46 protein-coding genes, 1 tRNA gene and 1 pseudogene (1 of these 48 running past the window's edge) are annotated in these 57,671 nt (G+C 70.9%); 19 read left to right on the top strand and 29 right to left on the bottom strand.

The window, feature by feature from the left end; all coding sequences use genetic code 11:
* A protein-coding gene (locus CIB93_RS19865; protein ID WP_096628531.1) for a serine protease crosses the window boundary here: on the top strand, positions 1-22 show its end. It extends 1,148 nt beyond the left edge of the window; only the last 22 of its 1,170 coding nucleotides appear in the window; its start codon lies beyond the left edge, outside the window; its stop codon occupies positions 20-22.
* Positions 23-222: 200 nt separating this feature from the next.
* Positions 223-1,398 (top strand): serine protease, encoded by a 1,176-nt coding sequence (locus CIB93_RS19860; RefSeq protein ID WP_096628529.1) that lies wholly within the window; start codon positions 223-225, stop codon positions 1,396-1,398.
* A 94-nt stretch (positions 1,399-1,492) separates the two neighbouring features.
* Here CIB93_RS19860 and hflX read toward each other — a convergent pair whose 3' ends face one another.
* The 6 genes from hflX to miaA form a co-directional block, all read right to left on the bottom strand.
* Positions 1,493-3,013 carry a GTPase HflX gene (gene hflX / locus CIB93_RS19855; protein WP_096628528.1) on the bottom strand — a complete coding sequence of 507 codons (1,521 nt, stop codon included), beginning with the start codon at positions 3,011-3,013 and terminating at the stop codon, positions 1,493-1,495.
* Positions 3,014-3,144: 131 nt separating this feature from the next.
* Positions 3,145-4,590 (bottom strand): M1 family metallopeptidase, encoded by a 1,446-nt coding sequence (locus tag CIB93_RS19850; protein ID WP_096628527.1) that lies wholly within the window; start codon positions 4,588-4,590, stop codon positions 3,145-3,147.
* Positions 4,591-4,674: 84 nt separating this feature from the next.
* Positions 4,675-6,930: a bifunctional (p)ppGpp synthetase/guanosine-3',5'-bis(diphosphate) 3'-pyrophosphohydrolase gene (locus CIB93_RS19845; protein WP_096628525.1), complete on the bottom strand. Its 2,256-nt coding sequence runs from the start codon at positions 6,928-6,930 to the stop codon at positions 4,675-4,677.
* Positions 6,931-7,106: 176 nt separating this feature from the next.
* Entirely contained in the window at positions 7,107-7,979 is an 873-nt protein-coding gene (gene dapF, locus CIB93_RS19840; RefSeq protein ID WP_096628523.1) for a diaminopimelate epimerase, read from the bottom strand.
* An 87-nt stretch (positions 7,980-8,066) separates the two neighbouring features.
* Complete coding sequence (locus tag CIB93_RS19835) at positions 8,067-8,516, bottom strand: hypothetical protein (RefSeq protein WP_096628521.1); 450 nt, start codon at positions 8,514-8,516, stop codon at positions 8,067-8,069.
* A 107-nt stretch (positions 8,517-8,623) separates the two neighbouring features.
* Positions 8,624-9,595, bottom strand: coding sequence for a tRNA (adenosine(37)-N6)-dimethylallyltransferase MiaA (gene miaA, locus CIB93_RS19830; RefSeq protein ID WP_373558773.1), 972 nt, complete (start codon positions 9,593-9,595; stop codon positions 8,624-8,626).
* Positions 9,596-9,717: 122 nt separating this feature from the next.
* Here miaA and CIB93_RS19825 point away from each other — a divergent pair, with 122 nt between their 5' ends.
* Positions 9,718-9,963, top strand: coding sequence for an antitoxin (locus CIB93_RS19825; RefSeq protein ID WP_096628518.1), 246 nt, complete (start codon positions 9,718-9,720; stop codon positions 9,961-9,963).
* Positions 9,964-10,041: 78 nt separating this feature from the next.
* Here CIB93_RS19825 and CIB93_RS19820 read toward each other — a convergent pair whose 3' ends face one another.
* Positions 10,042-10,761 (bottom strand): class III extradiol dioxygenase subunit B-like domain-containing protein, encoded by a 720-nt coding sequence (locus tag CIB93_RS19820; protein WP_096628516.1) that lies wholly within the window; start codon positions 10,759-10,761, stop codon positions 10,042-10,044.
* A 59-nt stretch (positions 10,762-10,820) separates the two neighbouring features.
* Entirely contained in the window at positions 10,821-12,341 is a 1,521-nt protein-coding gene (gene miaB / locus CIB93_RS19815; RefSeq protein ID WP_096628514.1) for a tRNA (N6-isopentenyl adenosine(37)-C2)-methylthiotransferase MiaB, read from the bottom strand.
* A 111-nt stretch (positions 12,342-12,452) separates the two neighbouring features.
* On the opposite strand from miaB, the gene CIB93_RS19810 reads away from it, so the two are divergent.
* On the top strand, positions 12,453-13,451 hold the full coding sequence (locus CIB93_RS19810; RefSeq protein ID WP_096628512.1) for a TAXI family TRAP transporter solute-binding subunit: 999 nt from the start codon (positions 12,453-12,455) through the stop codon (positions 13,449-13,451).
* A gap of 64 nt (positions 13,452-13,515) precedes the next feature.
* On the opposite strand, the gene CIB93_RS19805 is transcribed toward CIB93_RS19810, so the two are convergent.
* On the bottom strand, positions 13,516-14,910 hold the full coding sequence (locus CIB93_RS19805) for a HAMP domain-containing sensor histidine kinase (RefSeq protein ID WP_096628510.1): 1,395 nt from the start codon (positions 14,908-14,910) through the stop codon (positions 13,516-13,518).
* 18 nt (positions 14,911-14,928) lie between these two features.
* Positions 14,929-15,621, bottom strand: a complete 693-nt coding sequence (locus tag CIB93_RS19800) for a response regulator transcription factor (RefSeq protein ID WP_096628508.1) — start codon at positions 15,619-15,621, stop codon at positions 14,929-14,931.
* 422 nt (positions 15,622-16,043) lie between these two features.
* On the opposite strand from CIB93_RS19800, the gene CIB93_RS19795 reads away from it, so the two are divergent.
* The 9 genes from CIB93_RS19795 (at position 16,044) to CIB93_RS19760 (ending at position 23,691) form a co-directional block, all read left to right on the top strand.
* Positions 16,044-16,829 carry an amino acid ABC transporter ATP-binding protein gene (locus tag CIB93_RS19795; RefSeq protein WP_096628507.1) on the top strand — a complete coding sequence of 262 codons (786 nt, stop codon included), beginning with the start codon at positions 16,044-16,046 and terminating at the stop codon, positions 16,827-16,829.
* Between the two features lie 100 nt (positions 16,830-16,929).
* Positions 16,930-17,853: a glutamate ABC transporter substrate-binding protein gene (locus tag CIB93_RS19790; protein ID WP_096628505.1), complete on the top strand. Its 924-nt coding sequence runs from the start codon at positions 16,930-16,932 to the stop codon at positions 17,851-17,853.
* Positions 17,854-18,040: 187 nt separating this feature from the next.
* Positions 18,041-18,688: an amino acid ABC transporter permease gene (locus tag CIB93_RS19785; protein ID WP_096628503.1), complete on the top strand. Its 648-nt coding sequence runs from the start codon at positions 18,041-18,043 to the stop codon at positions 18,686-18,688.
* On the top strand, positions 18,685-19,626 hold the full coding sequence (locus CIB93_RS19780) for an amino acid ABC transporter permease (protein WP_096628501.1): 942 nt from the start codon (positions 18,685-18,687) through the stop codon (positions 19,624-19,626). The genes CIB93_RS19785 and CIB93_RS19780 overlap by 4 nt, the downstream gene beginning before the upstream one ends.
* Positions 19,627-19,834: 208 nt before the next feature.
* The gene (locus CIB93_RS19775) at positions 19,835-21,631 is read left to right on the top strand and encodes an FAD-dependent monooxygenase (protein WP_096628499.1); all 1,797 of its coding nucleotides are present in this window, start codon (positions 19,835-19,837) and stop codon (positions 21,629-21,631) included.
* A 32-nt stretch (positions 21,632-21,663) separates the two neighbouring features.
* Positions 21,664-21,750: a putative leader peptide gene (locus tag CIB93_RS39630; RefSeq protein WP_311605579.1), complete on the top strand. Its 87-nt coding sequence runs from the start codon at positions 21,664-21,666 to the stop codon at positions 21,748-21,750.
* Between the two features lie 72 nt (positions 21,751-21,822).
* Positions 21,823-22,425, top strand: coding sequence for a cysteine dioxygenase (locus CIB93_RS19770; protein WP_096628498.1), 603 nt, complete (start codon positions 21,823-21,825; stop codon positions 22,423-22,425).
* Entirely contained in the window at positions 22,422-22,862 is a 441-nt protein-coding gene (locus tag CIB93_RS19765; protein ID WP_096628496.1) for a rhodanese-like domain-containing protein, read from the top strand. The genes CIB93_RS19770 and CIB93_RS19765 overlap by 4 nt, the downstream gene beginning before the upstream one ends.
* 196 nt (positions 22,863-23,058) lie before the next feature.
* Complete coding sequence (locus CIB93_RS19760) at positions 23,059-23,691, top strand: hypothetical protein (RefSeq protein ID WP_096628560.1); 633 nt, start codon at positions 23,059-23,061, stop codon at positions 23,689-23,691.
* Between the two features lie 365 nt (positions 23,692-24,056).
* Here CIB93_RS19760 and recX read toward each other — a convergent pair whose 3' ends face one another.
* The gene (recX, locus tag CIB93_RS19755; protein ID WP_096628495.1) at positions 24,057-24,797 is read right to left on the bottom strand and encodes a recombination regulator RecX; all 741 of its coding nucleotides are present in this window, start codon (positions 24,795-24,797) and stop codon (positions 24,057-24,059) included.
* A 3-nt stretch (positions 24,798-24,800) separates the two neighbouring features.
* Positions 24,801-25,925 (bottom strand): recombinase RecA, encoded by a 1,125-nt coding sequence (gene recA, locus CIB93_RS19750; RefSeq protein ID WP_096628493.1) that lies wholly within the window; start codon positions 25,923-25,925, stop codon positions 24,801-24,803.
* 250 nt (positions 25,926-26,175) lie between these two features.
* On the opposite strand from recA, the gene CIB93_RS19745 reads away from it, so the two are divergent.
* Complete coding sequence (locus CIB93_RS19745; RefSeq protein ID WP_373558772.1) at positions 26,176-27,183, top strand: SDR family oxidoreductase; 1,008 nt, start codon at positions 26,176-26,178, stop codon at positions 27,181-27,183.
* 282 nt (positions 27,184-27,465) lie between these two features.
* Here CIB93_RS19745 and CIB93_RS19740 read toward each other — a convergent pair whose 3' ends face one another.
* Positions 27,466-28,593 carry an AI-2E family transporter gene (locus CIB93_RS19740; protein ID WP_096628557.1) on the bottom strand — a complete coding sequence of 376 codons (1,128 nt, stop codon included), beginning with the start codon at positions 28,591-28,593 and terminating at the stop codon, positions 27,466-27,468.
* Positions 28,594-28,787: 194 nt separating this feature from the next.
* Positions 28,788-28,982, bottom strand: a complete 195-nt coding sequence (locus CIB93_RS19735; RefSeq protein WP_096628492.1) for a DUF3046 domain-containing protein — start codon at positions 28,980-28,982, stop codon at positions 28,788-28,790.
* Positions 28,983-29,062: 80 nt separating this feature from the next.
* On the opposite strand from CIB93_RS19735, the gene CIB93_RS19730 reads away from it, so the two are divergent.
* Positions 29,063-29,977 carry a hypothetical protein gene (locus tag CIB93_RS19730; RefSeq protein ID WP_096628556.1) on the top strand — a complete coding sequence of 305 codons (915 nt, stop codon included), beginning with the start codon at positions 29,063-29,065 and terminating at the stop codon, positions 29,975-29,977.
* Between the two features lie 4 nt (positions 29,978-29,981).
* Here CIB93_RS19730 and CIB93_RS19725 read toward each other — a convergent pair whose 3' ends face one another.
* From CIB93_RS19725 to CIB93_RS19715, 3 genes and pseudogenes are all read right to left on the bottom strand, one after another.
* Positions 29,982-30,287 (bottom strand): AzlD domain-containing protein, encoded by a 306-nt coding sequence (locus tag CIB93_RS19725; RefSeq protein WP_096628491.1) that lies wholly within the window; start codon positions 30,285-30,287, stop codon positions 29,982-29,984.
* Positions 30,284-31,135 (bottom strand): AzlC family ABC transporter permease, encoded by an 852-nt coding sequence (locus CIB93_RS19720; protein WP_096628554.1) that lies wholly within the window; start codon positions 31,133-31,135, stop codon positions 30,284-30,286. Before CIB93_RS19720 ends, CIB93_RS19725 begins: the two co-directional genes overlap by 4 nt.
* A gap of 10 nt (positions 31,136-31,145) precedes the next feature.
* A pseudogene (locus CIB93_RS19715) lies at positions 31,146-32,010 on the bottom strand (AraC family transcriptional regulator).
* Between the two features lie 103 nt (positions 32,011-32,113).
* Here CIB93_RS19715 and CIB93_RS19710 point away from each other — a divergent pair.
* From CIB93_RS19710 to CIB93_RS19700, 3 genes are all read left to right on the top strand, one after another.
* A complete protein-coding gene (locus tag CIB93_RS19710) occupies positions 32,114-36,799 on the top strand; it encodes a DEAD/DEAH box helicase (RefSeq protein WP_096628489.1) in 4,686 nt (1,561 codons plus the stop codon).
* A gap of 277 nt (positions 36,800-37,076) precedes the next feature.
* Positions 37,077-37,928, top strand: coding sequence for an Fpg/Nei family DNA glycosylase (locus CIB93_RS19705; protein ID WP_096628487.1), 852 nt, complete (start codon positions 37,077-37,079; stop codon positions 37,926-37,928).
* Positions 37,929-38,009: 81 nt separating this feature from the next.
* On the top strand, positions 38,010-38,774 hold the full coding sequence (locus CIB93_RS19700; RefSeq protein ID WP_096628553.1) for an SDR family NAD(P)-dependent oxidoreductase: 765 nt from the start codon (positions 38,010-38,012) through the stop codon (positions 38,772-38,774).
* Here CIB93_RS19700 and CIB93_RS38940 read toward each other — a convergent pair.
* From CIB93_RS38940 to CIB93_RS19645, 11 genes are all read right to left on the bottom strand, one after another.
* Positions 38,722-39,039, bottom strand: coding sequence for a hypothetical protein (locus tag CIB93_RS38940; protein ID WP_096628485.1), 318 nt, complete (start codon positions 39,037-39,039; stop codon positions 38,722-38,724). The two genes, CIB93_RS19700 and CIB93_RS38940, sit on opposite strands and share 53 nt — an antisense overlap.
* A gap of 309 nt (positions 39,040-39,348) precedes the next feature.
* Positions 39,349-39,525 carry a CsbD family protein gene (locus CIB93_RS19690; protein WP_096628484.1) on the bottom strand — a complete coding sequence of 59 codons (177 nt, stop codon included), beginning with the start codon at positions 39,523-39,525 and terminating at the stop codon, positions 39,349-39,351.
* 136 nt (positions 39,526-39,661) lie between these two features.
* Entirely contained in the window at positions 39,662-40,132 is a 471-nt protein-coding gene (locus tag CIB93_RS19685) for a Dps family protein (protein WP_096628482.1), read from the bottom strand.
* A gap of 226 nt (positions 40,133-40,358) precedes the next feature.
* Positions 40,359-40,742, bottom strand: a complete 384-nt coding sequence (locus CIB93_RS19680) for a helix-turn-helix domain-containing protein (protein WP_003965837.1) — start codon at positions 40,740-40,742, stop codon at positions 40,359-40,361.
* Positions 40,743-40,851: 109 nt separating this feature from the next.
* The gene (locus CIB93_RS19675; RefSeq protein ID WP_096628481.1) at positions 40,852-41,361 is read right to left on the bottom strand and encodes a CinA family protein; all 510 of its coding nucleotides are present in this window, start codon (positions 41,359-41,361) and stop codon (positions 40,852-40,854) included.
* Positions 41,358-42,155 carry a CDP-diacylglycerol--glycerol-3-phosphate 3-phosphatidyltransferase gene (gene pgsA / locus CIB93_RS19670; RefSeq protein WP_096628479.1) on the bottom strand — a complete coding sequence of 266 codons (798 nt, stop codon included), beginning with the start codon at positions 42,153-42,155 and terminating at the stop codon, positions 41,358-41,360. Before pgsA ends, CIB93_RS19675 begins: the two co-directional genes overlap by 4 nt.
* Complete coding sequence (gene rimO / locus CIB93_RS19665) at positions 42,152-43,639, bottom strand: 30S ribosomal protein S12 methylthiotransferase RimO (protein WP_096628478.1); 1,488 nt, start codon at positions 43,637-43,639, stop codon at positions 42,152-42,154. The genes pgsA and rimO overlap by 4 nt, the downstream gene beginning before the upstream one ends.
* A 174-nt stretch (positions 43,640-43,813) precedes the next feature.
* Positions 43,814-44,614, bottom strand: a complete 801-nt coding sequence (locus CIB93_RS19660; protein WP_096628476.1) for a helix-turn-helix domain-containing protein — start codon at positions 44,612-44,614, stop codon at positions 43,814-43,816.
* Positions 44,615-44,937: 323 nt separating this feature from the next.
* On the bottom strand, positions 44,938-47,772 hold the full coding sequence (locus CIB93_RS19655) for a DNA translocase FtsK (protein ID WP_096628475.1): 2,835 nt from the start codon (positions 47,770-47,772) through the stop codon (positions 44,938-44,940).
* A 116-nt stretch (positions 47,773-47,888) separates the two neighbouring features.
* On the bottom strand, positions 47,889-48,572 hold the full coding sequence (locus tag CIB93_RS19650) for a two-component system response regulator (protein WP_096628473.1): 684 nt from the start codon (positions 48,570-48,572) through the stop codon (positions 47,889-47,891).
* 244 nt (positions 48,573-48,816) lie between these two features.
* A complete protein-coding gene (locus CIB93_RS19645; protein WP_096628472.1) occupies positions 48,817-54,237 on the bottom strand; it encodes a HAMP domain-containing protein in 5,421 nt (1,806 codons plus the stop codon).
* A gap of 400 nt (positions 54,238-54,637) precedes the next feature.
* Between CIB93_RS19645 and CIB93_RS19640 the strand changes: the two genes are divergently transcribed.
* The gene (locus tag CIB93_RS19640; protein WP_096628470.1) at positions 54,638-57,262 is read left to right on the top strand and encodes a SpoIIE family protein phosphatase; all 2,625 of its coding nucleotides are present in this window, start codon (positions 54,638-54,640) and stop codon (positions 57,260-57,262) included.
* A gap of 67 nt (positions 57,263-57,329) precedes the next feature.
* On the opposite strand, the gene CIB93_RS19635 is transcribed toward CIB93_RS19640, so the two are convergent.
* A tRNA-Thr gene (locus CIB93_RS19635) sits at positions 57,330-57,402 on the bottom strand.
* Between the last annotated feature and the right edge of the window lie 269 nt (positions 57,403-57,671).

The raw sequence follows: 57,671 nt of genomic DNA, 5'->3' as shown, positions 1-57,671 counted from the left end.
CCAGAAGTACGCGGGCCAGTAGCGGCCCGACCCCTCCGCGGGGCACGTTCGACGGCCCCCGGCACGGCAGTTGCCGACCGGGGGCCGCTCCGTCCCGGTGTCCGGTTCCGCACCGGCCGCCACGTACGATCATGACGCGGGCATGCCAGAAGCGCGGGCATTCCCGACTACCCACGCATCACGCATTCCGAACCAACTAACGCGTTCAGGGGGATTTCTTCCATGCGATCGATACGTCCGCTGCTGGCCGCCACCGGCCTCGTCGCGGCACTCGCGCTGACGGCGACAGCCTGCGGCCCGGACGAGGACGGGGCCGCCGCGGCCAAGCCCTCGGCCACCGAGGGGTCCGGGGAGCGGGGTTCCACCGGGGGTCTTCCCGGAGACCTGGGTGAGGCCCTGGAGAAGCACGGGGTGGACCCGGAGAAGTGGAAGAGCGGGGAGTGGAAGAACTGGGACAAGGACACCTGGCTCCGAAAGGCCGAGGACTTCGTCAACCCGGTCATCGACGGCCTGTGGAAGCCGGACCGGATGGCCTCGGCCGAGGATCCGGCCAGGACGATGGCGGCCGGTGACCTCTCCGCGGGCCAGAACGCCAGCGACCCGGTGCCCGCGCCGGTGCCCGCCAAGCCCGAGAAGCTGCCCTACCACCGGCACGCCGCTCCGGTCGGCAAGGTCTTCTTCGACTCGCCCAAGGGCTCGATGGTGTGCTCGGGCACGGTCGTGAAGGACCCGAAGAACCCCGGCCGGTCGAACCTCGTGTGGACGGCCGGACACTGTGTGCACGCGGGTGCCGGCGGCGGCTGGTACCGCAACATCGTCTTCGTGCCCTCGTACAACGACCAGGGCAAGTCGGCGGCCCAGCTGCGCACCGCGCAGCCGCACGAGGTCGCCCCCTACGGCACCTACTGGGCCGACTGGGCCGCGTCCTCCGGCGAGTGGATCTCCGGCGGCGGCCCGACGGGCGGCGCGGGCGCACCGTACGACTACGCGATCCTGCACGTGAAGCCGGAGAAGGGCACGAAGTCCCTGGAGGAGACGGTCGGCAACGCGCTGCCGGTCTCCTTCGACGCCCCCGAGATCCAGCAGATCAGCGGAATGGGCGCCTGGGGCTACCCGGCCGGCGCGCCGTACGACGGTCTGCTGATGCACCGGTGTGTCGACCGTCCCGGCCGGCTCTCCCTCGGCGCCGGGACCCCGACGATGTACCGGATCGGCTGCACGATGACCGGCGGCTCCTCCGGCGGTGGCTGGTTCGTCGCGGGACCGGACGGGAAGTCGATGCTGGTCTCCAACACCTCGATCGGACCGGTCACTTCGGGCTGGCTGGCCGGACCGCGCCTCGGTGAGGACGCCCGGCGGACCTTCGGGATGATGAGCGACAAGTTCGCCGGTCGGTAGGGGTAGGCCCGCTGCCGTACGGCGAAGGCCCGGCCCCCGGACTCGCTGGAGAGTCCGGGGGCCGGGCCTTCGGATTCGCGGGGTCCCGCGAGGGTCAGTGCGCGGCGGGGACGAAGGTCCCGAGCTCGGCGGCCAGCTCCTCGTGGACCTGGGCCTTGAGCAGGGTGCCCTCGGCGGTGTGCTCCTCGAAGAGCACCTCGCCCTCGGCGTGCACCCGGGAGACCAGAGCCCCCTGGATGTACGGCACGAGCACCTCGATCTCGACGGACGGGCGGGGCAGCTCGGCGTCGATGAGTGCGAGCAGCTCGTCGATCCCGGCGCCGGTCCTGGCCGAGACCGCGATCGCGTACTTCTCGTTGCGCAGCAGCCGCTGGAGGACCAGGGGGTCAGCCGCGTCCGCCTTGTTGATCACGACGATCTCGCGTACGTCCACCGCGCCGACGTCCCGGATCACCTCGCGCACCGCGGCGAGCTGCTCCTCCGGCACCGGGTGGGAGCCGTCCACCACATGCAGGATGAGATCGGACCCGCCGACCTCCTCCATGGTGGAGCGGAACGCCTCGACGAGGTGGTGCGGCAGATGCCGGACGAACCCGACGGTGTCGGCGAGGGTGTAGATACGGCCGCTCGGCGTCTCGGCCCGGCGGACGGTCGGGTCCAGGGTGGCGAACAGGGCGTTCTCCACCAGGACACCGGCCCCGGTCAGACGGTTGAGCAGCGAGGACTTGCCCGCGTTGGTGTATCCGGCGATGGCGACCGAGGGCACCTTGTTGCGCTTGCGCTCCTGGCGCTTGATCTCGCGGCCCGTCTTCATCTCCGCGATCTCCCGGCGCATCTTCGCCATCTTCTCGCGGATCCGCCGCCGGTCCGTCTCGATCTTGGTCTCACCGGGGCCACGGGTGGCCATGCCGCCACCGCCGCTGGAACCGCCGCCACCCATCTGACGGGAGAGCGACTGGCCCCAGCCGCGCAGCCGGGGCAGCATGTACTGCATCTGGGCCAGGGAAACCTGCGCCTTGCCCTCTCGGGACTTGGCGTGCTGGGCGAAGATGTCGAGGATGAGCGCGGTCCGGTCGACCACCTTCACCTTGACGACGTCTTCCAGATGGATCAGCTGGCCGGGGCTGAGCTCACCGTCGCAGACGACGGTGTCGGCACCGGATTCGAGCACGATGTCGCGCAGCTCCAGCGCCTTGCCCGAACCGATGTAGGTGGCCGGGTCCGGCTTGTCGCGCCGCTGGTACACCGCGTCCAGCACCTGCGCGCCCGCCGTCTCGGCGAGTGCGGCGAGCTCCGCGAGGGAGATCTCCGCGTCGTGCACCGTCCCCGAGGTCCAGACACCGACCAGCACGACGCGCTCCAGGCGCAGCTGGCGGTACTCGACCTCGGTGACGTCCTCAAGCTCGGTGGAGAGGCCGGCCACGCGCCGCAGGGCGGCACGCTCGGAGCGGTCCAGCTGATCGCCGTCCCGTGCTCCGTCGATCTCCTGGCTCCAGGCGACGTCCTCTTCCATCAGGGCGTCGGCCCGAAGGCTTTCGGTGAGGCTCTCGGTGGTGTTCTCCGTGGCGCTCTGCGCGTTCCGCGCGTCCTGGGGAAGGGAAGAAGAGGAGGTCATTGGATCCTTACGTCGATAGAAGTCATTACGCCAGTCACAACGTGTGATCTCCCCGGATGATTCCCTCCCGGGAATCCCGGTGCGGTCCGCCGTGCCGACGCGTCGATAGTGGCACGGCCCCGGCGCGCCCGTCACGCGGGTTTCGCGCTGGTCCAGTCGGGGTGCCCGGGCATCGGCGGCGTCGTCTTCCCGTACAGCCAGCCGTCGAAGAAGGCGGTCAGGTCCCGGCCCGCGATGCCTGAGGCGAGCCGGGTGAAGTCCGCGGTGGTGGCCGTGGAGTCCCGGTGCACCCGGACCCAGGTGCGCTCCAGGCGGTCGAAGGCGGCCGCGCCGATCTCCTGGTGCAGGGCGTAGAGCACCAGGGCGCTGCCGTCGTACACGACCGGGCGGAACAGGCTGAGCTTCTGGCCCGGGGCCGGGCCGTCCGGGTGCGCCGGAGGACCGCCGTCCGCCCGCCAGCCGTCGGACAGCTTGTACGCCTCACGCATCCGCCGCTCCAGGGTTCCGCCGCCGTGCTCCTCGGCGTACCGGGCCTCGTACCAGCTGGCATGCCCCTCGTTGAGCCACAGGTCGGACCAGGTCGCGGGCGAGACGCTGTTGCCGAACCACTGGTGGGCCAGCTCGTGGATCATCACGGAGTCGACGTACCACTCGGGGTAGGCGGGCTCGGTGAAGAAGGACCTCCCGAACAGGGACAGCGTCTGGGTCTCCAGGGCGAAGCCGATGGGGCTGTCGGCGACGAGCACCCCGTACGTCTCGAAGGGGTAGCGGCCGACCTGCTCCTCCATCCACTCCAGCTGGGCCGGGGTCTTCGCGAGCCAGGGTTCCAGCCGCTCGCGGTCGGCGGCCGGGACGACGTCGCGCACCGGCAGTCCGTGCGGTCCGGTGCGGTGCAGGACCGCGGAGCTGCCGATGGAGACCTGGGCCAGTTCGGTGGCCATGGGGTGTTCGGTGCGGTAGGTCCAGGTGGTCGTGGAGCCGTGCCGGGTCTTTCCGGTGGGCAGACCGGCCGCGACCGCCGTCAGTTTGCGGGGAGCGGTGATCCGGAAGGTGAAGTACGCCTTGTCCGAGGGGTGGTCGTTGCCCGGGAAGACCCGGTGGGCGGCGTCGGCCTGGTTGGCCATGGCGAGTCCGTCTGCGGTACGGACCCACCCGCCGTCGTCCGCTGCTCCGGCGGGGTCGCTGGTGTGGCGGACGGTGATGTTCAGCGGGGCGCCCGCGGGGAGGCGGCGGGGCGCCTGGAGGACGAGGTCCTCGTTCTTGCTGCCGAAGTCGACGGACCGCCCGTTGACCTCGACTCCCAGGACGGTGCCCCGGGCGAAGTCGAGGTTGATCCGGTCCAGCGGGGCGGTGGTGCGGGCGCTGATCTTGGTGACGGCGTCCAGCGGCTTCGTGTTGCTGCCGTGGTACGTGAGGGCGATGTCGTACGCGAGGACGTCGTAGCCGGGGTTGCCCAGCTCGGGGAAGAGCCGGTCACCGATGCCCAGGGGCTCGGGGGCGGGCAGTGCGGCGGCGACGAGGGTGGCCGAGGCGGTCGCCAGCAGGGCGGCCCGCAGACGGCGGGAGAGGAGCGGCATGGACTACCGCTATCAGCGCGCGGCCGCCGGGCCGGGAAGCCGCGCGCCACACCACCCGAACGAGGACGCGCCGTCCGTGGCGGCTCAGCCCGCCGGGGCCGGGTGCTGGGCCCGGCTGACGTCGTAGACCCCGGCCACCTCGCGCATGGCGCGCATCAGGGCGGGGAGTCCCGCGGCGTCGGGGAGCTGGAGGGTGTACGTGTGGCGGACGCGCTGTTCGCTGGGGGGCTCCACGGTGGCGGAGACGATCGCCGCCTCAGCGGTGGCGATGGCCTCGGTGAGGTCGGCGAGGAGCCGGGGGCGGCCGAAGGACTCGGCGACGAGCGTGACCCGGCAGCCCGCGGTGGACCCTCGGTGTTCGCCGTCCGCCCAGCGGGCCGCGACCGGGGCGCGGCCGATCTCCTGCATCGCGGCCACGGCGGAGCACTCCCGGCGGTGCACGGTGACCGCGCCGCCGCGGACGACGAAGCCGGTCAGCTCGTCGGGGGGCACCGGCGTACAGCATCCGGCCAGGCGCACGGGGGCGTCCGGGCCGTCGACGACGACGTCGGCGCTGCGCGGTCCGGAGCGGGTGCGGGCCGGGGCGGTGGCGGTCTGGGGGGCGGCGCGTCCGGGGGCGCCGCGTTCTTCGGAAGCGGCGCGTTCCCGGTCGGGGGCGGCGGGCTCGCCGGGCATGGGACCTGGGCCTGCCGAGCCGGGGCCGGGCCCGAGGCGGCCCGGGCCGGGGCCGCTCGCATCCACGGTCTCCGGGTCGGGCTTCGCTTCGTCGGGGTGGGCGGTGAGCCAGCCGGTGATCGCGATCCGGGCGGCGGGGGTGCGGACGTGGTCGAGCCAGTCGGGCGAGGGGCCCGAGGCGGTGTCCTGGGCGAGCAGCAGCTGCACGGTGTCGCCGTCGCTGAGGACGGTGCTGAGGGTGGCGAGGCGGCCGTTGACCCGGGCTCCGATACAGGCGTGGGCCCGGTCGCCGTGCTGTGCGTAGGCCGCGTCGACGCAGCTGGCCCCGGCGGGCAGCCCGAGGGTGCCGCCGTCGGTGCGGAAGACGGTGATCTCGCGGTCCTGGGCGAGGTCGTCGCGCAGGGTGGTCCAGAAGGTGTCGGGGTCGGTGGCGGACTCCTGCCAGTCCAGCAGCCGAGAGAGCCAGCCGGGCCGGGTCGGGTCGGCGCGCTCGTCGGACGGCTCGGCCGGCTGGGCGGGGGCGGTGCCGTCCTGGACGTACGGATTGCCGAGGGCGACGACGCCCGCCTCGGCCACCTTGTGCATCCGGTGCGTACGGATGAGGACTTCGGCGACGGCTCCCCCGGGGCCGACGACCGCTGTGTGCAGCGACTGGTACAGGTTGAACTTGGGGGCGGCGATGAAGTCCTTGAACTCGGAGATCACCGGAGTGAAGCAGGTGTGCAGTTCGCCGAGGACGGCGTAGCAGTCGGCGTCCTCGGTGACGAGCACCAGCAGTCGGCCGAAGTCGGTGCCGAGCAGTTCGCCGCGTTTCCTGCGCACCCGGTGCACGGAGACGAAGTGGCGTGGCCTGATGAGGACCTCGGCGCTGATGCCCGCGTCCCGCAGGGTGTGCCGTACGTCGTCGGCGATGGTTTCCAGGGGAGCTTCGGCGCGCGTCGCGGTGGCGATGAGGGCGCGGGTCCTCTCGTACTCCTCGGGGTTCAGGATGGCGAAGACCAGGTCCTCCAGCTCGGTCTTGAGCGCCTGCACGCCGAGCCGTTCGGCGAGCGGAATGAGGACGTCCCGGGTGACCTTGGCGATCCGGGCCTGCTTCTCTGGGCGCATCACGCCGAGGGTGCGCATGTTGTGCAGCCGGTCGGCGAGCTTGATCGACATGACCCGGACGTCGTTGCCGGTGGCGACGAGCATTTTGCGGAAGGTCTCGGGTTCGGCGGCGGCGCCGTAGTCGACCTTCTCCAGCTTGGTGACTCCGTCGACGAGATAGCAGACCTCCTCGCCGAACTGCTCCCTTACCTGATCGAGCGTCACCTCTGTGTCCTCGACGGTGTCGTGGAGAAGGGAGGCGGTCAGCGTGGTGGTCTCGGCACCCAGCTCGGCCAGGATCAGGGTGACGGCCAGCGGGTGCGTGATGTACGGCTCGCCGCTCTTGCGCATCTGGCCGCGGTGCGAGGACTCCGCCAGGACGTAGGCCCGGCGCAGGATGGTGAGGTCGGCGTCGGGGTGGTGGGCGCGGTGCGCCTCGGCGACATGGCCGATGGCGTCGGGCAGCCGGTCGCGGGAGACCGGGCCGCGCAGTGCTACCCGGCCCAGTCTGCGCAGGTCGATCCGGGGGCGGCTCCGCCTGCGAAGGGGAGCGCCCGGATCGGCGGCCTCTGCACTCATGGGGGGCACCTCCGACGTCGACCGGCGGGGCGAGGGCTGGATGCGCCTCGGAGCCGGTGCTTGATGCTATCGAGCCCACCACGTGGCGCAGTCCAGCTCTCGCCCAGCGTGAAACGGATCACCCATTCGAGCGAAGCTCTGACCGATCACCGTTTCGAGCGAAGCGACTGCGGCTGCTACCGCGCGGCGTCGTCGAGCCAGGCCGGGTCGATGACGCCTTCGGCGACGATCACCGCGGGGCCCGTCATGTCGATCCCGCCGTCGGGGTGCTCGGTGATGACCAGGGTGCCGCCGGGGAGATCCACCGTGTACGTCACGGGGAGGCCGGTCTCGGCGGGGTCGGTGCCGTCCCGGCGGGCGGTGGCGACGGCGACCGCGCAGGCGCCGGTGCCGCAGGAGCGGGTCTCGCCCGAGCCCCGCTCGTGGACGCGCATGCCGACGTGGCGCGGGCCCCGGTCGACGACGAACTCGACGTTGACGCCTTCGGGGTAGACCCCCTCAGGGCTGAAGGGCGGGGTGCTGAGCAGGTCGCCCGCGTGGTCCAGGTCGTCGACGAAGGCGACCGCGTGCGGGTTGCCCATGTTGACGTTGCGGGCGGGCCAGCTGCGGCCGCCGACGCTGACCGTGACGCCCGCCTCGGGCAGCAGGGCACGCCCCATGGAGACCGTGACGTCACCGTTCTTCGCGAGGTGCACCCGCTTGGGGCCTCCCCGGGTGGCGACGGTGAGGTCGCCCTTCTCGACGAGGCCCGCACGCTGGAGGTAGTGGGCGAAGACGCGCACCCCGTTGCCGCACATCTCGGCGACCGAGCCGTCCGCGTTGCGGTAGTCCATGAACCACTCGGCCGCGTCCGCCATGTCCCGCGCCTCGGGGTGCGCGGCGGACCGCACGACGTGCAGCAGGCCGTCGCCGCCGATGCCGGCCCGGCGGTCGCAGAGCCGTGCGACGAGGGAGGCGGGCAGCGCGACGGCGTTGTCCGGATCGGGGACGATCACGAAGTCGTTCTCGGTGCCGTGACCCTTGAGGAAGGCGATCTGCGAGGTGCTCACAGGTCAACTGTACGAGGCGGCGCCGACAGTCCGCCCGACCGGCCCCGGGCTCCGCCGCACGAGCGCCCGCACGTGGACGTACGGCCCTCAGCGCAGTCGGGCGACGCGCCAGACGGCGAGAGCCACGAGTGCGGCGCCCGTCACGACGTACAGGGCGATCACCCGCCAGTCGGGGCGGTCACCCGAACTCCGGGAGGGCAGACCCGGCCAGGTGTGGCCGACGCGGCGGGCGGCCATCATGCCCCAGCCCGCGGCGCAGCAGCTGATCAGGAGGCCCAGCATGGCGACCACGGCACCGCCGTCGCCGAACTCGAAGGCGAGGGGGAAGGCGAACATCAGTGAGCCGACGGCGGCCAGCATGACGATGGGCGCGAGCTGCCAGATCCGCAGCCGACGGGCGGGCCGGAGCTCGACCTCGACCTCGGGGGTCACGTCCTGCTCGTCGGGCCCGTCGGGGCTCAGCCCCGCGGTCTCCCGCGGCGGCGGTGCGTCGTGCTCTGTGTCGCGCTGTTCCGTGTCGCGAGGGCCGGCCTCCATCGCCACGCGCCCTCCCAACTCGGACTCCACTGGTGGATCGATGCTCGATGATGGCACGATCACGGGTGCCGAATTGACGGGCGGGGCTTCCCGATGCCATCACGTGATCAGGCTGTGACCGCTCGTTCGACCAACGTCAGGGCACGGTGCGGGAGTTCCCCCCGGTCACGGTGTCCGCCGCCGAGCCACACGACGCGCGGGTCACGGCGGAACCAGGAGTCCTGGCGGCGCGCGAAGCGCTTGGTTGCGCGCACGGTCTCGGCCCGCGCCTCGTCCTCGGTGCACTCCCCCGCGAGCGCCGCCAGGATCTGCTGGTAGCCGAGAGCCCGTGAGGCGGTGAGGCCCTCGCGCAGCCCGGCCGCTTCCAGGGCCCGTACCTCGTCCACGAGCCCCGACTCCCACATCCGGTCGACGCGCACGGCGATGCGTTCGTCGAGCTCGGGGCGGTCCACATCGACGCCGATCTGCACGGCGTCGTAGACGGGCCGGTCGCCGGGGAGGTTGGCGGTGAAGGGCTTGCCGGTGATCTCGATGACTTCGAGGGCGCGGACGATACGGCGGCCGTTGCTCGCCAGGATGGACCGGGCGGCATCCGGGTCGGCCGCGGCGAGCCGGGTGTGCAGGGCGCCGGAGCCGCGCTCGGCCAGTTCCGCTTCCAGGCGGGCGCGCACCTCGGGGTCCGTACCGGGGAACTCCAGGGCGTCGATGGCGCCCTTCACGTACAGCCCGGAGCCGCCGACCAGGATGGGCGTACGGCCTTCGGCGAGAAGCCGGTCGATCTCCCGCCGGGCCAGCCGCTGGTACTCGGCGACGCTGGCGGCCTCGGTGACGTCCCAGATGTCGAGCAGCCGGTGCGGCACGCCGTCACGTTCGGGGAGCGTCAGCTTCGCGGTGCCGATGTCCATCCCCCGGTAGAGCTGCATGGAGTCGGCGTTGATCACCTCGCCGTCGAGCCGCTGGGCGAGATAGACCCCCAGATCCGATTTTCCGGCAGCGGTGGGGCCGACGACGGTGATGACGCGGGGGGCGGGGGCGGGAAGGATCACCGGGACAGTGTCCCAAATTTCCGGGGCGCGCATTTCGCGGGCGCGAATTTCCGGGGCCACCGAACGCGTGAGGTCGGCAGAAACGGACAGGTGACGGACAATGGGGGCGGGAGAACGCTCCCACGGACAGTCCTCACTGCACGGAAGGTGACCCAATGGGGTTCCTGGACAACCTGAAGGCCAAGCTGGGACCGGCCAAGGAAAAGGTCGGCGACCTGGCGCAGCAGCACGGGGGCAAGATCGAGCAGGGCCTGGAGAAGGCCGCGCGCACGGTCGACCAGAAGACCAAGGGCAAGTACAGCGACAAGATCGATTCGGGTACGCGGAAGGCCAAGGAAGCCGTGGACAAGCTGGGTCAGAAGGACGGCGGTACGCCCCCTCCGCCGCCGCCCGCTTCCTGACGCGGTGGTCATGGCCCGGCGGCGGGCGCGGAGCCGAGTGCTCCGCGCCCGCCGCCGGTGCGTTCGGGACCGGTGCGTTCAGGACCAGGCGGCGACGGTGTAGCCCACGCCGTACGGGGCGTCCTCGTACAGCAGCCGTCCGGCGAGCCCGGCACCCCGTGCGGCACCGCCGAGCAGCTGCCAGGGGGCACGGCCCGCCGCCTGGAGTTCGTGACCGAGCGTCGCGTCGAGGGCCGCGAGGGCGTCGAGGTCCGCGGAGCCGAGGGCTTCGGTGGCCCGGGCGTCGAACCCGGCGGCCCTCTCGTCGAGGTAGCCGGGCGCCTTGAGTGTGCGGCGGGCGCTGCCGTCCCCCATCACCAGGAGCGCGACGCGCTCCGCGCGCCGGGCCAGTGCGCCCCCGGTCTCCGCGCACTCCCCGGCGCTGCTGCGCGTTCCCACGACGAGCCCTTCGACGGGGGCGCCCGTCCAGTGGGCCCGGCCCAGCAGCCACGCGCCCACCGCGAGGGACTGCGGCAGCGGCCGGCCCGCCGGGGCGTCGTACCCCGGCCCGTCGCCCAGGGTCACGTCGAGGTCCACGCCCACGCCCCGGAAGGAGCCCCGCGCACCGGCCGGGTAGGCCCCGGCGGCCCGCTCGTCGCCCGGCCCGACGACGACGAGCAGATCCGGGCGGGCGGCGGCGAGCACCCCGAGGGCGTCGAGGCACGCGTCACGCGCGGCGTCGAGCTCGGGTGCGGCCCCGGCGGCCACGTCGGGCACCAGGAGCGGCGGACAGGGGCACACGGCGGCGGCGACAAGCATGCCGGTCAGCGTACTGGCCGGGGTGACGGCTCAGGGCGCCCCCGTCGCCCCTGTACGGATCAGCCGACGCCGCAGGCCGGGGCCTCGGCGGCCGGGAGCGGGGCCGGGGCGCCGATGCCGGGGAGGCCGAGCATGACGCCGGCGGGCTTGGCCGCGGCGGCCGCGGTGCGCTTCTCCCAGGCGTCGCCCGCGCGGGTGGCCCGTACCGCGAGCGGCGTGCCCTCGGCGAGCAGGTGGTGCGGGGCGGCGTAGGTGATCTCGACGGTCACCACGTCGCCGGGGCGCACATCCTGGTCGGGCTGGGTGAAGTGGACCAGGCGATTGTCGGGGGCACGGCCGGAGAGGCGCTGTGTGGCGCCGTCCTTGCGGCCCTCGCCCTCGGCGACCATGACGTCCAGGGTGCGGCCGACCTGCTTCTTGTTCTCGTCCCAGGAGATCTGCTCCTGGAGGGCGGACAGGCGCATGTACCGCTCCTGCACGACCTCCTTGGGGATCTGGCCGTCCATGTCGGCGGCGGGCGTCCCGGGGCGCTTGGAGTACTGGAAGGTGAACGCGTTGGCGAAACGGGCCTCGCGGACCGCGTGCATCGTCTGCTCGAAGTCCTCCTCGGTCTCACCGGGGAAGCCCACGATGATGTCGGTGGAGATGGCGGCGTCCGGCATCGCGGCGCGCACCTTCTCGATGATCCCGAGGAAGCGCTCCTGACGGTAGGAGCGGCGCATCGCCTTCAGGACTCGGTCGGAGCCGGACTGCATCGGCATGTGCAGCTGCGGCATCACGTTCGGCGTCTCGGCCATGGCGGCGATGACGTCGTCGGTGAAGTCGCGCGGGTGCGGTGAGGTGAAGCGGACACGCTCCAGGCCCTCGATCTTCCCGCAGGCCCGCAGCAGCTTGGAGAAGGCCTCACGGTCGCCGATGTCGGAGCCGTACGCGTTGACGTTCTGGCCGAGGAGGGTGATCTCGGAGACGCCCTCGGCGACCAGTGCCTCGATCTCGGCCAGGATGTCGCCGGTGCGGCGGTCCTTCTCCTTGCCGCGCAGCGCCGGGACGATACAGAAGGTGCAGGTGTTGTTGCAGCCGACGGAGATGGAGACCCACGCGGCGTAGGCGGACTCGCGACGGGTGGGGAGTGTGGAGGGGAAGGCCTCCAGGGATTCGGCGATCTCGATCTGCGCCTCCTCCTGGATGCGGGCGCGCTCCAGGAGGACCGGCAGCTTGCCGATGTTGTGGGTGCCGAAGACGACGTCCACCCAGGGGGCCCGCTTGACGATGGTGTCGCGGTCCTTCTGCGCGAGGCAGCCGCCGACGGCGATCTGCATCCCGGGGCGCTTGGTCTTCATGGGGGCGAGGCGGCCGAGGTTGCCGTAGAGCTTGTTGTCGGCGTTCTCCCGCACCGCGCAGGTGTTGAAGACGACGACATCCGCATCGCCGTCGGCGCCCTCGGGGGCCCGGACGTAACCGGCGTCCTCCAGGAGACCCGACAGCCGTTCGGAGTCGTGGACGTTCATCTGGCACCCGTAGGTGCGCACCTCGTAGCTCTTCTGGACGTCCACTGCTTCGCTCCGGTTGCCGCTGCTCATGGGACAAGGGTAGGCGGTCGCCGGACAGGGCCGTCCCTTCCCGGCCGCTGTGGTCCGGGCCTCGCCGGGAGACCTGGCCAGCGGGGCGGGTGAGCTGGCAGGATCGCGCGCATGTCCCACGCTCGGTCCCGATTCGGCCTCCGGCGCACCACGCAGACGAGCGCCGTCCTCGCGGTCGTGCTCGGGCTGCTCGCGTGGTGGCTGCTGCCCCAGCGGGAGGGGGACCCGAGCGGGTCGCTCACCTTCTCCACAGGAGTGCCCAGCGGCGTCTACCAGCGGTACGGGGAGCGGCTCGAAGGGGCGCTCGCCAAGGACATGCCCGAGGTGTCGATACGGCTGCGGACCAGCGAGGGCTCGCAGCAGAACCTCGCCCGGGTCGCGACGGGCGAGGCCGACTTCACCATCGCCACCGCCGACGCCGTGGCCACCTATCTGCGGGACGGCAGGCCCGGGGCCCAGCGGCTGCGCGGCTGCGTCCGGCTGTACGACGACTACGTCCAGCTGATCGTCCCCCGTGACTCCGACGTCCGCACGGTCGCCGATCTGCGGGGCAAGCAGGTGGCCGTCGGCCAGCAGGGCTCCGGGGTCCGGCTGATCGCGGACCGGCTGCTGACGGCGGCGGGCCTCGACCCGTCCGAGGACATCACCCCGGTGCCGGTGGGCATCGACACCATGCCGATCCGGCTGATCCAGGGGCAGTTGGACGCCTTCTTCTGGTCGGGCGGGCTGCCGACCGCCGCGGTGCAGGAGCTGTCGCAGCGCTTCGACATCCGGCTGGTGCCGCTGGAGGCAGCCCTGGTCGCGAAGTTGCAGGCGGCGAACGGTCCCACCCGCTTCTACCGGTCGGCGATGATGCCCGCCGACGCCTATCCGCTGGCCCAGCAGGGCCAGGCGGTGCCCACGGTCGCCGTCTCCAATCTGCTCGTCACGACCGACCGCACGGATTCGGCGCTGACCGAGGCCTTCACCCGGACCGTGATCAACAGCCGGGACCGGATCGGCCGTGAGGTCCACGCGGCGCAGCTGGTGGATCTGCGGACGGCGATCTACACGGATCCGCTGGATGTGCACGAGGGGGCCAAGGACTACTACCGGTCGGTGAAGCCGTAGGGGCGCAGAACCCCACGGCCACGGCCGAGAAGCGGTGAGCTTGCCCTCCCGTGGCGGGCGCCCCTCACCCCTGCGCCGGATTGCGGGGCACCGAGACCCGCACCCGCAGCCCGTGCGGTTCGTGGTGTTCGTACGCGATCGAGCCGCCGCCCGCCGCGAGCAGCACCCGGGAGATGGAGAGGCCCAGGCCCGATCCGCTGACGTTCTGGTGGCGGGTGCTGCGCCAGAAGCGGTCCCCGACGCGCTCCAGCTCCGCTTCGGTGAGGCCGGGGCCCCGGTCGGCGACCACGACGGTCGTCGCGGCGGCTGTCGCGGCGACCGTGACCCGTACGTCCTGTCCGGCGGGGGTGAACTTCAGGGCGTTGTCGATCACCGCGTCCAGGGCGCTGGAGAGCGCGATGGGGTCGGCCCACGCGGTGGCCGCCGGGGCGCCGTCCAGGGTGAGGCCCACGCCCTTCCGCTCCGCCATCGGGCGCCAGGAGGCGACGCGCTCGGCGGTGAGCGGGACGATGTCGATGAGCTGGAGGTCCGCCTCGGCGTGCTCGGCCAGCGCGAGGTCCAGGAGGTCGTCCAGGACCCGGGCCAGCCTCTTGCCCTCGGTGCGCACGGCGGCGATCTCCTCGTTGCCCTCGGGCAGTTCCAGGGCGAGGAGCTCGATGCGCAGGAGCAGGGCGGCGAGCGGGTTGCGCAGCTGGTGGGAGGCGTCGGCGACGAAGGCGCGCTGCTGTTCCAGCACGTCCTCGACGTTGTCGGCCATCTCGTTGAACGAGCGCGCCAGGCGCCTGAGTTCCGGCGGTCCGGCGGAGGCGGCGACCCGGGAGCGCATCCGGCCGCCGGCGATGTCGTGGGTGGCCGCGTCCAGGGTCCGTACCGGCAGCAGCACCCAGCCGGTGAGCCGGACGGCCGCGCCGATCGCCACCAGCAGGGCCAGGGCCTCGCCGAGGCCGATGAAAAGCCAGGTCCGCAGAATCCTGGACCGCATCTCGCCGGTGGGCGAGTCGATCACGACGACGGCGACCACGTCCCCGTCGCGCACGACGGGCGAGGCGACGACGACCCGGCCGTCGTGCCAGGGCCAGACCTGCGGGGGGTCGTGCGAGCGGCGGCCGAGGAGCGCTTCCTTGAAGGCCGTGCGCCCCTCCCCCGCGACGGGCAGGGTCCAGAAGCTGGGGGCCTTCGCCAGCGGCCGGTGGTCCCGGAAGAAGACGCCGGCCCGGATGTCGTAGACCGAGGTGTAGACCTCCAGGTCGGTCTGAAGGGTTCGGCGGCGCTCCTCGCTGTCCGGGGAGGTGTCGGTGATGGACTGTGCCAGGGCGGCGAAGCGCGCGGTGTCGTCGATCCGGTCGATCACGAGGCGCTGCTGTTCGGCGGCGGCCACGCTCACCGCGAGCGGGAGGCCCAGGGTGATCAGGATGGCCGCCATCAGGATGATGAGCAGCGGAAGGAGACGGGCGCGCACCGGGGACTTACCCGCCCGTTACACGGACGGGGCGACGAGCCGGTAGCCGACGCCCCGCACGGTCTCGATCAGGGCGGGCAGCCGCAGCTTGGAGCGCAGGGAGGCGACGTGGACCTCCAGCGTGCGCCCGGTCCCCTCCCAGCTGGTGCGCCACACCTCGCTGATGATCTGCTCGCGACGGAAGACGACACCGGGGCGCTGGGCGAGGAGGGCCAGCAGGTCGAACTCCTTGCGGGTGAGCTGGACTTCTGCACCGTCGACGCTGACCCGCCGGGTGGACAGCTCGATTGCGACCGGACCGAGGCGCAGGGCGGCCGCGGGGGTCGGCGCGGTGTCCTCGCCACTGGTGGTGCGCCGGGCGACCGCGTGGATACGGGCGAGCAGCTCGCCGGTGTCGTAGGGCTTGACTACGTAGTCGTCGGCGCCGAGGTTGAGTCCGTGGATGCGCGAGCGCACGTCGGCGCGGGCGGTCACCATGATCACGGGGGTCGCGGTGCGCTTGCGGATCTTCCCGCACACCTCGTAGCCGTCCTGATCGGGCAGGCCGAGGTCGAGGAGGATCACCCCGAAGGGCTCCTTCTCGGCGGGCAGTAGCGCGCGCAGGGCCTCCTCGCCGTTACGGGCGTGCACGACCTTGAATCCGTGCCGCGCGAGCACGGCGGACAGGGCCGCCGCGACGTGGTCGTCGTCCTCGACGAGCAGCAGTCTCATGACCCTCCTCTCCGTCCTCCCGGGCCGTCCGGCTCCTCGGGGTCGTTCGCGTGACCGCTTCCACCGTCACTTGGCGTCAACCGTTGCAGGGCGTCACCGGATGAAGCCCGACATTAACGCGTACTTCATCCACAAGATCCCCGGTGGGGCTCCCCGTTCAGCGGCGTTTCACGTATCTCTCGCATATCTCCCGCTCCAGGCATCCACGCCGATGACCGGCACGCCAGTCAAGAGCCTGTCGGTTACAGCACGGTTTCCGTTATGCACCCGGTACGCCTCGGGGCGGCGCGTGACGTCCTGTTCACACGGAGTGTCCGGTTGCGGCCGGATCGTTATGCTCAATTTCCGCTCAGATGTAATGACGCTGGTCGCACTGCGTCACTAGGGTCCTTGGCAACCGAGGAGGACGGAGCAAGAAGCCGATGAGCGGAGTTTCAGTGACCAAGGCCGCCGAGGGTGCCGCGCCCGCGGCGAACGACCTGGTCGTACTGAGCAACGTCAACAAGCACTTCGGCGCGCTGCATGTGCTCCAGGACATCGACCTGACCATCGCCCGTGGCGAGGTCGTGGTCGTCATCGGGCCTTCCGGGTCCGGCAAGTCCACGCTGTGCCGCACGATCAACCGCTTGGAGACGATCGATTCGGGCGCGATCTCGATCGACGGCAAGCCCCTGCCCCAGGAGGGCAAGGAGCTGGCCCGGCTGCGCGCCGACGTGGGCATGGTCTTCCAGTCGTTCAATCTCTTCGCACACAAGACGGTGCTGGAGAACGTGATGCTGGGTCAGGTCAAGGTCCGCAAGGCCGACAAGAAGGTTGCGGAGGAGAAGGCCCGGACCCTGCTCGACCGGGTGGGCGTCGGTGTGCAGGCCGACAAGTACCCGGCGCAGCTCTCCGGTGGCCAGCAGCAACGCGTCGCGATCGCGCGGGCGCTGGCGATGGACCCGAAGGTCATGCTCTTCGACGAGCCCACGTCGGCTCTCGACCCGGAGATGATCAACGAGGTCCTCGAAGTCATGCAGCAGCTGGCCCGGGACGGCATGACGATGATCGTCGTCACGCACGAGATGGGATTCGCCCGCTCCGCCGCCAACCGCGTCGTGTTCATGGCCGACGGGAAGATCGTCGAAGAGGCCACGCCCGAGCAGTTCTTCAGCAATCCTCGCAGCGACCGGGCCAAGGACTTCCTGTCGAAGATCCTTCACCACTGACGGCCGAACGCCCGACGCCCGAACACTGGGCGATCGAATGCCTGACGACTTGGCGCCTGAACGCCCGACGACAACGACCCATGACCTAAGGACTGTTCACATGAAGCTCCGCAAGTCGGCCGCCGTCGCGGCCATCGCCGTACTCGCCCTGACCGCGACCGCGTGCGGCGGCAAGGAGGGCTCCGCCGGTGACAAACCGGGCGGCACGAAGCCCGGTTCCTCCGAGGCCCCCGCGCTGCCCACGTACACCGCGGCCAAGGACGTCGACCTGGACTCGCCGGTCTTCAAGAAGGCGAAGCAGCGCGGGAAGCTGATCATCGGCGCCAAGGCCGACCAGCCCTTCCTCGGTTTCGAGGACCAGTCGACCAAGGAGCGCTCCGGCTTCGACATCGAGATCGCCAAGATGATCGCGGCGGACCTCGGCTTCACGGAGAAGCAGATCGAGTGGAAGACCGTCGACTCCGGCGTCCGTGAGACGGCCATCTCCAAGGGCCAGGTCGACTACTACGTCGGCACCTACACGATCAACGACGAGCGCAAGAAGCAGGTCGGGTTCGCCGGTCCCTACTACAAGGCCGGCGCGGATCTCCTGGTCCGCAAGGGCGACGACTCGATCAAGGGCAAGGATTCGGTCAAGGGCAAGAAGGTCTGCTCGATCGTCGGCTCCACGCCGCTCCAGGAGATCAAGAAGCCCGAGTACGGCGCGAGCGTCGTCGAGCTGGCCAAGTACTCCGACTGCGTGCAGCAGCTGCTGACCAAGCAGGTCGACGCCGTCACCACGGACGACTCGATCCTCAAGGGTTACGCCGCCGCCAACTCCGGCAAGCTTGAGGTCGTCGGCGAGCCGTTCACCGACGAGCCCTACGGCGTCGGCCTGGACAAGGACGACAAGGTGCTGCGCGAGGCCATCAGCAAGTCGCTGGAGGAGCGCGTCAAGGACGGCACGTACAAGAAGATCTACGAGGGCACGCTGGGCCTGTCCGGCGCGGAGTACACCGACCCGCCGGCCATCGAGCGCTACTGACACCCGTCGGCCGCCCGGCCGCTGACACCCGTCGGCCGCCCGGCGGCTGACATCTCGTCACCGACGCCTCGCGTGTGACCCAGGCGTCCCGTACCCCACCGCTGCCCGAGCTCCCTCGGGCACGGCGGGCGTGCGGGGCGCCCCTTCCCCTGCCCCCGATGCCGATGACCGCCGACGCGGAGACCTCATGAACGTACTGCTCGACAATTTCCCAGCGTTCCGCGACGGCTTCATAGGAACCGTGTCGATCACCGCCGTCAGCTCGGTTATCGCCCTGGTCCTCGGTGTGGCCATCGCCGGATTCCGCGTATCGCCGGTCCCGCCGCTGCGGTACTTCGGCACCGCGTGGGTCACTCTGATGCGCAACACCCCGCTGACGCTGCTCTTCCTGATCTTCTTCTTCGTCGTGCCGGAGATCCTCTTCCCGGGGATGAGCCCGTTCGTTCTCGGCTCGCTGGCGCTCGGCTTCTACACCTCCTCGTTCGTCTGCGAGGCGGTCCGCTCCGGCATCAACACCGTGCCGCTGGGCCAGGCCGAGGCGGCTCGCTCGATCGGCATGACGTTCGCCCAGACACTGCGAATCGTGGTGCTCCCCCAGGCGACCCGGACCGTGATCCCGCCGCTGAGCAGCATCTTCATCGCGCTCACCAAGAACTCCGCGATCGCCGGGGCCTTCAGCAACACCGAGCTGTTCGGCTGGCAGAAGCTGATGAGTGACAAGGGATACGACATCATCCCCGTCTTCATCTGGGTGGCCCTCGGCTATCTGGTCGTCACGTTTACCATCAGCGGCCTCTTCCGGCTGCTGGAGCGTCGCATGGAGGTCGCCCGATGAGCGCCAGCGTTCTCTACGACGCCCCGGGCCCCAAGGCCCGCGTCCGCAACCGGATCTACGCCGTCGCCGGCACCCTCGCCATCGCGGCCCTGATCCTCGTGAGCGTGCTGCGGCTGGCGGACAAGGGCCACCTGGCCCCCGAGATGTGGGACATCTTCAACTACTCGGGCATCCGGCAGAACATCGCCGACGCGGTGCTCGCCACACTGAAGGCGTTCGGGCTGGCCGCCGTCGGCTCGCTGGTCCTCGGTGTGCTGCTCGCGGTGGGCCGGCTCTCCGACCACCAGCCGATCCGCTGGGCGGCGACGACCTTCATCGAGCTGTTCCGCTCGCTCCCCCTCCTGATCACCATCTACGCCATCTGGGTCGGCTTCCTCACCGACCACTCGATGTGGGCACTGGCGGCGGGCCTGTCCGTCTACAACGGCTGTGTCCAGGCCGAGGTCCTGCGCGCCGGAATCAACTCGGTGCCCAGGGGCCAGAGCGAGGCCGCGTACGCGCTCGGCATGAGCAAGACGCAGGTCATGGTGACCGTCCTGATGCCGCAGGCCATCCGGTCCATGCTGCCGACGATCATCAGCCAGCTCGTGGTGACCCTCAAGGACACCTCGCTCGGCTTCATCATCCTGTACCCGGAACTGCTCCAGACCGCGCGTCTGATCGCCTCCAACACGCAGGTGAACGGCCAGTACCCGTACGTCTCGACGATCGTCGTCATCGGCACCATCTACATCGCGATGTGTCTGGTGCTCTCGGCACTGGCGACCTGGATCGAGAAGCGCGGCCGTCGCGCCAAGACCGGCATCAAGGTGGCGCCCGGCGTCCAGACCAACGGCATCCCCACGGTGGACGACATCCCGGCGGCGAACCCGGGGGGCGCGGGGGGCGCGGGCACCGGGGCCGACGGTGCAGACGGGACCGATGTGACGAAGAGCTGATCCCCACCGGGCCGTCCCGGCAGGAGCATTCGAGGCAGCGGCGCACGCGTCGCTGCCTCGGTCACTTGACGCAAGCACCACCAGTGGGTTGCATACGTTCTGTGATCACGCACCCGGCTTCCCCTGCCACGTTCCGCATGGCCGTGCGAAACGTCAGCATGACCGTACGGCCCGTCAGCATGCCTGTGCGGACCGGGGGGTACGCACTGTGGACCCGGTGATCGTCGTCGGCGCCGGACCGGTTGGTCTGACGCTGTCGCTGGCCCTCGCCGCCCAGGGCGTCCCCTCGGTCGTCCTCGACGAGGGCCCCGGCACCGAGGAGACCCGGCTCGCCCGCACGGTCGTGCTGCGGGAGGACACCGCCGATCTGATGGGCCGTCTCGGCTGCCGGGATCTGGACCGGGCCGGGCTGCGCTGGGCCGGGTGGCGCTCGATGCGCCGGAAGCAGCTGGTCCGGGAAGTGCCTCTGGGCGAGGACCCGGAGGGCGAGGACGGCCTGCCTCGCCACGCGCTCCTGCCCGCCCCGCTCCATGTTCCGCAGCACGCGCTGGGCACCGCGCTGCGGGCAGCGGTCGGCGCGGCGCCGCTGGTCCAGCTGATGCCGCTGAGCCGGATCGACACCCTGGAGCAGGACGCGCACGGCGTCACGGTGCACACCAGGGAGCCCGGTTCGACCTGGTGGCGCGGGAGTTACGTGGTCGGCTGCGACGGCGCACGGTCGACCGTGCGCAAGCTGCTGGACATCCGGTTTCCGGGCCGTACGGCGGTGGAGCGGCACGCCGTCGCCGCGCTTCGGGCCGAACTGCCCTGGCCCGGCGAGGCCGTCCTGCACCGGCAGCCCCCTTGGCGCACCGGCGGCGCCGAGGTCACCGCCCGGCCGCTGCCGGACGGCGTCTGGCGGGTGGACTGGCTGCTGCCGCCGCGCGGCGAACTGGTCACCCCCGAAGCCCTGATCACCCGCATCCGGGACACCCTGGCGGGCTGGTGCGGCGAGACCCCGGCGTACGAGCTGCTGGACACCGGTGTCCACACCCTTCACCACCGGCTCGCCCGCCGCTGGCGGCGACAGCGCGCCTTCCTTGCGGGGGACGCGGCACATCTGCTGGGCGCCCTGGGCACCCAGGGCCTGGACGAAGGCCTCCGGGACGCCGAGAACCTGGCCTGGAAGCTGGCCCACGCCTGGCACCACGGCCCTGCCGAGCAGTTGCTCGACAGCTACCAGTCCGAGCGCCGGGCAGCGGTGGCCGCCCGGCTGCGCGCCGCCGACCAGTGCCTGCCGATACTGCGCGGCGGGGGCGGCCTGCGGACCCTGGTCCCGGGAGCCGCACGCGGCCACGACACCCTGCTCGCCGACGGCCATCTGGGCCGCGGAGCCCTGGGGGCGCCCCCCTCGTACTCACACTCCCCCCTTTCACCTCCATGCGCCGAGGCGCACACAGCCGTCGGTACGCCCCCCGGTGCACCGGTCGCCGATGTACGGGTGACGGCGCCGGACGGGACGACGGTGCGCCTGCGCGAGCGGCTCGGGCAGGGGCATCCGCTGGTCGTCCTGGTCGCGCCCGGGACGGGGGTGTGGGACCGGCGGCACTGGCAGACCGCGGGCGTCATGCCGCGCCTCACGGACGCCGTGGCGGCGCTGCCCGTCACGGCGGAGCTGCTGGTCACCGAGAACTACCCGGGAGCCTCGGCGCACACCGTCCTCCTGATCAGGCCGGACGGGCACCTGGTAGCGGCCTTCGGCGGCGTACGGCCCGCGGAACTGTTCGCCGCGGCCCGGGCCGCGCTGGGCGGTGCAGGCCGGGGTACGGAGGGGGGTGCGGAGCCGAAGGGACCCGAGGGCCCGGAGAGAGCGGAGCAGGCAGAGAAGGCGGAGGCGGAGCAGGTGGAGAAGGTCGAGAAGGCGGACGAGCCGGAGGGGGGCCTGGACGACGATGCTGCGGGACACGATCAGCGGTCCCAGGCCCGGGCCCGGGTCCACGCCGACGGGACCGCCGGGATCAATTGACCGTCACGGGCGCACATGGTGTACTCCAGATCATGACCGACACCGATGTGCGCCTGTGGCGGAGGGTCCATATGGACCTCGTCCGTTACGCGGGCTGCGTGTGTCGCCCGTCCTGCTGAATCGCCTTCCCCTGCCGGTCCGTGCCGCTTCCGCACGGCCGGGCTCGTGCGCGAACTCTCAGGACGGTCCTCGTGTCTTCCCCTCACCCCGCCGTGCCGACGGCTGCTTCCGTACCTTCTCCCGCCACTCCTGCCGCTGTTGCCCCAGCCCCTGTAAGTGGCTTCGGCCCGGGCTCTTCCGCCGGTCCCACGGTCGCAGAGCTGCTGGACTTCGCCCGCCGCAGTGCCGAGGACTCGGCGCTCATCGCCTCACTCCCACTCGATCCGGAAGGCCGCACCTGGATCCGGCTCGACGGGCCGGGCGGCAGCGAGGCCTGGCTGATCGGCTGGCCCCCGGGAACCGGCACGGGCTGGCACGATCACGCCGATTCGGTCGGCGCGTTCACCACCGCGGCGGGCACGCTCAAGGAACACTCGCTGGCCGTGCGGCTGCCCACCGACGGCTGGAAGACCCTGGAACTGACCGACGGGGTGGACCGGACGAGGGAGCTGGCGGCCGGCCAGGGCAGGGCCTTCGGGAGGCACCACGTCCACGAGGTGCTCAACGAGTCCGACACCCTGCACGCCGTCTCGGTCCACGCCTACTACCCGCCGCTGCCGCGCATGCGCCGGTTCAGCCGCACCGGCTCGGTGCTCCGCCTGGAGCAGACCGAGAGCCCGGAGGACTGGCAGTGAGCGAGAACCGGACCGGAAACACACCGGACACGAGCGCTTCGGCCACCGTGGGCATCGACGAACTGCTGGAGCGGGTCAGGGCCGGGTACGACCGGATCGGCCCGCACGAGGCCGCCGCGGCCGCCGAGGCCGGGGCCCTCCTGGTGGACATCCGGTACGCGGCGCTCCGCGACCGGGACGGACTGGTCCCGAGTGCGCTCGTCGTCGAACGCAACGAGCTGGAGTGGCGGCTCGACCCCCGGGGCAGCCACCGCGCCGCCGAGGCCGTCGGCCACGACCTCCAGATCGTGCTGCTCTGCAACGAGGGGTACGCGTCGAGCCTCGCGGTTGCCTCGCTGCGGCAGCTGGGGCTGCACCGGGCCACCGACCTGATCGGCGGCTTCCAGGCCTGGCGCGCCGCCGGCCTCCCGGTCACCTCACCACCGCCCAAGGCCTGACGGAGCCCGGGGAAGCACGGTCACCGCCCTGTCGGTCACCGCCCTGGCGGCGTCCGTTCCTCCCTCGGCCCTGGACCCCGAGGCCTGCGGCCCCGGGTGCCCCACACCCGAACGCCACGTTCCAGTAGAGCAATCGCCGTGCGTGACCGACATTCGCCTCACATAGAGGACCGAAATGTACGGAGATGACGCACTCATGGCGACCGCTGTCCTCACCCCCGACCAGCTCGACGACCAGGCCGCCCGGCTGTACGACACCCAGGCGTGGCAGCGGTTCGTCACGGGCTGGGAGCACACCGCCCCGGAGCCTGTGCTCCCCCCGGCGAGGCCGACGCGGCCCGCGACCCCGCGCCCCACCGACTGGCGGAGCCTGCTCTCCGTCCCCGTGGACCGGCTCATCGACGACTCCTTGCGGGCGCTGCCAGCTGCGCCCCCGCACGAGCGTCCGCTGCCGGGGCGACTTGGTGCGATGCTGCCCGACCGCCTCCACGTCTGGCGGCGGGTCGGCCAGGGAGACCTGCGCCCCTCGACCCACCTGGGCTACGCCCGGCAGATCCTGGCCGAATGGGGCTGGCAGAACACCCCGTACCGGCTGCGGAACGCCCGGGGCGCACGCTGCGTCTGCGGTGCCATGGTCTCCGCGCACCGCCTCGGCTATGGCTCCCTGGACACGGTGAACCGGGCGGGCGCCTGGCTGATCACCGAGCTGCGCTCGCAGGGATGGCCCGGCCTGATCGGCCCCTGGAACCGCCATCCCGGCCGCACCGCCGCCGACGCCCTGGCCCTGCTCGACACCACGATCCGCCGCGCGGCCTTGGCCGGGCACTGACACAAACAAGCCCCGTGCCACGCCTTACTCCCTCACCGCCTTGCTCCCCCGCTCCCCCTATGGCTCGGCTCGCCCGTTCCTCCGCCCCCCGGTTCCTCTCACGAGGCTCGACTCGCCCGTTGCCCAGCCCCTCGTTCCTCATGAGGCTCGGTTCCCCGATCCCCCCATGAGGCTCGGCTCCCCGTTTCCCTGATCCCATTCCCCGTAGGGCTCGGGCCCCCGTTCTGTCCCCGTTCTGTCCCCGTACTGTCCCTTAGGGCTCGGCATCCCCATTGAGCACGACTCCCCTGCTCTGCCGCCACTCCCCCGTAGGGCTCCTCTCCCCCGTCCCTTCGCGCCCTGTAAGGCGGGTCCCCTCGTCGGCCTCAGAAGGGCTCGTCCAAGCCCTCCGTGTCCTCGCCCTCCTCCTCCAGCGCCTGACGCACCACGCGCAGAGCCATGCCCTCCCCGTATCCCTTGCGTGCGAGCATCCCCGCCAGTCGGCGCAGCCGCTTGTCGCGGTCCAGACCCCGCGTGGAGCGGAGCTTGCGGGCCACGAGCTCGCGTGCCGTCTCCTCCTCCTGGTCCGCGTCGAGCTGTCCGACCGCCTCGTCGATCACGGCGGAGTCCACGCCCTTAGTCCGCAGCTCGCGGACGAGGGCGCGGCGGGCGAGCCCCCGGCCGTGGTGCCGGGACTCCACCCACGCCCCGGCGAACGCCGCATCGTCGATCAGCCCCACGTCCTCGAAGCGCGCGAGGACTTCCTCAGCGGCCTCGTCCGGGATCTCCCGCTTGCGCAGGGCGTCCGCGAGCTGCTTGCGCGTTCTGGGCGTGCCGGTCAGCAGCCGCAGGCAGATATTGCGCGCCTGCTCGACCGGGTCACGCGGCTCCCCCTTCTCGGCCCTCGACGAGGAAGGGGAGCCGCTGCTTCTGCCGAAGCGGGCACGGCGGCCCGCCCCTTCGCTGAACCCGCCGTCCGCGTCCGCACCACCGCGCGAGCGGCGCCCGGAGCGCCCCTCGGCACCGGACCCCGGCCCGGAGGCGAACGCATCGGTGGCCCCGTCGCCGAATCCGGACCCGGCACCGGGCTCGGCGGGGCTGTCCGGCCACTCCGTACGACGTGTCACGGCCTAGCTCTTGGCCGCCGCGGTCTTGGCGGGCTTGGCCTTGGCCGCCGCAGCGGTAGCCGGCTTCGCCGCCCCTTCGGCCGCCGGGGCCGCAGCGGTGTCCGCGGCGGACTCGCCCGACGCGGCGTCCGGGCGGACGCCGACACCCAGCTTCTCCAGGATCTTCTTCTCGATCTCGTTGGCGAGGTCGGGGTTGTCCTTGAGGAAGTTACGGGCGTTCTCCTTGCCCTGGCCCAGCTGGTCGCCCTCGTACGTGTACCAGGCCCCGGCCTTGCGGACGAAGCCGTGCTCCACGCCCATGTCGATCAGACCGCCCTCGCGGCTGATGCCCTGGCCGTAGAGGATGTCGAACTCGGCCTGCTTGAACGGCGGAGCGACCTTGTTCTTGACGACCTTGACGCGGGTGCGGTTACCGACGGCGTCGGTGCCGTCCTTGAGCGTCTCGATCCGGCGGATGTCGAGGCGCACCGAGGCGTAGAACTTCAGCGCCCGGCCACCGGTGGTGGTCTCCGGGGAGCCGAACATCACGCCGATCTTCTCGCGGAGCTGGTTGATGAAGATCGCGGTGGTCTTCGACTGGTTGAGCGCGCTGGTGATCTTACGGAGGGCCTGGCTCATCAGCCGGGCCTGGAGACCCACGTGCGAGTCGCCCATCTCGCCCTCGATCTCCGCACGGGGCACCAGGGCCGCTACGGAGTCGATGACGATCAGGTCCAGGGCACCGGAGCGCACCAGCATGTCGACGATCTCCAGCGCCTGCTCACCGTTGTCCGGCTGGGACAGGATGAGGCTGTCGATGTCGACGCCGAGCTTCTTCGCGTACTCCGGGTCAAGCGCGTGCTCGGCGTCGATGAACGCCACCGAGCCACCGAGCTTCTGCGCGTTCGCCACGGCGTGCAGCGTCAGCGTCGTCTTACCGGAGGACTCCGGTCCGTACACCTCCACCACGCGGCCGCGTGGCAGGCCGCCGACGCCAAGGGCGACGTCGAGGGCGGTCGATCCCGTGGGGATGACCTCGATGGGCTCGTTGGGACGCTCGCCGAGGCGCATCACCGCGCCCTTGCCGAACTGTCGTTCAATCTGTGCGAGTGCGGCGTCCAACGCCTTCTCGCGGTCGGTTCCTGCCATGGGTTCCACCCGATTTGCTTGAGTCGATCGCTTCACGTCAAAGACGCTAACCCCTGCCACTGACAATGGGCCTCGACGTCCTCCCGGCCTGTGGACAACTCCACGGTCGAGCCCGGGAAACCCGGCCGGAAATCCCATCAGAATGGATGTTCGATTTCCATGTCAAGCGCACCACGCGGGACCTGTGGACAACGCCATCAGCCACGGCCGAGCCTGCGCTGCTGATGGATTCACCCTATATTCGTCCGGTATGGGAGTGAGCGCGGAACGCGGAACACCCGGCCCTGGGCCTGTGGCCGAGTCCGACCTGCCCGGCTCGTCCGACCTACCCGGCTCGTCCGTCCCGTCCGACCTGTCTGACCTGTCCGGCCGTGTGGCACTCGTCGCGGGAGGCACCCGCGGGGCCGGCCGGGGAATCGCCGTCCAGCTCGGTGCCGCCGGTGCGACCGTGTACGTCACCGGCCGTACGAGCGGTTCCGAGCGGTCCGAGATGGACCGGCCCGAGACGATCGAGGAGACCGCTGCCCTGGTCGACGCGGCGGGCGGCCGTGGCATCCCCGTCCAGGTCGACCACCTGGACCCCGACCGGGTCAGCGCGCTCGTGGCTCGTATCGCGAGCGAGCAGGGAGCCCTGCACATCCTGGTCAACGACATCTGGGGTGCCGAGATCGAGTGGAACAAAACGGTCTGGGAGTCCTCGCTCGACACCGGGCTGCACACCCTGCGGCTGGCCGTCGACACCCACGCCATCACCAGTCACTTCGCGCTGCCGCTGCTGATCGAGACACCGGGAGGTCTGGTCGTCGAGATGACCGACGGCACGCAGGAGTACAACGCGTCCCGCTACCGCGTCTCGTTCTTCTACGACCTGGCCAAGGCCGCGGTGAACCGGATGGCCTTCGCCCTCGCCCATGAACTCGCACCGCACCGGGCGACCGCCGTGGCGCTCACCCCGGGCTGGCTCCGGTCCGAGGCGATGCTCCAGGCCCACGGAGTGACCGAGGCCACCTGGCGCGACGCGATCGCGCACTCACCCCACTTCGCGATCTCCGAATCCCCCGCGTACGTCGGCCGCGCGGTGGTCGCCCTCGCCCGCCACGCCGACAGGGCGCGCTGGAACGGGAAGTCGCTCTCCAGCGGCCATCTCGCCCAGGTGTACGACTTCACCGACGTGGACGGCAGCCGCCCCGATGCCTGGCGGTATCTGACCGAGGTCCAGGACCCGGGCCTGCCGGCCGATGTGACGGGATACCGCTGATCCGCAGTCGAAGTCGAAGTGCCACTGATCCGTGTCGTTCGGAGTCGGAGTCGGGCATGCGTTGATGCGTATCGCCCTGATGGACATCCGTATTCCCGGGGCCGACGGCTTGGAGGCCACCCGCCGCATAACCTCCGACCCGCTCCTTCAGCGGCCCGGGTGGCCGCCCTGACCACCTTCGACATGGACGGCTACGTCGATGGGGCGCTGCACGGCGGAGCCTCGGGCTTCCTGGTCAACGGCACCCGAGCCGATGGAACTGCTGGTGGCTGCGGGCCGGTCTCAGCCGCCCGCCCGCCCGAGGCCTCCGAGCGTCCGGCGTATCCGGGTGAGGACCGGCGCCCCGCTCCGGGGGCGGGGGCCGTCGTGCATCCTGGGGTCGTCGGTGACGTCGTACCGCTTCACATAGGCGCCGAGGAACGCCTGGAGCGTGGCGACGGCGGGAATGGCGATCAGCGCGCCGATCGCGCCCAGCAGGGCCGTCCCGGCGATGACCGAGCCGAAGGCGACCGCGGGGTGGATGTCGACGGTCTTCGCGGTCAGCTTCGGCTGGAGGACATAGTTCTCGAACTGCTGGTACACGACGACGAACCCGAGCACCCACACCGCGTACCAGGGGTCGACGGTGAAGGCGATCAGCATCGGCAGGGCGCCCGCCAGATAGGTGCCGATGGTGGGGATGAACTGCGAGACGAGGCCGACCCAGACCGCGAGCGCAGGGGCGTAGGGCACTCCGAGGATCACCAGCAGGATGTAGTGCGCGACGCCGGAGATGAGCGCCATCAGGCCGCGGGAGTAGATGTAGCCGCCGGTCTTGTCGACCGCGATCTCCCAGGCGCGCAGGACTTCGGTCTGCCGGGCGGGCGGCAGTACGGAGCACAGGGCGCGACGCAGCCGGGGGCCGTCGGCCGCGAAGTAGAAGGAGAACAGGAAGATCGTCAGCAGCCGGAACAGCCCGCCTAGGACCGTGGTGGAGACGTCCAGGACACCGGTGGCGCTGTTCTGGACGTACTTCTGGAGCCAGTCGGAGTGCAGCAGGCTGTCCTGGACCTCGACCCGGGAGAGGTCCGTGCGGAAGGTCTGGTTGACCCAGTTGATCACCGAGTCGATGTACTTGGGGAAGTCGTCGACCATGTCGAGGATCTGGCCCGCGAGCATCGACCCCAGCAGCACGACGAATCCGATACCGAAGATCAGCAGGCCGAGGAAGACCAGGAACGTGGCCAGTCCGCGCCGTATGCCGCGCGCCGACATCCGGCCCACCGCGGGCTCGATGGCGAGTGCGAGGAAGAAGGCGATCAGCACGTTCGTCAGCAACCCGATGAGCTGGTCGAACGCCCAGCTGCCGAGCTGGAAACAGGCGTACAGCGCGAGGGCCAGGACCATCGCGCGCGGCAGCCAGCCGGGCATGCGGGCCGCGCCGGACGGCGGCGCGGGTGGCGCGGCCGGCGGGACGGACGGCGGGGCGGGCTGCTGGGCCGGGACGGTCTCGTCTGTCGCTGACACGGGACAAGTCTCGCCTACGCCACCGACAGCGGATCTCCCTGCCCCGATTCCGGAGTCAGCGCCGGCCTCGCCCGATTCCGGAGGTCAGCGCTTGGAGGTCAGCGTTTGTCCGCGGGCACGTCCATGGCGGCGCAGACTCCGCGCCAGACGTCCTTGGCGTCCCAGCCGGCCTTCAGGGCCTGATGCACCGTCCGGCCGCCGAGCTCGGCCATCACATGGTCACGGGCGAAGGAGTCCGCGTACGCCGCACCGAAGTGGTCCGCCATCCGCTCCCAGAAAATCGTCAACCGCATGACATCAGTATCGCGCTCCTGAGAGTGCAGCCCGTCCGCGTGGCATGTGCCGGGCCCTCTTTCCGTTCTACGGTCGCTCCATGGCTGGAACCGGATCAGACCCCCTCTCCCGCGCCGAGCAGTTCATCTGGCTGACGGCGCGCGTCCTCGAACAGCGGAGGTTCGCCCATGGTTTTCTGGGCGGAGATCCCGACGCCGTCGAAACGGCCTTGACCGCCTATCTGAACGAGGACGGCGGTTACGGTCACGCGCTGGAGCCCGACCTGCGTGGTCCGGTCAGCCAGCCCCTGCACACCGCCCACGCCCTGAGCGTTCTTGACTCGATCGACCGCTGCAATGGACCGCGGGTGGAACGAATCTGCCGCTATCTGACCGAGGTGTCCACCAAGGAGGGGGCGTTACCCGCGCTGCTCCCTTCACAGCGGGGGTATCCCGCGGCACCGTTCATCCCTATCGTCGACGATCCGCCGGCGGAGCTGTTGGCGACCGGTCCGGTCGTCGGGCTGCTGCACCGCAATCAGGTGTGGCACGCCTGGCTGTTCCGGGCGACGGATTTCTGCTGGAGCGCGGTCGATGCCCTGGAACAGTCCCACCCCTACGAGATCGAGGCGGCGGTCGCCTTTCTGGACGGCGCCCCGGACCGGGCCCGCGCCGAGGTGGCGGCCGACCGGCTCGGTCGGCTGGTGCGCGAACAGCGGCTCGCGGTGCTCGATCCGGGGCGCCGGGCCGAGTATCCGGTGGCGGCGGGCTACGCACCGGGGGAGCACCACTTCCCGCACGACTACGCCCGTACGCCCGGATCGCTGGCCCGCCGCTGGTTCACGGACGCGGAACTGGGACGCTCGCTCGACCATCTGTCCGCCCAGCAGCAGGACGACGGCGGCTGGCCCGTGAACTGGCGGCAGTGGGCGCCGGGAACCGCGCTGGAAGGACGCCCCCTGGTGACGCTCAGGGCGTTGGACACACTCCGCGCGTACGGCCGCGGGCTCGGCTGAGCCCTCAGCCCAGCGCGCGTACGACGGCCGTCACGACCACGGCGGAGGCGACGACGACCAGGAAGTGAGCGCGCAGCACCAGGGCGAGGGCGGCGGCGGCGAGCCCGGCGGCCCGGGCGTCGAGGGCCAGCTCCTGGCCGGTCCCGAAGGTCTGCTGCGCTGTGAGCCCGGCCAGCAGCGCCACCGGGAGCAGTGCGGCCATCCGCTGGACGAGCGGCCGCTCCAGGGCGCCTGCGGGCACCAGCAGCCCGAGGAGTTTGGCGACGTAGCAGCCGACGGTGGTCAGTCCGATGGCGATCCAGATGGTCATCGGCGTTCTCCGGTGGCGTCGGTGCCGTTCGTCGTGGGCGTCGGCCACTTGCCGCGCCCCATGAGGAAGAGAACGACGGGAGCGGCGAGTGCGGACAGGAGCACCGGAACGCCTGCGGGCAGGACCGGCAGCAGGCCGAGCGCCAGGACGACGGCCAGCCCCGCCGTGACGCGTTCGACGGCGCTCCTGAGCATCGGCGCGAGCAGCGCGAGGAACACCGCGGGACTCGCCGCGTCCAGCCCCCAGGCGCCCGTGTCGCCCAGGGCGCCCGCCCCGAGTGCTCCGATCAGCGTGGTGAGGTTCCACAGGACGTACAGGGTCAGCCCGGTGACCGTGAAGCCGATGCGCGCGGCACGCCGGGTGGGCTGTGGCAGGGTGACCGCGGTCGTCTCGTCGATCACCCAGTGGGCGGCGAAGGGCCGCACCGCGCGGGGAAACGCGAGCAGTTGCGAGAGCCGCAGGCCGTAGAAGGCGTTCCGGACACCGAGGAAGAACGCGCCGGCCGCGGCCGTATAGGGGTTGCCGCCCGCGGCGAGTGCGCCGACCAGGGCGAACTGCGAGGCGCCGGTGAAGACGAGGAGGCTCAGCGCGCAGGTCTGGAGCAGGCTGAGCCCGGACCCGGCGGCGGTGACTCCGAAGGCGAAGCCGGAGAGCCCGACGGCGATACCGACGCCGAGCGCGTCCCGGACGACGGCCGCGTCGGGCTTGTCGGCCTGGACGTCGGCCTCATCGGGCCGGTGAGCCGTGCCGTACCCGGCCGCCCGGACGTCGGTCGTGGGGCCGGGTGGTTCGGCGGCTATGGCACCGGTCGCGCCGGTGCACTCTGGGGGTGCTGTCTGTTCTGCCACGCCCGGCACGCTACGGGGACTGGCGAGGCCCGGTCTTGTACGTTCTTGCACGCTCACGCCGGTACGCGCCGGGCGGCACCCCCACGATCCGGGTGAAGTGCCGGTTGAGGTGCGGCTGATCGGTGAAGCCGACGGCTGTCGCGGCCTCGGCGGGGGCGACGCCCGTGTCCAGGAGGCGGCGGGCCCTGCGCACCCGGGCGTCGGTGAGCCAGGTGTGCGGCGGCATCCCGAATTCCTTCTTGAAGGCCCTCAGCAGCGCGAACGTGCCGGTGCCCAGCTCGGCCGCGAGCGCCTCCAGCGTGGGCGGAGCGGCCATGCGTTCTTCCAGCACGGCACGGGCACGCGCGGCGTCACGCGCGCCCCCGGCGTGCGCGGTCGGGCGGGGCAGCGGGCTGCCGTGCCGACTGAGGAGCCGGACGACCAGGACCCGCAGCAGACTGTCGGCGGCCAGCGCGTTGCCCTCCTCGGCGGCCCGGTGCACCTCGCCGATCAGCCGGGAGGCATGGGGGTCGGTTGCACGAGTCTCGGCGAAACCGACTGTGCCGCGCAGGGACGTCACCTCGGCCGCGATGTCGTTGACGACCCGGGCCGAGGGATAGAGCGTGGCGTACACCCAGCCCTCGGGCGATCCGGAACGGGCGGTGTGCGGAACCTCCGGGTTGATCATGACGACGGTGCCGGGCACCGTCGTGGACCGTGCCGCCCGGCAACCCCACGTCCTCCACCCCGCGCGTGACCGCTCCGAACACGTACCCCTCGTGACTGTGCCGGGGGAAGGTGTGGCGGACGTACCGGGCACGCAGCAGATCAAGGTCGGGCAGCTCGGCGTACTGCCAGTGCCTCGCCCATTCCTCCGTACCGTCCGCTCCCGCCATGTCAGCCATTCTCGCAGGTCCCGGGCGTGCGGCAGGAGCCGAGCGGGCGTCGGGGCAGCGGTTCACCGGCCCGTTGTCAGTGGCGGGGTGCACGATGGGGGACATGACCGGCTCCGCTCTCGATTCGTTCTCGCCCGCGACCCGCAGCTGGTTCGCCGGGGCCTTCAGCGCGCCCACCGCCGCGCAGGAGGGCGCTTGGCGAGCCATCGGCGAGGGCAGCGATGTGCTGGTTGTCGCGCCGACCGGTTCCGGCAAGACGCTGGCAGCGTTTCTCGCCTCGCTGGACCGGCTGGCCTCCGGTCCGCCGCCCGCCGAGGCGAAGAAGCGCTGCCGTGTGCTGTACGTGTCCCCGCTCAAAGCGCTCGCGGTCGACGTCGAACGCAATCTCCGCTCCCCGCTGACGGGCATCCGGCAGGAGTCGGTGCGCCTAGGCCTCCCCGAGCCGGAGGTCCGGGTGGGGATTCGGTCCGGCGACACCCCGCCCGCCGAGCGGCGCTCGATGGTGACCAGGCCGCCGGACATCCTGATCACCACGCCCGAGTCGCTGTTCCTGATGCTGACGTCCTCTGCCCGGGATGCGCTGGCCGGCGTCGAGACGGTGATCCTCGACGAGGTGCACGCGGTCGCCGGGACGAAGCGCGGCGCCCATCTCGCTCTGTCCCTGGAGCGCCTGGACGAGCTGCTGCCCCGCCCCGCCCGGCGCGTCGGCCTGTCCGCGACGGTCCGGCCGGTCGACGAGGTGGCCCGCTTCATCTCGCCGCAGCGCAAGGTGGAGATCGTCCAGCCCCCGTCCACCAAGGAGTTCGATCTGTCGGTGGTCGTACCGGTCGAGGATCTGGGCGAGCTGGGCGGCTCCCCCGCCACCGACGGCGACGCCGGGCAGGCGGAGAAGCCCTCGATCTGGCCGCATGTCGAGGAGCGCATCGCCGACCTGGTGCAGGCTCACCGCTCCACCATCGTCTTCGCCAACTCACGACGGCTGGCGGAGCGGCTGTGCAACCGGCTGAACGAGATCGCGTACGAGCGGGCCACCGGCACCGCCTTCGACCCCGACGCCCCCGCCCCCTCTCTGCCGGAGGCGCCCGCCCCGGCGGAGATCATGGCCCAGTCCGGGGCGGGCAAGGGCGCGCCCGCGCTGCTGGCCCGCGCGCACCACGGCTCCGTCTCCAAGGAGCAGCGCTCCCAGGTCGAGGAGGACCTGAAGGCGGGCCGACTGCCCGCCGTGGTGGCCACCTCCAGCCTGGAGCTGGGCATCGACATGGGCGCGGTCGACCTGGTGGTCCAGGTCGAGTCCCCGCCCTCCGTCGCCTCCGGTCTCCAGCGGGTGGGCCGGGCGGGGCACCAGGTGGGCGCGGTCTCCACCGGTGTGGTCTTCCCGAAGTACCGGGGCGACCTGGTGCAGGCCGCCGTGGTCACCCAGCGGATGCGTGAGGGAGCCATCGAGGCGCTGCGCATCCCGTCCAATCCGCTGGACGTCCTGGCCCAGCAGCTGGTCGCCATGGTGGCCCTGGACAGCTGGCAGGCCGACGATCTGCTGGCCCTGGTCCGGCGGGCCGCCCCGTTCGCCTCGCTCCCCGAATCGGCGTTCACCTCCGTGCTCGACATGCTCGCCGGGCGCTATCCCTCCGACGCCTTCGCGGAGCTGCGCCCCCGGGTGGTGTGGGACCGGGTCGCCGGTACGGTCACGGGCCGCCCCGGTGCGCAGCGGCTCGCCGTCACCTCCGGCGGCACCATTCCGGACCGCGGGCTCTTCGGGGTCTTCCTGGCGGGCGCCGACCCGAAGAAGGGCGGCGGCCGAGTGGGCGAGCTGGACGAGGAGATGGTCTACGAGTCCCGGGTGGGCGACGTCTTCACCCTGGGCACGACGTCCTGGCGGATCGAGGACATCACCCGGGACCGGGTCCTCGTCTCGCCCGCCCCGGGCGTTCCGGGGCGGCTGCCGTTCTGGAAGGGCGACCAGCTGGGCCGCCCGCTGGAGCTCGGCCGGGCCCTGGGTGCCTTCCTCCGCGAGATCGGCGGTCTGTCCGAGGAGGACGCCCGGCTGCGGCTGCTGGCCGCCGGGCTGGACGCCTGGGCCGCGGACAACATCGTGGCCTATCTGGACGAGCAGCGTCGGGCCTGCGGACACGTCCCGGACGACCGGACCATCCTGGTCGAGCGGTTCCGGGACGAGCTGGGCGACTGGCGGGTCGTCGTGCACTCACCGTTCGGCGCCCAGGTGCACGCCCCGTGGGCGCTTGCCCTCTCCGCCCGCCTCGGTGAGCGGTACGGAATGGACGCCCAGGTGATGCATGCCGACGACGGGATCGTCCTGCGCCTGCCGGACGCCGACCTGATGGGCCTCGACCTGCTCGACTTCGACACGCCGCCCTCCTCGGACGTGGGAAGTGACGCCCCACCGCCGGGGGCCCTGGCGTACGACAGCGACCAGCCGCCGGTCGCGGCCGCAGACGTCGTCTTCGATCAGGGCGAGGTCCAGCAGATCGTGACCGACCAGGTGGGCGGTTCCGCGCTGTTCGCCGCCCGGTTCCGCGAGTGCGCGGCGCGCGCCCTGCTGCTGCCCCGGCGCTCCCCCGGCAAGCGCACCCCGCTCTGGCAACAGCGCCAACGTGCCTCCCAGCTGCTCCAGGTCGCCTCCGAGTTCGGCTCGTTCCCGATCGTCCTGGAAGCCGTCCGCGAATGCCTCCAGGACGTGTTCGACGTCCCCGGACTCACGGAACTGATGGGTGACCTGGAGGCACGCCGGGTCCGGCTGGTCGAGGTGACCACCCAGGAGCCCTCACCGTTCGCCCGCTCGCTCCTCTTCGGTTACGTCGCCCAGTTCCTGTACGAGGGCGACTCACCGCTCGCCGAGCGGCGGGCGGCCGCGCTCTCCCTGGACTCCCATCTCCTCGCCGAGCTGCTGGGCCAGGCGGAGCTGCGCGAACTGCTCGACCCCGAAGTTCTCACCGAGCTGGAGCGGGAGCTCCAGTGGCTCACCGACGACCGGCGGGTCAAGGACGTGGAGGGGGTCGCGGACCTGCTGCGGGTGCTCGGCCCGCTCACCGACGCCGAGCTGGCCGAGCGGGGCGCCGAGCCTGCCTGGGCGCCACAGCTGGCAACGGCCCGCCGGGCCATCCAGGTCCGGATCGCCGGGGCCGACCACTGGGCGGCGATCGAGGACGCGGGGCGGCTGCGCGACGCCCTGGGCACCGCGCTGCCCGTCGGAGTGCCCGAGGCGTTCACCGAACCGGTGAGGGACCCGCTCGGCGACCTCCTCGCCCGCTTCGCCCGGACACACGGCCCGTTCACCGCCGCCCGGGCCGCAGAGCGCTTCGGGCTCGGCACCGCCGTCACGGACGGCGCGCTGCAACGGCTCGCGGCGTCCGGCAGGACCGTCCAGGGCGAGTTCCATCCGGCGGGCATCGGCCAGGAGTGGTGCGACGCCACCGTGCTGCGCCGCCTCCGCCGCCGTTCGTTGGCCGCGCTGCGCCAGGAGCTGGAGCCCGTGCCGCCCGCCGCCCTCGCCTCCTTCCTCCCGCAGTGGCAGCACTTCGGCTCCAACAGCCTGCGGGGCATCGACGGGCTGGCCCGCGCGATCGAACAGCTCCAGGGCGCGCCCGTGCCCGCGTCGGCGCTGGAGAAGCTGATCCTGCCGAGCCGGGTCATGGGCTACACCCCTGCGATGCTCGACGAGCTGACAACCACCGGTGAAGTCGTCTGGGCCGGTGCCGGGGCGCTGCCCGGCAAGGACGGCTGGGTCTCCCTCTACGTCGCCGACAGTGCACCGCTGCTGCTGCCCACGCCGCACTCGCTGGAGCTCTCGGCGCTGCACGAGTCCGTGCTCACCACGCTGTCCGGCGGGTACGGCCTGTTCTTCCGCCAGATCGCCGACCAGATCAGGGCCACCACCCACCCGGACTGCACGGACCAGCAGCTGGCCGACGCCCTGTGGGAGCTGGCCTGGTCCGGGCGGCTCACCAACGACACCCTCGCCCCGCTGCGCTCGCTCCTGGGCTCCGGCCGGACGGCGGGCTCCACCGCCCACCGCTCCCGGCGCAGCGTCCCGCGCGGGCGCTACGGCTCGCTCACCGCCGCCGCCCGCCCCGCCTCCCGCACCGGCCCCCCGACGGTCTCCGGCCGCTGGTCCCTGCTGCCCCCGGCCGAACCGGAACCGACCCACCGCGCCCACGCCCTGGCCCGCACGCTCCTCGACCGGCACGGTGTGGTGACCCGGGGCGCGGTGCAGGCCGAAGGGGTGGAGGGCGGCTTCTCCGCGACGTACCGCGTCCTGGCCGCCTTCGAGGACAGCGGTCAGGCGCGGCGCGGCTACGTGGTGGAGGGGCTGGGGGCCGCCCAGTTCGCGATGGACGGGGCGGTGGACCGGCTGCGGGCGGCGTCCACGGCCCGCGACCGCCGGGACCCAGGTGCCACGCCCCAGGCCTTGGTGCTCGCCGCCGCCGACCCGGCCAACGCCTATGGCGCAGCCCTGCCGTGGCCGGAGTCCCCGGACGGCGCGGGGCACAAGCCGGGCCGCAAGGCGGGGGCGCTGGTGGTCCTCGTCGACGGCGAGCTCACGCTCTACATGGAACGCGGCGGCAAGACCCTCCTGGCCTGGCCCTCCGACCCCGACGCTCCCGCACTGCGAGCGGCAGCGGAGGCGCTGGCTGCCTCAGCTCGCGCCGGAGCACTGGGTACCGTCACGGTGGAGCGCACTAACGGCGTCTCCTCCCTCACCTCCCCGCTGGGCCGGACCCTTGAGGCGGCCGGTTTCCTCGCCACCCCAAGAGGCCTGCGCCTGCGTGCCTGACCCGCGGCCGCCGGGACGTGACGTGCTCAGGGCAGGTCGGGCGCGGGTCGACGCACAAGCGATCCGGCGCACGAACAGTCCAGCGCGCGAACGGTCGAGCGCACAACCGGCGCAGCGCGCGAACAACCCAACGCACAACCGGCCCAGCGCGCGAGCGATCCAACGCATGGGCTGTCCGCCGCTTGGACGATCCGGCCCAGGCGTGACTCGGCCCAGGCGTGACCCGGCGCAGGCATGATCCGGCGCACGAGCGGTCCGGCGCACCCATCATGGAGGCATGCCCGAAGGAGACACCGTCCTTCAGACCGCCGCGCGTCTGCACGCAGCGCTGGCGGGACGAGTGCTGACCCGGTCCGACCTGCGTGTCCCCCGGTTCGCCACCGCCGACCTCACCGGCCGTGGCGTGCTGGGCGTCACCGCACGCGGCAAGCATCTGCTGGCCCGCATCGAGGGCGGGCTCACCCTGCACAGCCACCTCCGGATGGACGGGGCATGGCGGGTGTACACACCGGGAGAACGCTGGCGGGGCGGCCCCGGGCACCAGATCCGTGCGATTCTCGCCAACACCGAGCACACAGCCGTCGGCTACCGGCTCCCCGTCCTCGAACTGCTGCGTACCAGCGAGGAGAGCAGGGCCGTGGGCCATCTGGGACCGGATCTGCTGGGCCCCGACTGGGACCCCGGGCCCGCCCTGGACCGGCTGCTGGCCGCACCGGATCGCCCCGTCGGGGAGGCGCTGCTGGATCAGCGCAATCTCGCGGGCATCGGCAACGTCTACAAATGCGAGCTGTGCTTCCTGGCCCGCGTCACTCCCTGGCTCCCGGTGAACGCCCTCCCGGACGGCGCCCTGGCCCGGCTGATCACGCTGGCCGAGCGGCTCCTGCACGCCAACCGCGACCGTCCCACCCGCACGACCACGATCACCGCCGAGCTCCGCACTGCACCGAGCCCGCCCTCCACCGCGGATGAACGGCGTCCGCTGCCGCCCGTCCGCGTACAGGAGCGGCTGTACGTATACGGCCGGGCCCAGCGCCCCTGCCTGCGCTGCGGCACCCCGATCCGCGTGGCCGACCAGGGCGACCGCCCCACCTTCTGGTGCCCGGCCTGCCAATCGGGCCCAACCCCCTGACCACCCTCACCCCCCTCACCGCCCTGGCCACCCTGACCATTGACGGGTCGTCAGATCCAGCCGTACGGTCCCGTCATGCCGCTGTCTCTCTCCGCGTACGACCTCACGGGCCGCTCCGCGTTCGTCACCGGTGCGGCGAGCGGCATCGGCCGGGCGAGCGCCCTGCTGCTCGCGGAGGCCGGAGCCGTGGTGCACTGCGCGGACCGCGACGAGACCGGTCTGCGCCGGACGTACGACCTGGTCACCGGCGCAGGGGGCAGCGCCCGCACCCACCCCCTCGATGTCACCGACCGCGATCAGGTCCGCGCGGCCGTCGCAGCGGCAGGGCACCTCGACATCCTGGTCGCGGCGGCCGGGATCATGCACACCAGCAGCGTGCTGGAGACGACGGACGAGGACCTGGACCGGGTGCTGGCGGTCAACTTCAAGGGGGTGCTGTACGCCTGCCAGGAGGTGGCACACTCCATGACGGCCCGCTCCGCCCCCGGTTCGCTGATCACGATGGCGTCCGGCGCCGTGGATTCCGCGAGTCCGGGCCTGCTCTGCTACAGCGCGGCCAAGGCAGCCGTGGTGCAGCTGACCAAGGCCCTCGCCACCGAGCTGGGCCCACACGCCATACGGGTGAACGCGGTCGCGCCCGGCTGGATCCGTACACCGATGACCGACCGGCACGATGCCGACGGACAGCGCCGGGCGGAGGCCGCGATGACCCGGATCTCCCCGCTGGGCCGGGTCGGGGAGCCCGAGGACGTCGCTCACACCGTGCTTCACCTGGCTTCGGACGCCTCGGCCTTCATGACCGGTCAGATCCTCCGCCCGAACGGCGGCGTCGCCATGCCCTGGTAAAGACCCTGGCGAGGACCCCGGTCAGCGCTCCGCCAGGCCGCGCAGACCGCGCCCGGCCGCCCGCGGGCCCGGCGCCCTCCCGCCCCCCGGCCCGGTCCACGGAGACGACCGACGCCACATGAACCGGCAACAGGCTCAGCCCCCAGCCGCCCGCCGCCACCGCGCCCTCCACCAGCCCCGCCTGCTCGGGACGCAGAACCACCCGCAGGATTGCCCACCACCACAGCCCGCCGAGGGCCACCGCCGGCACCCACCGCCGTCCCATGGTGCCTCCCGCGGCCGACGTCCTTTCCGGCAGTTTCCCCTGGCCCGGGCGCCGGTGCATCCAGAACGTCCGACCGAAGGACCACCCACACAGGAGTACCCCCGCCGAAACGGCGGGGGTACCACAGCCCTGGAAGGCCGGTCACGTGAACACCCACAGCACAAGGCGCTCACGGACCCAACCTCCGCCGTCCGGCGCACCTCCGCCGCCCGAACAACCTTCACCGTCCGACGGAAGCTTCGCCGCCCGAACAGCCTTCACCGTCCGACGGAACGTTAGCCGTCCGAGCGAAACTTTCGTCGCCCGGACCTAGCCTTCGTCGTCCCGGCGCAGGGAGTCCTTGACACCCTCCGCCCGGTCACCGGCCTCGCCCATCGCTTCCTTGGCCCGGCCCTTGACCTGATCGGTCTTGCCCTCGGCCTCCTTGCGGCGGTCGCCGGTCAGCTTGCCGACGACTTCCTTGCCCTTGCCCTTGAGCTTGTCCATGGCGCTGTCACCACTCACGATGTCGCTCCCTTCCACTCGGATCGGCTTTCCACTCGGATCGACCTTTCCCCCCGGATCGGCCTTCCCTCCCGGGTCGCCCCCGGATCGGCTCGGTCTTCGTGCCGGACGTTCACCGTCAGGCGCTTTCCGCCTGGAACATCCACGCGTGCTTTTCGAGGTCTGCCGTCAGCGCGATCAGCAGGTCCTGGGTGACCGGGTCCGGCTCATCGGTCGCCTCGATGCGCTCCCGCATCCTGCCGATGACCACGCCCAGCGCCTCCACCAGGATGCGTACGGCGTCGGTGTCCTTGATCCAGCCCTCGGGCACGGACGCGATGGCGGTCTCCTTGGCGACCGTGCCCGAGCGCCCGTCCGGGTTGACCCCGACCGCCGAGGCACGCTCGGCGACCGTGTCGGAGTGCTGCCGGGCCGTGACGACGACGTCGTCCAGCTGAAGGTGGACAGAGCGGAATCGCGGACCGACCACGTTCCAGTGGACCTGCTTGGCCACCAGGGAGAGGTCCACAAGGTCGACCAGGGCGCCTTGCAGCGCCGTACCGACGACCTTGAGACCACCCTCGGACAACGTGCTCTTGACCACAGACATGTGCACTTCTCCCATCCGTCAGCCTCTTCACTGACCCGTCTCGACCGATCACCTCGGTGCATCACCCACGATGGCACAAAAGAAACAAAGCGGTCATTCGGGCCTTGTCCTCCGTGTGCCGCTGATGGAGAGCTCACACGCCCCCACACCCCCGAAACGCAGAAGAAGTCCCGGCCGACCCCGGTAGGGGCCGACCGGGACTCCGGTCGTGCGAGTGCCGCGTGGATCAGGCGGCGACGACGTCCACCGCTTCTGCGGGCGCCTTGATGGTCACCCGTCCCGACGGCACACCTGCGACCGACGACACGGAGACGGAATTGAGCATGGGACGAACCGGTACTGGGACCGGATCACTGGCAGCTGCCGACTCGGCCAGCTCAGCGAGCGAGAGCTCATCGCTCACCTCACGCATGAGCTCGGACATCCGTACGTCAAGCGCGTCGCAAATCGCGGAGAGCAGCTCGGAGGATGCCTCCTTCTGCCCCCGCTCCACCTCGGAGAGATAACCGAGCGAGACCCGGGCGGACGAGGAGACTTCGCGCAGAGTACGGCCTTGGCGCTGGCGCTGCCGACGCAGCACGTCACCCAGCAGGCGACGGAGCAGAATCATCGGTGGCTCCCTCCTCGGACCGCGTAGCCGCATCCTTCACGCCCTACCGTACCGCCTTGTGCTGCGGCCGTGCGGGGAGCGATGTCGTGTTCACTCAGGGCTGCAAACATCAATTCCCCCCGTTCTGTTCCGTATCCTGTGCCCGCGCATTCTCACCGAGTTCGCTCGCGAGCAGTTCGAGGACGCTTCGCACACTCTCTCTACGGATATCCGCCCTCTCACCATTCAACCGCAGAGCGCTCACTTTCTCGATGCCGGAGGGTCCGGCCACGGCAACGTAGACCGTGCCGACCGGCTGTCCGTCCTGTGGTTCCGGACCCGCGACGCCCGTGGTGGAGATCCCCCAGTCCGCGCCGAGAACACGGCGGACCCCGGCCGCCATCTGCCGTGCGACCTCGGGGTCGACGGCTCCGCGCTCTGCCAGAAGGCCTCCGTCGACCCCCAGCACCTCCCGCTTGAGGCCGGTGGCGTACGCCGTCACCGACCCCCGGAAAGACCGCGAAGCACCGGGTACGGCCGTGAGCTCGGCGGCCACCAGGCCGCCCGTCAGCGATTCGGCGACGGCGAGGGTCCGTCCGTGTTCCGCGAGCAGGCGCAGCACCTGGGCCGCGGCTGTCACCGTTCGGCCTCCGCGGCGTCCCGCGCCTCGGCTCCGTGTGCTCCCCGTGCTCCCCGCACACCCGTCGCACTTGCCCCGGAGGCCGCACCGGCCATCCCGGCCGCTTCCAGCGCCTCCGTCGTCTGCTGCGCCCGCTCGGCTGCGGCGGCACGCTCGGCGGCGAGGCCCTTGCGGCGCAGGCCGACGGCCTGGCGTACGTAGTCGAGTCCGGTGACGACCGTCAGCACGACGGCGACCATCATCACCCAGAAGCGCAAGGTCGCCAGCGGTCCCGTGAGGACCAGGACGTACATCCCGGCCGCCGTTCCCTGCGCGAGGGTCTTCAGCTTGCCGCCTCTGCTGGCCGGGATCACCGCATGCCGGATGACCCAGAACCGCATCAGCGTGATGCCCAGCTCACGGGCGATGATGACCCCGGTGATCCACCAGGGCAGATCACCCAGGACGGACAGCGAGACCAGCGCCGCACCCATGATCGCTTTGTCGGCGATCGGGTCGGCGATCTTCCCGAAGTCCGTGACAAGGTTGTACGTCCGTGCCAGATGCCCGTCGAACAGGTCGGTGATCATCGCGATGGCGAAGGCCGCCCAGGCGAAGGAGCGCCAGACCGGGTCGTATCCGCCGTTGTGGAACAGCAGCAGGACGAATCCGGGCACGAGCAGCAGCCGCACCATGGTCAGGATGTTGGCGATGTTCCACAGGCTGGCCTGGTTGACGGCCGCAGTGCCCAGCTTGCCGCCGCGGACCGGCCTCGCGCCGGAGCCGCCTGCCGCGGATGCCGGGACTCCGGTCATCTGGCTACCTCCGCAAGCTCGTGGTGTTCGGCCACCAGGTCGACGCCCTCGGTGCCCACTGCCTTTGCCTCGACCATACGGCCCGGCACGAGCCCCTCGCGTGTGGTGAAGACCACCTGGCCATCCGTTTCGGGGGCCTGATGGGCCGCGCGCCCGATGGCGACCTCGCCGTCCTCCTCCGACTCGACGGACTCAACCAGCACCTGGAGGGTCTCCCCGATGCGCTCCTCCGCCCGCTGCGAGGTCAGCTCCTCGGCCAGCTGGGAGATGTGGGCCAGGCGCTCCGCGATGACGTCGGCGTCGAGCTTGTTCTCGTAGCCGACCGCTTCGGTGCCCTCCTCGTCGGAGTAGCCGAAGACGCCGATCGCGTCGAGGCGGGCGCCGGTGAGGAAGCGTTCCAGCTCGGCGAGGTCCGCCTCGGTCTCGCCGGGGAAGCCGACGATGAAGTTGGAGCGGGCGCCGGCCTGGGGTGCCTTGCTCCGGATGGTGTCCAGGAGCTCCAGGAAGCGGTCGGTGTCGCCGAAGCGGCGCATCGCGCGCAGCACACCCGGGGCGGAGTGCTGGAAGGAGAGGTCGAAGTACGGGGCGACCTTCGGCGTCGAGGTGAGGACGTCGATGAGCCCGGGGCGCATCTCGGCGGGCTGGAGGTAGCTGACCCGGATGCGCTCGATGCCGTCCACGTCGGCCAGCTCCGGCAGCAGGGTCTCCAGCAGCCGGATGTCGCCGAGGTCCTTGCCGTAGGAGGTGTTGTTCTCGGAGACGAGCATGACCTCCTTGACGCCCTGCTCGGCCAGCCAGCGGGTCTCCTGGAGCACGTCCGAGGGGCGCCGCGAGATGAACGATCCGCGGAAGGAGGGGATGGCGCAGAAGGAGCAGCGGCGGTCGCAGCCGGAGGCGAGCTTCACCGAGGCGACGGGGCTGGTGCCGAGTCTGCGGCGCAGCGGTGCCCGCGGTCCGGAGACCGGGGCGACGCCTTCGGGAAGGTCCTCGGGGGCGGGGGCGGGGGCGGGCGTCTCCTGGGCGTGGCCGGGCAGTGCCACAGCGGCGTCCTGCCGCTCGGCGGGGCTGATCGGCAGCAGCTTGCGGCGGTCGCGCGGGGTGTGCGAGGCGTGGATGCCGCCGTTGAGGATGGTCTGGAGCCGGTCGGAGATGTCGGCGTAGTCGTCGAATCCGAGGACGCCGTCCGCCTCCGGCAGGGCCTCGGCGAGGTCCTTGCCGTAGCGCTCGGCCATGCAGCCGACGGCGACGACGGCCTGGGTGCGGCCATGGTCCTTGAGATCGTTGGCTTCGAGCAGGGCGTCGACGGAGTCCTTCTTGGCGGCTTCGACGAACCCACAGGTGTTGACGACTGCGACATCCGCGTCGGAGGCATCCTCGACGAGGTCCCAGCCGTCCGCTGCCAAGCGGCCTGCAAGCTCCTCCGAGTCCACCTCGTTACGGGCGCAGCCAAGAGTGACAAGGGCGACGGTACGGCGTTCGGGCATGGACTCAAGACTACTTTGTCCCGGCGGCGCCCCTGCCGTGCAGGGTTGCCTGCCCCCCTCCCGGCCGGCGCTTCCTGCTACGGGGAGTAACAGGTTCCCGGCCTGGAACGCCGACGGGCGCCCGGCGCGAGGCCGGACGCCCGTCGGAGGGGTAGCGCGTCGAGGGACAGCGGATCAGCCGGCCTCGGGGTCGCCCTTGGTGTAGGACAGCCGCTCTACCGTGCCCGGACCGAAGCGGTCCTGGACCTGCTTGCCGTTGACGAAGAGGTCGATCGCCCCGGCGTTGCCGAGAACGAGGTCGATGCGCTCCTTGTCCTGGAAGGTCTTGGACTCGCCCTGGAGCAGCAGCCCGTCGAAGAGCAGCCGGCCGTTGTGGTCCTTGGCGGAGATCCAGCTCTTGTCCCGGTCAGCACTGAGCTTGACCGTCACCTTGTCCCGGGGGGCTGCGGCGATGGCGCTCTCGGAGGGCACGGGCTTGGGGTCGGAGGGCTTGGTGGCGGTGGGCTTGGCCGCGGTCTTGTCGGGCTTCGAGCCCTCCGCGACCTGGGCGGTGTTCGAGGGCTTCTCCTCGCCGCTGAAGAGCGTGAAGCCCACGAACCCGATCACGACGACGATGGCCGTGACCATGGCGGCGGTCCAGTTGGGCCGCCGGGGTTCGGAACGGATGCGTTCCGCTTCGAACAGCGGTGCCGCCGGGGTCGGTGCGGGACGGCCGCCGTGATCGGCGTCGTACTCCTCGACCAGCGGTTCCGGATCGAGGCCGACGGCGCGCGCGAGCGTGCGGATGTGGCCGCGGGTGTAGACGTCGCCGCCGCAGCGGGAGAAGTCGTCCTGCTCGATCGCGTGCACGATGGGGATGCGCACCCGGGTGGAGCTGCTGACTTCCTCGACCGTCAGACCTGCGGTGATACGAGCCTGCTGGAGGGCACGACCGATCGAAGGCCGGTCGTCTTCGGGGGAGTTGCCGATGGACACGGGGGCGCCTTTCGAGCGTGAGCCACCTGCTGGATGTTCAGTCTAGAGGGGGTACGAAAGAGAGGGGCAACCGGGAGGACGACTTTGTAAGCCATCGGGTTCGCCGGACGGCCCCGCCTCCGGCTCCGGGGGCGGAGCGGGGACGGAGCAACAGCCCCGATCGAGGACTGGGCAACCTGTAGTGGGCCGAACGGGGTGGGAGGACGGACAGGACGGAGACGGGCGGAGCCAAGCGGAGGAGCATGGTTCCGTCCCTCCCTTCAACTGGACGTACGACCGCGCGAAACGGTTGCCCACGAAACCTTTACGGGTGGATTCACCCTTCAGGGAGCGGATTCCCCCCGAATGACGGCCAACACCCCGTCGAGTTCCTCGGGTTTCACGAGGACGTCGCGGGCCTTTGATCCCTCGCTGGGTCCGACGATGTTGCGGGACTCCATCAGGTCCATCAGCCGGCCCGCCTTCGCGAAGCCGACCCGCAGCTTGCGCTGGAGCATCGAGGTCGACCCGAACTGGGTGGAGACGACCAGCTCGGCGGCCTGGCAGAGCAGGTCCAGGTCGTCGCCGATGTCCTCGTCGATCTCCTTCTTCTGCTTCGTGCCGACCACGACGTCGTCCCGGAAGACCGGGGCCATCTGGTCCTTGCAGTGCTGGACGACGGCCGCGACCTCGTCCTCGGTCACGAAGGCGCCCTGCATACGGGTGGGCTTGTTGGCTCCCATCGGCAGGAAAAGACCGTCGCCCTTGCCGATGAGCTTCTCGGCGCCGGGCTGATCGAGGATGACCCGGCTGTCGGCCAGCGAGGAGGTGGCGAAGGCGAGCCGGGAGGGCACGTTGGCCTTGATCAGGCCGGTCACGACGTCGACCGAGGGTCGCTGGGTGGCGAGCACCAGGTGGATTCCGGCGGCGCGGGCGAGCTGGGTGATGCGGACGATGGAGTCCTCGACGTCGCGCGGGGCGACCATCATCAGGTCGGCCAGCTCGTCGACGATCACCAGCAGATACGGGTACGGCGACAGCTCCCGCTCGCTGCCCTCGGGAGCCTTGCACTTGCCGTTGCGCACGGCGTGGTTGAAGTCGTCGATGTGCCGGTAGCCGAAGTTGGCGAGGTCGTCGTAGCGCAGGTCCATCTCCCGTACGACCCACTGGAGCGCTTCGGCGGCCTTCTTCGGGTTGGTGATGATCGGCGTGATCAGGTGCGGGATGCCCTCGTACGCGGTGAGCTCGACGCGTTTGGGGTCGACGAGGACCATCCGCACGTCGTCCGGGGTGGCCCGCACCATGATCGAGGTGATCAGGCAGTTGATGCAGGAGGACTTGCCGGAGCCGGTGGCACCGGCGACCAGGACGTGCGGCATCTTGGCGAGGTTGGCCATCTCATAGCCGCCCTCGACGTTCTTGCCGAGCGCCACGAGCATCGGGTGGTCGTCCTCGGCCGCGTCCGCGAGGCGCAGCACATCACCGAGGTTGACCATCTCTCGGTCCGAGTTGGGGATCTCGATGCCCACGGCGGACTTCCCCGGGATCGGCGAGATGATCCGCACGTCCGGGCTCGCCACGGCGTACGCGATGTTCTTGGCCAGCGCCGTGATCTTCTCGACCTTCACGGCGGGGCCGAGCTCGATCTCGTAACGGGTGACCGTCGGGCCCCGGGTGAAGCCGGTGACCACGGCGTCGACCTTGAACTCCGTGAACACGTTGGTCAGCGAGGCCACAACGGCGTCGTTGGCCGCGCTGCGGGTCTTGCCGGGGCCGCCGCGCTCCAGCAGGTCGAGCGAGGGCAGGGAGTAGGTGATGTCACCGGACAGCTGGAGCTGCTCGGCGCGGGCGGGCAGTCCCTCGGGGCGCTCCGGGGCGGGCTTCGTCAGATCCGGTACGCCTCCGAAAGCGCCGCCTCCGCCGCCGGAACGGTCGGCCGCCTCTCCCCCGGAACGTCCGGCCGCGCGGCCGGAGCCCGCGCCCGCCTTCCCCGCAGCGCCGCCGTCCCGCTCGGCCTCCCGGGCCCCGGGCACGGGTGTACCAGTGCGCTCCCGGTCCGCCGAGACGCCCTGGGTGAGGTCGGCGACGATCGGCGAGGGGGGCATGCCGTTCAGAACCGCTCCGTCGAGCGCGGCGGCCGCTGCGGCCGCGACGTCCACCGCGTCCATGGGCCGGTTCATCGTGGGCTGCACCGCGGGCCGCCGGGGCCTGCGGCGCTTGGTGAGCGCTTCCGCCTCGGCCTGGTCGTGGTCGTGGACCGGCTCCACGTCCGGGCGGCGCGAGGAACCCCGCCGCGACCGCCCGGGCAGCGCCTCGCGCCACTGCTCGTCGTAGCGCTCGTCGTCGTCGCCGTACACGTCACCGGGCTCGGGCGGGGCCTCCACGATGCCGAGGCGGACACCGAGCTGACGCAGCCGCTGCGGGATGGCGTTGACCGGGGTGGCGGTGACGACGAGCAGCCCGAAGACGGTCAGCAGCACCAGCAACGGTACGGCGAGCACCTCACCCATCATGAAGATCAGCGGTTTGGACACGGCCCAGCCCACCAGACCGCCCGCGTCCTGCATCGCCTCGGTGCCCGCGTCCCGGCCCGGCGAACCGCAGGCGATGTGGACCTGTCCGAGGACGCCGAGAACCAGGGCGGACAGGCCGATGACGATGCGGCCGTTGGCCTCCGGGCGCTCCGGATAGAGGATCAGCCGTACGGCCATCGCACCCAGCAGTATCGGCGCGAGCAGATCGAGCCGGCCGAAGGCACCGGTGACGAGCATCTCGACCAGATCGCCGACCGGCCCCTGGAGGTGGGACCAGGTGCCCGCGGCGACGATCAGCGCCAGGCCGAGGAGCAGCAGCGCGAGCCCGTCCTTGCGGTGGGCCGGGTCAAGTCCCTTCGCCCCGCGCCCTATCGAACGGAACACCGCACCGACACCGTGCGCCGCCCCGAGCCAGACGGCCCGCACCAGGCGGTAGAGGCCACCGGTGGGTGAGGGTGCGGGCTTGGGCGCGGGCTTCTTGGCCGCCGCCTTCTTCGCGGGGGCCTTCTTCGCGGGGGCCGCCGACTTCTTCGGCGCGGTCTTCTTGGCGGGCGCGGCTTTCTTCGCCGGGCCCGGGGTACGGCCGACCCGCTTCGCGGTGCCCGCCGTGCCCTGGGAACCCTTGCCGGACGTACGTGAGGCCATGATGCGAGGTTACCGCTGTCGTCGCCCGTGAACACGTTCGCCTACTGGTTCACCCGACTGTGTCGCCTTCCGGCAGCCGGAAACTGACGACGCCTCACGGCGGAGGGGCGAGGATGTCAGCCCTGGGCGGGCAGCACGCCCGTACTGCCGCCCGTGCCCGGCTCCAGCGCGTCGAGCGCGCGGCGCAGGCCGGTCAGCTTGCGTTCGAGATGGGCGGCCGTGGCGACCGCCGCGGCGTCCGCGGATTCGTCGTCGAGCTGCTTGGAGAGCGCTTCGGCCTGCTCCTCGACCGCCGCGAGCCGTGCGGAGAGCTCGGCCAGCAGACCAGCGGGTTCCTTCTCGTCCTCGCCGCCCGCGTGGCCGTCGCCCTCCAACTGGAGGCGCAGCAGCGCGGCCTGCTCACGGAGCTTGCAGTTCTTCATGTACAGCTCGACGAAGACCGAGACCTTGGCGCGGAGCACCCAGGGGTCGAACGGCTTGGAGATGTAGTCCACCGCACCGGCCGCGTAGCCCCGGAAGGTGTGGTGCGGGCCGTGGTTGATGGCGGTGAGGAAGATGATCGGGATGTCCCGGGTCCGCTCCCGCCGCTTGATGTGTGCGGCGGTCTCGAAACCGTCCATGCCCGGCATCTGGACGTCCAGCAGAATGACCGCGAAGTCGTCCGTGAGCAGCGCCTTCAGCGCCTCCTCCCCTGACGATGCCCGGACCAGTGTCTGATCGAGCGCAGAGAGGATGGCCTCCAGCGCCAGCAGATTCTCCGGCCGGTCATCGACCAGGAGGATCTTGGCCTTCTGCACCATGGCCCGTCCTCCTCGCCCCGGAAATGCACCGGGTGCCGCCCCAGGGGACGACTCCCTTACGCCGTCCGTCCTTGTGCCGGTCATGGTAGCCGCACCCCGCCCGTCACCACACCCTGTCACCGCGATGTCACTGTGCACATACCTCAAACGCGTTGGGAGACCAGAAGGTTCCCCGAATCCAGCGCGTTCACACCCGTTCGAGCACAGTCGGTCAACAACTCACGTCAACTCGTTCAATACTCGATCACTCTCCGCGCATCCACTGCTCCATCACCGCGAGCAGATGATCAGGATCGACCGGCTTCGTCACATAGTCGGAAGCTCCGCAATCGATCGCCTTCTCCCGGTCGCCCTTCATCGCCTTCGCCGTGAGCGCGACGATCGGCAGTCCGGCGAACTGCGGCATCCGGCGGATCGCGGTCGTCGTCGCGTAACCGTCCATCTCGGGCATCATGATGTCCATCAGCACAACCGTCACATCGTCGTGCTGCTCCAGGACTTCGATGCCCTCGCGCCCGTTCTCCGCGTACAGCACCGCCAGTCCGTGCTGCTCCAGCACGCTCGTCAGCGCGAAGACGTTACGAATGTCGTCGTCGACGATGAGCACCTTCTCGCCACGGAAGCGGAACGTCCGCCGGGGCTCCGGCTCCTCCGCAGCGGCCTGCCCCTGGCTCCCCTGCGCCCATTCGTTCTGGGCCGGTGCGCTCTCGGCTGCCGTCCGGCCGGACGGCAGCGCGGACCTGCGGGCCGCGTCCCCCAGCGCCTTGCGCCGGCGTCGGAACAGTCCCGCGGAGTTGGCCGGATCGCCGAGCGGGGCCGAGGACTGCCCGCTCTCGACCGTGCCGCCCAGCACCTCGGCCGAACCTGAACCCACCTGCGGGTAGCCCTGGGGCGGCAGTTCGGCGCGGTGCAGCGGCAGGTAGAGCGTGAAGGTCGAGCCCCGGCCCGGCTCGCTCGCCGCGTGGATCTCGCCGCCGAGCAGCCGCGCGATCTCCCGGCTGATGGAGAGTCCGAGGCCCGTACCGCCGTACTTGCGGCTCGTCGTACCGTCCGCCTGCTTGAACGCCTCGAAGATCACCAGCATCTTGCTGGACGCGATCCCGATCCCGGTGTCGGTGACCGAGAAGGCGATCAGATCGGCGTCCGCGTCCCGTAGCGAACCCGCCTCCAGCAGATGTTCCCGGATGGAGTTCGGAACATCGGCGCCGGCCGGCCGGATCACCAGCTCCACCGCCCCGCTGTCGGTGAACTTCACCGCGTTGGACAGCAGGTTGCGCAGCACCTGGAGCAGGCGCTGCTCGTCGGTGTGCAGCGTCGCGGGAAGTTCCGGCGACACCCGTACGGAGAAGTCGAGTCCCTTCTCCGCGGTGAGCGGGCGGAAGGTCGCCTCCACGTAGTCGACCAGCTGGACCAGCGCGATCCGGGTCGGGCTGACGTCCATCTTGCCCGCCTCGACCTTGGACAGGTCCAGGATGTCGTTGATCAGCTGGAGCAGGTCGGAACCGGCCCCATGGATCGTCTCGGCGAACTCCACCTGCTTCGGCGAGAGATTGCTCTCGGCGTTGTCCGCGAGCAACTTGGCCAGGATCAGCAGCGAGTTGAGCGGCGTACGCAGCTCGTGCGACATGTTCGCCAGGAACTCCGACTTGTAGCGCATCGAGACCGCGAGCTGCTCGGCGCGCTCCTCCAGGACCTGCCGCGCCTCCTCGATCTCGGTGTTCTTCACCTCGATGTCGCGGTTCTGCTGGGCCAGCAGTTCGGCCTTCTCCTCCAGCTCGGCGTTGGACGCCTGGAGTGCCTTCTGCCGGTTCTCCAGCTCCTGCGAACGGTCGCGCAGTTGCTCGGTCAGCTCCTGCGACTGCTCCAGCAGCTTCTCGGTCTTGGTGTTGACGCTGATCGTGTTGACGCTCGTCGCGATCATCTCGGCGAGCTGGTTGAGGAAGTCCCGCTGGATGTGCGTGAACGGCTGGAACGACGCCAGCTCGATCACCCCGAGCACCTTGCCCTCGAAGAGCACCGGCAGCACGATCACATGCGCGGGCGGTGCCTCGCCGAGACCGGAGGAGATCTTCAGATAGCCCGGCGGAACATTGTCGACCTGGATCGTCCGCTTCTCCTCGGCCGCCGTCCCGATGAGCGTCTCGCCGGGCCGGAACGAGGTCGGCATCGAACCGGCGGAGTAGCCGTAACTCCCCCGCATCCGCAGCTCGTACGAACCGTCGTCGTCGTTGTCCGGCCCCACCTCGTCGGAGTCGGGCGCCATCGCCAGGAAGAACGCGCCGTGCTGGGCGGAGACGACCGGCGTCAGCTCGCTCATGATCAGCGAGGCCACGTCGTCCAGATCGCGGCGGCCCTGCATCAGACCGGAGATCCGGGCCAGGTTGCCCTTCAGCCAGTCCTGTTCCTTGTTGGCGAGGGTGGTGTCGCGGAGGTTCGCGATCATCGTGTTGATGTTGTCCTGGAGGACCTGGATCTCGCCCGCCGCGTCCACGTCGATCTTCAGATTCAGATCGCCGCGGGTCACCGCGGTGGCGACGGCCGCGATGGCGCGCACCTGTCGGGTCAGGTTCCCGGCCATCTCGTTCACCGACTCGGTGAGATCGCGCCAGGTGCCGTCCACGTCCCGCACCCGCGCCTGGCCGCCCAGCTGCCCCTCGGTGCCCACCTCGCGGGCGACCCGGGTCACCTGCTCGGCGAACGAGGACAACTGGTCGACCATCGTGTTGATGGTGTTCTTCAGCTCCTGGATCTCACCGCGCGCGTCGATGTCGATCTTCTTGGTCAGATCGCCCTTGGCGATGGCCGTCGTGACCGTCGCGATCTGCCGCACCTGCCCGGTCAGGTTGGAGGCCATCGAGTTCACCGACTCGGTGAGGTCCTTCCACGTACCGGAGACTCCCGGCACCCGGGCCTGGCCGCCCAGCTCACCTTCCGTACCCACCTCACGGGCCACGCGCGTGACCTCGTCAGCGAACGAGGACAGCGTCGTCACCATGGTGTTGACGGTGTCGGCCAGCTCCGCGACCTCGCCGCGCGCCTCCACGGTGACCTTCTTCGTCAGATCGCCGTTGGCGACCGCCGAGGAGACCCGCGAGATGTTACGTACCTGGCTGGTCAGGTTGTTGGCCATCAGGTTGACGTTCTCGCTGAGGTCCTTCCAGATGCCGGTCGCGCCGCGAACCCGCGCCTGACCGCCGAGAATGCCCTCGGTACCCACCTCACGCGCCACACGCGAGACCTCGTCCGCGAAGTTCAGCAGCTGGTCGACCATCGTGTTGACGGTCGTGACGAGTTCGAGGATCTCGCCCTTGGCGTCGACGGTGATCTTCTTGGAGAGATCGCCCTTGGCGACCGCGGTGGTGACCTCGGCGATATTGCGGACCTGGAGGGTCAGGTTGTTCGCCATGCCGTTGACGGACTGGGTGAGGTCCTTCCACGTACCGGACACACCCTGCACCTCGGCCTGACCGCCGAGGATGCCCTCCGTACCCACCTCGCGGGCGACCCGCGTCACCTGCTCCGCGAAGTTGGACAGCTGGTCCACCATCGTATTGAGGGTGTTCTTCAGCTCCAGGATCTCGCCCCGGGCGTCCACGTCGATCTTCTGCGACAGGTCACCCCGCGCCACCGCCGTGGCGACCTGCGCGATGTTACGGACCTGAGCGGTCAGGTTCCCCGCCATACCGTTCACCGAATCGGTCAGATCTCGCCACACTCCGGCCACGCCGGGCACCTGCGCCTGACCGCCCAGCCGCCCGTCCGTCCCCACCTCACGGGCGACCCGCGTCACCTGGTCGGCGAAGGCGGAAAGCTGGTCGACCATCGTATTGATCGTGTTCTTCAGCTCCAGGATCTCGCCCCGGGCGTCCACGTCGATCTTCTGCGACAGGTCACCCCGCGCCACCGCAGTCGTCACCTGGGCGATCTGCCGCACCTGGGAGGTGAGGTTCCCGGCCATGAAGTTGACGGAGTCCGTGAGCTCCTTCCACGTCCCCGAGACGCCGTCCACGCGCGCCTGACCGCCGAGGCGGCCTTCCGTACCCACGTCCCGGGCCATCCGCGTCACCTGGTCGGCGAAGTTGGACAGCTGCGCCACCATCGTATTGACGGTGTTCTTCAGCTCCAGCATCTCCCCGGCCACATCCACGGTGACCTTCTGCGACAGGTCGCCGTTGGCGACCGCAGTCGTCACCTGCGCGATGTCCCGGACCTGACCGGTCAGGTTGCGGAAGGCGGTGTTCACCGAGTCGGTGAGGTCCTTCCACGTCCCCGCGGCGCCCGGGACCTCGGCCTGGCCGCCGAGCCGGCCCTCGACGCCGACCTCACGGGCCACCCGCGTCACCTCGGAGCCGAAGGCCTGGAGCTGGTCCACCATCGTGTTGACGGTGTTCTTCAGCTCCAGCATCTCCCCGGCCACATCGACCGTGACCTTCTGCGACATGTCGCCGCTGGCCACCGCCGTCGTCACCTGCGCGATGTCACGCACCTGCGTCGTCAGGTTCCGGAAGACCGTGTTCACCGAGTCGGTGAGGTCCTTCCACGTCCCCGCGGCGCCCGGCACCTGCGCCTGACCGCCGAGCAGCCCCTCACCACCGACCTCGCTCGCCACACGCGTCACCTCGTCCGCGAAGGTGCGCAGCGTCTCGGTCATCTGGTTGATCGTCTCGGCGAGCTGGGCGACCTCGCCCCGCGCGCTCACCGTGACCTTCTGCGTCAGGTCACCACTGGCGACCGCCGTCGTCACCTCCGCGATACCGCGCACCTGGGAGGTGAGGTTGCCCGCCATCGTGTTGACGGAGTCGGTGAGGTCCTTCCAGACCCCGGCCACGCCCGGCACGGTCGCCTGACCACCGAGCTCGCCCTCCGTACCCACCTCACGGGCGACGCGCGTCACCTCGGAAGAGAACGAGGACAGCTGGTCGACCATCGTATTGACGGTGTTCTTCAGCTGGAGCATCTCACCGGCCACATGGACGGTGACCTTCCGCGACAGATCACCCTTGGCCACCGCGGTCGTGACCAGCGCGATGTCGCGCACCTGCGCGGTCAGCCGGTACGCCATGGTGTTGACGGAGTCCGTGAGGTCCTTCCACGACCCGGACATCCCCCGCACCTGGGCCTGCCCGCCGAGCTTGCCCTCGGTGCCCACCTCGACGGCGACCCGGGTCACCTGCTCGGTGAAGACCGACAGCTGGTCGACGAGGTTGTTGACCGTACGGGCGACCTTCAGGAACTCGCCGCGCAGCGGGCGCACCGTCTCGTCCGTCGTGTGCGACCGCAGCTCCATCCGCTGCTCCAGATCACCGTCGGCGACCGCCGACAGCACCCGGCCCACCTCGGACACCGGTCGCGCGAGATCGTCCACGAGCTCGTTGGAAGCATCGATCGCGGCCGCCCAGGAACCCTCACAGGCCCCCGTCTCCAGCCGCTCCGTGAGCTTCCCCTCACGCCCGACCACCCGCCGTACGCGCGCCAGCTCACCGGTCAGATGCAGATTCCGGTCGGCGACCTCGTTGAAGACCGCCGCGATCTCCGTCATCACACCGTCGCCGGAGACGGTCAGCCGCCTGCGGAAATTTCCGTCGCGCATCGCCGCAAGTCCCGCGAGCAGTCTGTTGAGAGCTGCCGCGTCGACCTCGACGGTGCCATTGCGCTGCTTTTTCACGGACTGTCCGCCTTTAGTACGCGTCTTCGAACCCCGCGCCGCCACGCCAGACTCCACCGTGTCCCTCCCGCAGGGGTTGACCGTTTCGCTCGGGCCTATCCGGATAGCTTGCCCAGTTCCACTTTGGCTCACCGCCACAGCACACCGTCAACGGGTGACCGGGCAGACGTCAAATCGTTGCAACGTACCAGGCTGGAACCGGTCGGCGAGCAACCTCCCCCGGTCGCCCCGCATCCCTTCCATCGGAAGTCCATACTTGTGCGCCCGCGCACCACCACGGACCGTCCTGTCCCGATCTCGGCCCTCGTGTACCCGGCACCCTGAACGAACGTCTAGCCTGGCAAGCGAATCGAAGCGGCGAGAAACGGGCACAGGACTCGGGGAAGCGACGAGACACCATATGGGGAGTGCTGTGATCACCGCGCGCGCGGCCGCCACCTTCGAACCGGTCGGGCGCTCCGTCGCGACCGCCCGCGCCTTCGTCCGGGACACCCTCCAGGGGTGGGGCTACAACGATGTCGTCGACGACGCCGTCGTCCTCACCAGCGAGCTCGTCACCAACGCCGTGGTGCACGCGGGGACAGCGGCCGATGTGCTGTGCCTGCGCAGTGAGGACGGCGTACGGGTCGAGGTCTCCGACCACTATCCGGAACGCGAGGTCCCGCTCCAGAGCAACGGCCTCGACTTCGGCAGCCCCGACCGTGAGAACGGCCGCGGGCTGCTCCTCTGCGCCGCCCTGGCCGCGCGCTGGGGCGTCGAGTACTCGCCCACGCGCAAACATGTCTGGTTCCAGCTGGACCTGCCCGACCGCCCGGTGGGCATCCGCTCCGCGGGACCGGTCCTGCCCACCTCGCTCCTTCCCGTCACCGACCAGCGCGTCCGGGTCGCCGTCGTCCAGATCGACAGCACCGGCTCCATCACGGCGTGGAACGACGACGCGGCGTATGTCTTCGGACACAGCGCGGAGCAGGTCACCGGCAAGCAGTTCACCGACTTCGTGGCCTGGCCGCACACCCCCGGCACCAACACCGGCATCGCCGACGCCCTCCAGCTCTCCCGCTGGGAGGGCAGCTACGGAATCCGCGGCGCCGACGGCCGGAACATCGCCGTCTACGCCTCCCACCTGCGCGTCCGAGACACCGACGGGGAACCCTCCACGGTCTGTCTCCTCGTCCGCGACGACGAACGCGCCGTGCTCCAGTCCCCGGCCCGCGCCCCGGTCTCCAACGCCTCCGAGAACCGCACCGCGGACCCCTTCGAGATCTTCATCGGCTCCCCCGCCCCCGACGACCTGGACGGCCTCCTCCAGCGCACCGTCGAGCGGGCCCGCGACATGCTCGACGCCGACGCGGCCTTCCTCCTGCTCGCCACCGACGACGAGACGGAGCTGGAGGTCCGCGCCACGACGGGTCTCCCCTCGGCCCGCCAGCGCTTCGCCCGCGTCCCCGTGGAAGCCGGAGCGGGCCGCTACGGCTCCGCCCGGATGCCGGCCGTCCACGAGGACCTGACCGCCGTGCCCGGCGCCGTCCCGCTCCTCACCGACACCGGGATGCGCTCGGTCGTCACGGTCCCGCTGAAGGTCGAGGGCCGCCTCACCGGCTCCCTCGGCGTCGCGGCGGAGGGCCCGGGCCGCTACTCCAACGAGGAGGCCCTGCGCCTCCAGTTCGCCGCCGACCGCATCGCGCTCGCCGTGGAGTCCGCCCGCCTCGGCGAGCTGGAACGCCTGCGCCGCGGCTCCCTGTCCTTCCTCGTCGAGGCCTCAGACCTGCTGGCCGGGACTCTCGACCGGGACCAGACGCTGGCCCTCATGGCCCAGATGACGGTCCCGACCCTCGCCGCCTGGTGCGCCGTCTACACCATCGCCGACCAGTCCTCCGACCCGTACCTCTCGTACGTGCTCCACGAGGACGAGGACCTCATCGACGGCCTCAAGGCCCTCCTCTCCAAGATCGCCCCGCCGGACCCGGTCCCCACCCCCGGCGCTCGCATCTGGGCCGCCCCCTCGGAGGCGGGCCACCGCGCGGCGCTGTCCACGTCGACCCGCAGCCTGCGGCACGACGCGCCCCTGAGCATGAGCATGGCCACCCGCACCACGCTCGCCACGGCCCAGGCCGTCGGCGGCGAGACGGTGGTGCTCCCGCTGGTCGCCCGCAACCGCGTGATCGGCATGCTGACGCTCGGGAAGCCCTCGGACGACCACTTCCGCCAGGAGATCCTGGAACTGGCCGAGGACCTGTCCCGACGGGCCGCCCTGGCCCTGGACAACGCCCGCCTGTACTCGGAGCGCACGGCGATCAGCCAGTCCCTCCAGCGCAGCCTGCTGCCCCCGGGACTCCCCGACGTCCCGAACGTCGAGATCGAGGTCATCTACCGCGCGGCGGGCGAGGGCAACGAGGTCGGCGGCGACTTCTACGACGTCTTCCCCATCCGTGACGGCGCGTACGGCTTCGCCGTCGGCGACGTCTGCGGTACGGGCCCCGAGGCCGCCGCGGTCACCGGCCTGGCCCGCCACGCCCTGCGCCTGCTCGCCCGCGAGGGCTTCGGCGGCCCGGCGGTCCTGGAGCGCCTCAACGCGGCGATCCTCGACGAGGGCGCCCGCAGCCGCTTCCTCACCCTCCTGTACGGCGAGCTGTGGCCCCAGGAGGACGGCAGCGCCCTCCTGAAGGTCGTCTGCGCCGGCCACCCACTGCCGCTGCGCCTGCGCCAGGACGGATCCGTGGAGGCAGCCGCCGAACCGCAGCCGCTGCTCGGCGTCATCGAGGACCTCGACCTGTACGAGCAGGAGGTAACCCTCAACCCGGGCGACGTCCTCCTCTGCGTCACGGACGGCGTCACCGAACGCCGCGAGGGAGCCCGCATGCTGGGCGACGACGGCCTCGCGGACGTCCTGTCGACCTGTACGGGCCTGACGGCCGGCGCGGTCGCCGCACGCATCCTCAGGGCCGTGGAACGCTTCGCGGCCGAACCCGCCTCGGACGACATGGCGATCCTCGCGATGCGCGTCCCGGAGCCGCCCCACATCTGACCGGCAGCATCTGCCCGTCAACGCGAAAGGCCCCCGCCGTATGGCGGGGGCCTTTCGTTCTTCTCTGAGCCCCAATGCGGAATCGAACCGCAGACCTTCTCCTTACCATGGAGACGCTCTACCGACTGAGCTATTGGGGCCTCGTTGCGCTGCGGCAACGAGGTAAACCATACACGGGATCCGGGGATTCACACAATCGCGCCCGGCAGAGGCCCACCAGAGTCCCACGGACTGCGGCCGTCAGCGGCTGCAGGACTGTTTTGGAACGCGTCCCGGAAACTGGCCGAAATGCAGAAAAGCCCCGTACCTTGCGGTACGGGGCTTTCCCGGAAAAATTGTTCGGCGGCGTCCTACTCTCCCACAGGGTCCCCCCTGCAGTACCATCGGCGCTGAAAGGCTTAGCTTCCGG

It is taken from the genome of Streptomyces sp. WZ.A104 (assembly GCF_002382885.1).
GTDB lineage: Bacteria > Actinomycetota > Actinomycetes > Streptomycetales > Streptomycetaceae > Streptomyces.
The sequence above is the reverse complement of the archived record's forward strand: the minus strand, read 5'-3'. Positions and strand labels throughout refer to the sequence as shown.

What these genes read in the sequence shown, in the direction of transcription:
- CIB93_RS19860 (WP_096628529.1), top strand. Translation starts at nt 223, where the DNA reads ATGCGATCGATACGTCCGCTGCTGGCCGCCACCGGCCTCGTCGCGGCA.
- hflX (WP_096628528.1), bottom strand. Translation starts at nt 3,013, where the DNA reads ATGACCTCCTCTTCTTCCCTTCCCCAGGACGCGCGGAACGCGCAGAGC.
- CIB93_RS19850 (WP_096628527.1), bottom strand. Translation starts at nt 4,590, where the DNA reads ATGCCGCTCCTCTCCCGCCGTCTGCGGGCCGCCCTGCTGGCGACCGCC.
- CIB93_RS19845 (WP_096628525.1), bottom strand. Translation starts at nt 6,930, where the DNA reads ATGAGTGCAGAGGCCGCCGATCCGGGCGCTCCCCTTCGCAGGCGGAGC.
- CIB93_RS19835 (WP_096628521.1), bottom strand. Translation starts at nt 8,516, where the DNA reads ATGGAGGCCGGCCCTCGCGACACGGAACAGCGCGACACAGAGCACGAC.
- miaA (WP_373558773.1), bottom strand. Translation starts at nt 9,595, where the DNA reads ATGCGCGCCCCGGAAATTTGGGACACTGTCCCGGTGATCCTTCCCGCC.
- CIB93_RS19825 (WP_096628518.1), top strand. Translation starts at nt 9,718, where the DNA reads ATGGGGTTCCTGGACAACCTGAAGGCCAAGCTGGGACCGGCCAAGGAA.
- CIB93_RS19820 (WP_096628516.1), bottom strand. Translation starts at nt 10,761, where the DNA reads ATGCTTGTCGCCGCCGCCGTGTGCCCCTGTCCGCCGCTCCTGGTGCCC.
- miaB (WP_096628514.1), bottom strand. Translation starts at nt 12,341, where the DNA reads ATGAGCAGCGGCAACCGGAGCGAAGCAGTGGACGTCCAGAAGAGCTAC.
- CIB93_RS19810 (WP_096628512.1), top strand. Translation starts at nt 12,453, where the DNA reads ATGTCCCACGCTCGGTCCCGATTCGGCCTCCGGCGCACCACGCAGACG.
- CIB93_RS19800 (WP_096628508.1), bottom strand. Translation starts at nt 15,621, where the DNA reads ATGAGACTGCTGCTCGTCGAGGACGACGACCACGTCGCGGCGGCCCTG.
- CIB93_RS19795 (WP_096628507.1), top strand. Translation starts at nt 16,044, where the DNA reads ATGAGCGGAGTTTCAGTGACCAAGGCCGCCGAGGGTGCCGCGCCCGCG.
- CIB93_RS19790 (WP_096628505.1), top strand. Translation starts at nt 16,930, where the DNA reads ATGAAGCTCCGCAAGTCGGCCGCCGTCGCGGCCATCGCCGTACTCGCC.
- CIB93_RS19785 (WP_096628503.1), top strand. Translation starts at nt 18,041, where the DNA reads ATGAACGTACTGCTCGACAATTTCCCAGCGTTCCGCGACGGCTTCATA.
- CIB93_RS19780 (WP_096628501.1), top strand. Translation starts at nt 18,685, where the DNA reads ATGAGCGCCAGCGTTCTCTACGACGCCCCGGGCCCCAAGGCCCGCGTC.
- CIB93_RS39630 (WP_311605579.1), top strand. Translation starts at nt 21,664, where the DNA reads ATGACCGACACCGATGTGCGCCTGTGGCGGAGGGTCCATATGGACCTC.
- CIB93_RS19760 (WP_096628560.1), top strand. Translation starts at nt 23,059, where the DNA reads ATGGCGACCGCTGTCCTCACCCCCGACCAGCTCGACGACCAGGCCGCC.
- recA (WP_096628493.1), bottom strand. Translation starts at nt 25,925, where the DNA reads ATGGCAGGAACCGACCGCGAGAAGGCGTTGGACGCCGCACTCGCACAG.
- CIB93_RS19745 (WP_373558772.1), top strand. Translation starts at nt 26,176, where the DNA reads ATGGGAGTGAGCGCGGAACGCGGAACACCCGGCCCTGGGCCTGTGGCC.
- CIB93_RS19740 (WP_096628557.1), bottom strand. Translation starts at nt 28,593, where the DNA reads ATGCCCGGCTGGCTGCCGCGCGCGATGGTCCTGGCCCTCGCGCTGTAC.
- CIB93_RS19735 (WP_096628492.1), bottom strand. Translation starts at nt 28,982, where the DNA reads ATGCGGTTGACGATTTTCTGGGAGCGGATGGCGGACCACTTCGGTGCG.
- CIB93_RS19730 (WP_096628556.1), top strand. Translation starts at nt 29,063, where the DNA reads ATGGCTGGAACCGGATCAGACCCCCTCTCCCGCGCCGAGCAGTTCATC.
- CIB93_RS19725 (WP_096628491.1), bottom strand. Translation starts at nt 30,287, where the DNA reads ATGACCATCTGGATCGCCATCGGACTGACCACCGTCGGCTGCTACGTC.
- CIB93_RS19710 (WP_096628489.1), top strand. Translation starts at nt 32,114, where the DNA reads ATGACCGGCTCCGCTCTCGATTCGTTCTCGCCCGCGACCCGCAGCTGG.
- CIB93_RS19705 (WP_096628487.1), top strand. Translation starts at nt 37,077, where the DNA reads ATGCCCGAAGGAGACACCGTCCTTCAGACCGCCGCGCGTCTGCACGCA.
- CIB93_RS38940 (WP_096628485.1), bottom strand. Translation starts at nt 39,039, where the DNA reads ATGGGACGGCGGTGGGTGCCGGCGGTGGCCCTCGGCGGGCTGTGGTGG.
- CIB93_RS19690 (WP_096628484.1), bottom strand. Translation starts at nt 39,525, where the DNA reads ATGGACAAGCTCAAGGGCAAGGGCAAGGAAGTCGTCGGCAAGCTGACC.
- CIB93_RS19685 (WP_096628482.1), bottom strand. Translation starts at nt 40,132, where the DNA reads ATGTCTGTGGTCAAGAGCACGTTGTCCGAGGGTGGTCTCAAGGTCGTC.
- CIB93_RS19680 (WP_003965837.1), bottom strand. Translation starts at nt 40,742, where the DNA reads ATGATTCTGCTCCGTCGCCTGCTGGGTGACGTGCTGCGTCGGCAGCGC.
- pgsA (WP_096628479.1), bottom strand. Translation starts at nt 42,155, where the DNA reads ATGACCGGAGTCCCGGCATCCGCGGCAGGCGGCTCCGGCGCGAGGCCG.
- rimO (WP_096628478.1), bottom strand. Translation starts at nt 43,639, where the DNA reads ATGCCCGAACGCCGTACCGTCGCCCTTGTCACTCTTGGCTGCGCCCGT.
- CIB93_RS19655 (WP_096628475.1), bottom strand. Translation starts at nt 47,772, where the DNA reads ATGGCCTCACGTACGTCCGGCAAGGGTTCCCAGGGCACGGCGGGCACC.
- CIB93_RS19650 (WP_096628473.1), bottom strand. Translation starts at nt 48,572, where the DNA reads ATGGTGCAGAAGGCCAAGATCCTCCTGGTCGATGACCGGCCGGAGAAT.
- CIB93_RS19640 (WP_096628470.1), top strand. Translation starts at nt 54,638, where the DNA reads ATGGGGAGTGCTGTGATCACCGCGCGCGCGGCCGCCACCTTCGAACCG.